General features: G+C 59.4%; 46 protein-coding genes, 3 tRNA genes and 1 riboswitch (2 of these 50 only partly in view). Of the genes, 24 read left to right on the forward strand and 25 right to left on the reverse strand.

Annotated features, from left to right (window positions below; translation table 11 throughout):
- The 8 genes from gloB to fabI form a co-directional block, all read left to right on the forward strand.
- A protein-coding gene (gloB, locus tag KDX39_RS04060) for a hydroxyacylglutathione hydrolase (protein ID WP_184319369.1) crosses the window boundary here: on the forward strand, positions 1-231 show its 3' end. Its footprint begins 549 nt before the window's first position; the window shows 231 of its 780 coding nt (coding positions 550-780); its start codon lies beyond the left edge, outside the window; it ends in the stop codon at positions 229-231.
- 99 nt (positions 232-330) lie between these two features.
- Complete coding sequence (locus KDX39_RS04065; RefSeq protein WP_231659485.1) at positions 331-1,923, forward strand: LysM peptidoglycan-binding domain-containing protein; 1,593 nt, start codon at positions 331-333, stop codon at positions 1,921-1,923.
- Positions 1,924-2,106: 183 nt separating this feature from the next.
- Positions 2,107-3,936: an extracellular solute-binding protein gene (locus KDX39_RS04070; protein ID WP_231659486.1), complete on the forward strand. Its 1,830-nt coding sequence runs from the start codon at positions 2,107-2,109 to the stop codon at positions 3,934-3,936.
- Positions 3,933-5,789, forward strand: coding sequence for an extracellular solute-binding protein (locus KDX39_RS04075; RefSeq protein ID WP_231659487.1), 1,857 nt, complete (start codon positions 3,933-3,935; stop codon positions 5,787-5,789). The genes KDX39_RS04070 and KDX39_RS04075 overlap by 4 nt, the downstream gene beginning before the upstream one ends.
- A gap of 1 nt (position 5,790) precedes the next feature.
- On the forward strand, positions 5,791-6,864 hold the full coding sequence (locus KDX39_RS04080; RefSeq protein WP_004883916.1) for a microcin C ABC transporter permease YejB: 1,074 nt from the start codon (positions 5,791-5,793) through the stop codon (positions 6,862-6,864).
- A gap of 1 nt (position 6,865) precedes the next feature.
- Positions 6,866-7,885: an ABC transporter permease gene (locus KDX39_RS04085; RefSeq protein ID WP_099228163.1), complete on the forward strand. Its 1,020-nt coding sequence runs from the start codon at positions 6,866-6,868 to the stop codon at positions 7,883-7,885.
- A 1-nt stretch (position 7,886) separates the two neighbouring features.
- Positions 7,887-9,497 (forward strand): ABC transporter ATP-binding protein, encoded by a 1,611-nt coding sequence (locus KDX39_RS04090; protein WP_099228161.1) that lies wholly within the window; start codon positions 7,887-7,889, stop codon positions 9,495-9,497.
- An 18-nt stretch (positions 9,498-9,515) separates the two neighbouring features.
- Positions 9,516-10,310 (forward strand): enoyl-ACP reductase FabI, encoded by a 795-nt coding sequence (gene fabI / locus KDX39_RS04095; RefSeq protein WP_024687900.1) that lies wholly within the window; start codon positions 9,516-9,518, stop codon positions 10,308-10,310.
- A 131-nt stretch (positions 10,311-10,441) separates the two neighbouring features.
- On the opposite strand, the gene KDX39_RS04100 is transcribed toward fabI, so the two are convergent.
- The gene (locus tag KDX39_RS04100) at positions 10,442-12,325 is read right to left on the reverse strand and encodes a SurA N-terminal domain-containing protein (protein ID WP_231659488.1); all 1,884 of its coding nucleotides are present in this window, start codon (positions 12,323-12,325) and stop codon (positions 10,442-10,444) included.
- A gap of 81 nt (positions 12,326-12,406) precedes the next feature.
- Here KDX39_RS04100 and KDX39_RS26340 point away from each other — a divergent pair, with 81 nt between their 5' ends.
- The gene (locus tag KDX39_RS26340) at positions 12,407-12,535 is read left to right on the forward strand and encodes a hypothetical protein (protein ID WP_257109614.1); all 129 of its coding nucleotides are present in this window, start codon (positions 12,407-12,409) and stop codon (positions 12,533-12,535) included.
- Here KDX39_RS26340 and KDX39_RS04105 read toward each other — a convergent pair.
- From KDX39_RS04105 to KDX39_RS04140, 8 genes are all read right to left on the reverse strand, one after another.
- Positions 12,532-12,804: an HU family DNA-binding protein gene (locus tag KDX39_RS04105; RefSeq protein ID WP_004883906.1), complete on the reverse strand. Its 273-nt coding sequence runs from the start codon at positions 12,802-12,804 to the stop codon at positions 12,532-12,534. The genes KDX39_RS26340 and KDX39_RS04105 overlap by 4 nt on opposite strands.
- A 144-nt stretch (positions 12,805-12,948) precedes the next feature.
- Positions 12,949-15,345 (reverse strand): endopeptidase La, encoded by a 2,397-nt coding sequence (gene lon, locus KDX39_RS04110; RefSeq protein WP_231659489.1) that lies wholly within the window; start codon positions 15,343-15,345, stop codon positions 12,949-12,951.
- 207 nt (positions 15,346-15,552) lie between these two features.
- On the reverse strand, positions 15,553-16,836 hold the full coding sequence (clpX, locus tag KDX39_RS04115) for an ATP-dependent Clp protease ATP-binding subunit ClpX (RefSeq protein ID WP_024687896.1): 1,284 nt from the start codon (positions 16,834-16,836) through the stop codon (positions 15,553-15,555).
- 107 nt (positions 16,837-16,943) lie between these two features.
- Entirely contained in the window at positions 16,944-17,585 is a 642-nt protein-coding gene (gene clpP / locus KDX39_RS04120; protein WP_002552734.1) for an ATP-dependent Clp endopeptidase proteolytic subunit ClpP, read from the reverse strand.
- Positions 17,586-17,676: 91 nt separating this feature from the next.
- Entirely contained in the window at positions 17,677-18,987 is a 1,311-nt protein-coding gene (gene tig / locus KDX39_RS04125; RefSeq protein WP_231659490.1) for a trigger factor, read from the reverse strand.
- Between the two features lie 372 nt (positions 18,988-19,359).
- Positions 19,360-19,444, reverse strand: a tRNA-Leu gene (locus tag KDX39_RS04130).
- A gap of 57 nt (positions 19,445-19,501) precedes the next feature.
- A tRNA-His gene (locus tag KDX39_RS04135) sits at positions 19,502-19,577 on the reverse strand.
- A gap of 53 nt (positions 19,578-19,630) precedes the next feature.
- A tRNA-Arg gene (locus KDX39_RS04140) sits at positions 19,631-19,707 on the reverse strand.
- A 295-nt stretch (positions 19,708-20,002) separates the two neighbouring features.
- Here KDX39_RS04140 and folD point away from each other — a divergent pair.
- The gene (folD, locus tag KDX39_RS04145; protein ID WP_099228156.1) at positions 20,003-20,857 is read left to right on the forward strand and encodes a bifunctional methylenetetrahydrofolate dehydrogenase/methenyltetrahydrofolate cyclohydrolase FolD; all 855 of its coding nucleotides are present in this window, start codon (positions 20,003-20,005) and stop codon (positions 20,855-20,857) included.
- Positions 20,858-20,924: 67 nt separating this feature from the next.
- Here the strand turns inward: folD and KDX39_RS04150 are convergent, their stop codons facing one another.
- The 6 genes from KDX39_RS04150 to KDX39_RS04175 form a co-directional block, all read right to left on the reverse strand.
- Entirely contained in the window at positions 20,925-22,697 is a 1,773-nt protein-coding gene (locus tag KDX39_RS04150; RefSeq protein ID WP_099228154.1) for an ABC transporter substrate-binding protein, read from the reverse strand.
- 84 nt (positions 22,698-22,781) lie between these two features.
- A complete protein-coding gene (locus KDX39_RS04155; RefSeq protein WP_004883898.1) occupies positions 22,782-23,054 on the reverse strand; it encodes a DUF2160 domain-containing protein in 273 nt (90 codons plus the stop codon).
- An 11-nt stretch (positions 23,055-23,065) separates the two neighbouring features.
- Positions 23,066-23,866 (reverse strand): carbohydrate ABC transporter permease, encoded by an 801-nt coding sequence (locus KDX39_RS04160; protein WP_099228152.1) that lies wholly within the window; start codon positions 23,864-23,866, stop codon positions 23,066-23,068.
- A gap of 10 nt (positions 23,867-23,876) precedes the next feature.
- Positions 23,877-24,746: a carbohydrate ABC transporter permease gene (locus tag KDX39_RS04165; RefSeq protein WP_025996880.1), complete on the reverse strand. Its 870-nt coding sequence runs from the start codon at positions 24,744-24,746 to the stop codon at positions 23,877-23,879.
- Complete coding sequence (locus KDX39_RS04170) at positions 24,743-25,852, reverse strand: ABC transporter ATP-binding protein (protein ID WP_184319351.1); 1,110 nt, start codon at positions 25,850-25,852, stop codon at positions 24,743-24,745. Before KDX39_RS04170 ends, KDX39_RS04165 begins: the two co-directional genes overlap by 4 nt.
- Entirely contained in the window at positions 25,852-26,946 is a 1,095-nt protein-coding gene (locus tag KDX39_RS04175; protein ID WP_231659491.1) for an ABC transporter ATP-binding protein, read from the reverse strand. The genes KDX39_RS04170 and KDX39_RS04175 overlap by 1 nt, the downstream gene beginning before the upstream one ends.
- A 295-nt stretch (positions 26,947-27,241) precedes the next feature.
- Between KDX39_RS04175 and KDX39_RS04180 the strand changes: the two genes are divergently transcribed.
- On the forward strand, positions 27,242-29,101 hold the full coding sequence (locus tag KDX39_RS04180) for a sigma-54-dependent Fis family transcriptional regulator (protein WP_231659492.1): 1,860 nt from the start codon (positions 27,242-27,244) through the stop codon (positions 29,099-29,101).
- Positions 29,102-29,281: 180 nt separating this feature from the next.
- Here KDX39_RS04180 and cysS read toward each other — a convergent pair whose 3' ends face one another.
- Positions 29,282-30,664, reverse strand: coding sequence for a cysteine--tRNA ligase (cysS, locus tag KDX39_RS04185; protein WP_231659493.1), 1,383 nt, complete (start codon positions 30,662-30,664; stop codon positions 29,282-29,284).
- A 23-nt stretch (positions 30,665-30,687) separates the two neighbouring features.
- The gene (locus tag KDX39_RS04190; RefSeq protein ID WP_231659494.1) at positions 30,688-32,382 is read right to left on the reverse strand and encodes a glutamine--tRNA ligase/YqeY domain fusion protein; all 1,695 of its coding nucleotides are present in this window, start codon (positions 32,380-32,382) and stop codon (positions 30,688-30,690) included.
- 207 nt (positions 32,383-32,589) lie between these two features.
- Here KDX39_RS04190 and KDX39_RS04195 point away from each other — a divergent pair, with 207 nt between their 5' ends.
- Positions 32,590-33,093, forward strand: coding sequence for a peptidylprolyl isomerase (locus KDX39_RS04195; RefSeq protein WP_099228146.1), 504 nt, complete (start codon positions 32,590-32,592; stop codon positions 33,091-33,093).
- Entirely contained in the window at positions 33,090-33,851 is a 762-nt protein-coding gene (lpxH, locus tag KDX39_RS04200) for a UDP-2,3-diacylglucosamine diphosphatase (RefSeq protein WP_231659495.1), read from the forward strand. The genes KDX39_RS04195 and lpxH overlap by 4 nt, the downstream gene beginning before the upstream one ends.
- Positions 33,852-34,054: 203 nt before the next feature.
- On the opposite strand, the gene KDX39_RS04205 is transcribed toward lpxH, so the two are convergent.
- The 5 genes from KDX39_RS04205 to KDX39_RS04225 all read right to left on the reverse strand — a co-directional run bounded on the left by KDX39_RS04205 (position 34,055) and on the right by KDX39_RS04225 (position 38,758).
- A complete protein-coding gene (locus tag KDX39_RS04205; protein WP_210072697.1) occupies positions 34,055-35,593 on the reverse strand; it encodes a DHA2 family efflux MFS transporter permease subunit in 1,539 nt (512 codons plus the stop codon).
- A 63-nt stretch (positions 35,594-35,656) separates the two neighbouring features.
- Positions 35,657-36,874: an HlyD family secretion protein gene (locus tag KDX39_RS04210; RefSeq protein WP_231659496.1), complete on the reverse strand. Its 1,218-nt coding sequence runs from the start codon at positions 36,872-36,874 to the stop codon at positions 35,657-35,659.
- 75 nt (positions 36,875-36,949) lie between these two features.
- Positions 36,950-37,435: a MarR family winged helix-turn-helix transcriptional regulator gene (locus KDX39_RS04215; protein WP_184319339.1), complete on the reverse strand. Its 486-nt coding sequence runs from the start codon at positions 37,433-37,435 to the stop codon at positions 36,950-36,952.
- 158 nt (positions 37,436-37,593) lie between these two features.
- Positions 37,594-38,205, reverse strand: a complete 612-nt coding sequence (locus KDX39_RS04220; RefSeq protein WP_184319336.1) for a tRNA-(ms[2]io[6]A)-hydroxylase — start codon at positions 38,203-38,205, stop codon at positions 37,594-37,596.
- An 82-nt stretch (positions 38,206-38,287) separates the two neighbouring features.
- Complete coding sequence (locus tag KDX39_RS04225; RefSeq protein WP_231659652.1) at positions 38,288-38,758, reverse strand: DUF1289 domain-containing protein; 471 nt, start codon at positions 38,756-38,758, stop codon at positions 38,288-38,290.
- 401 nt (positions 38,759-39,159) lie between these two features.
- Between KDX39_RS04225 and acnB the strand changes: the two genes are divergently transcribed.
- Complete coding sequence (acnB, locus tag KDX39_RS04230; protein WP_231659497.1) at positions 39,160-41,760, forward strand: bifunctional aconitate hydratase 2/2-methylisocitrate dehydratase; 2,601 nt, start codon at positions 39,160-39,162, stop codon at positions 41,758-41,760.
- Positions 41,761-41,958: 198 nt separating this feature from the next.
- On the opposite strand, the gene KDX39_RS04235 is transcribed toward acnB, so the two are convergent.
- Positions 41,959-43,290: an aminotransferase-like domain-containing protein gene (locus KDX39_RS04235; RefSeq protein WP_231659498.1), complete on the reverse strand. Its 1,332-nt coding sequence runs from the start codon at positions 43,288-43,290 to the stop codon at positions 41,959-41,961.
- Positions 43,291-43,384: 94 nt separating this feature from the next.
- Here KDX39_RS04235 and KDX39_RS04240 point away from each other — a divergent pair, with 94 nt between their 5' ends.
- A complete protein-coding gene (locus KDX39_RS04240; protein ID WP_231659499.1) occupies positions 43,385-44,281 on the forward strand; it encodes a DMT family transporter in 897 nt (298 codons plus the stop codon).
- 73 nt (positions 44,282-44,354) lie between these two features.
- On the opposite strand, the gene KDX39_RS04245 is transcribed toward KDX39_RS04240, so the two are convergent.
- Positions 44,355-44,900: a DsbA family protein gene (locus tag KDX39_RS04245; protein WP_231659500.1), complete on the reverse strand. Its 546-nt coding sequence runs from the start codon at positions 44,898-44,900 to the stop codon at positions 44,355-44,357.
- Between KDX39_RS04245 and KDX39_RS04250 the strand changes: the two genes are divergently transcribed.
- Together KDX39_RS04250 and mntP are read left to right on the forward strand one after the other, a co-directional pair.
- The gene (locus tag KDX39_RS04250) at positions 44,895-45,056 is read left to right on the forward strand and encodes a hypothetical protein (protein WP_231659501.1); all 162 of its coding nucleotides are present in this window, start codon (positions 44,895-44,897) and stop codon (positions 45,054-45,056) included. The genes KDX39_RS04245 and KDX39_RS04250 overlap by 6 nt on opposite strands.
- Positions 45,057-45,086: 30 nt before the next feature.
- Positions 45,087-45,261, forward strand: a riboswitch (yybP-ykoY riboswitch).
- A gap of 4 nt (positions 45,262-45,265) precedes the next feature.
- Positions 45,266-45,832 carry a manganese efflux pump MntP gene (mntP, locus tag KDX39_RS04255; protein WP_231659502.1) on the forward strand — a complete coding sequence of 189 codons (567 nt, stop codon included), beginning with the start codon at positions 45,266-45,268 and terminating at the stop codon, positions 45,830-45,832.
- 108 nt (positions 45,833-45,940) lie between these two features.
- Here mntP and KDX39_RS04260 read toward each other — a convergent pair whose 3' ends face one another.
- Positions 45,941-50,797, reverse strand: coding sequence for an NAD-glutamate dehydrogenase (locus tag KDX39_RS04260; RefSeq protein ID WP_231659503.1), 4,857 nt, complete (start codon positions 50,795-50,797; stop codon positions 45,941-45,943).
- 381 nt (positions 50,798-51,178) lie between these two features.
- On the opposite strand from KDX39_RS04260, the gene KDX39_RS04265 reads away from it, so the two are divergent.
- The 7 genes from KDX39_RS04265 to KDX39_RS04295 all read left to right on the forward strand — a co-directional run.
- Positions 51,179-51,538, forward strand: a complete 360-nt coding sequence (locus tag KDX39_RS04265) for a hypothetical protein (RefSeq protein WP_184319323.1) — start codon at positions 51,179-51,181, stop codon at positions 51,536-51,538.
- A 38-nt stretch (positions 51,539-51,576) separates the two neighbouring features.
- Positions 51,577-52,326 carry an amidohydrolase family protein gene (locus tag KDX39_RS04270; RefSeq protein ID WP_099228120.1) on the forward strand — a complete coding sequence of 250 codons (750 nt, stop codon included), beginning with the start codon at positions 51,577-51,579 and terminating at the stop codon, positions 52,324-52,326.
- Between the two features lie 237 nt (positions 52,327-52,563).
- A complete protein-coding gene (locus tag KDX39_RS04275; protein WP_004883864.1) occupies positions 52,564-53,523 on the forward strand; it encodes an AAA family ATPase in 960 nt (319 codons plus the stop codon).
- Between the two features lie 4 nt (positions 53,524-53,527).
- The gene (locus KDX39_RS04280) at positions 53,528-54,472 is read left to right on the forward strand and encodes a DUF58 domain-containing protein (protein ID WP_184319320.1); all 945 of its coding nucleotides are present in this window, start codon (positions 53,528-53,530) and stop codon (positions 54,470-54,472) included.
- Positions 54,469-54,963, forward strand: coding sequence for a DUF4381 domain-containing protein (locus KDX39_RS04285; protein WP_184319317.1), 495 nt, complete (start codon positions 54,469-54,471; stop codon positions 54,961-54,963). The genes KDX39_RS04280 and KDX39_RS04285 overlap by 4 nt, the downstream gene beginning before the upstream one ends.
- Positions 54,956-56,014: a vWA domain-containing protein gene (locus KDX39_RS04290; RefSeq protein WP_231659504.1), complete on the forward strand. Its 1,059-nt coding sequence runs from the start codon at positions 54,956-54,958 to the stop codon at positions 56,012-56,014. Before KDX39_RS04285 ends, KDX39_RS04290 begins: the two co-directional genes overlap by 8 nt.
- Positions 56,011-57,671 carry the 5' portion of a VWA domain-containing protein gene (locus tag KDX39_RS04295; RefSeq protein WP_231659505.1) on the forward strand. The gene runs 58 nt beyond the window's last position, so only the first 1,661 of its 1,719 coding nucleotides appear in the window; its start codon is at positions 56,011-56,013; its stop codon lies beyond the right edge, outside the window. Before KDX39_RS04290 ends, KDX39_RS04295 begins: the two co-directional genes overlap by 4 nt.

Below are 57,671 nucleotides of genomic sequence, written 5' to 3' on the forward strand. Positions count from 1 at the left end.
GTGGAGCCCGACAACACGGATATCGCCGAGCGCCTCGCCGAGGTCAGTCGGCTGCGTAAGGAAAATCGTATCACCCTGCCCTCCAATCTGGCGCTTGAACGACGCACCAACCCCTTCCTGCGCACTCATGAAACATCCGTTAAAGAAAAAGCGGACGAACGGGCCGGAGTGGAAAACACCTCGCAGAGTGCGGTTTTTGCCAGCTTGAGGGCATGGAAAGACAAGTTCTGAGCCGACCGTCAAATCGCAATAAAATTCTGAAAGGTTGACCAGCGGCAGCACGCTTTCTAGAATCGCCCGACATTTTCGTCTGGATGTACCCCCCGAACAATGTCGTCATCTATTAGCAAGCCTGTAAATTCGGACGCATTGACTCGGTTGGCCCAGGCCGTGGCTGTAGCAGCGAGTGCGCTTCTGGTCGGCTGTCAGAGCACAGCCCACGTCGATTCATCCAGCTCATACCGCGCGCCGAATCTGGCCACCGGCATCAAGCAAAAACCCATCTTTCTGACCAACAAGACCGCCACCCCGCAGGCACCGCCTCAGGATGTCTGGGAACGGATGCGTCAGGGTTTCCAGTTGCAGCAGGGCAATGATCAGAACCCTCGCATCGACCAGCAGCGCCTGTGGTTCGCCAACAACCCGTCTTTTCTGGAAAATGCCGGCGAGCGCGGCAGCCTTTACATGCATTACATCGTCGAGCGCCTCGAAGAGCGCAACATGCCGCTCGAACTGGCCCTGCTTCCTGTGATCGAAAGCGCCTACAACCCGATGGCCGTGTCGCGCAGCCAGGCCGTAGGCCTCTGGCAGTTCATCCCCTCGACGGGGCGCTACTTCAATCTGCGTCAGACCAACTTCTACGACGGGCGCCGCGACATTCAGGCCTCGACCGTTGCCGCACTGGATTACCTGACGCGCCTGCACGACATGTTCAACGGTGATTGGCTGCTGGCGCTGGCAGCCTACAACGCCGGTGAAGGCACGGTCAGCCGCGCCATCGAGCGCAACGACAAGCTCAACTTGCCGACCGATTACTGGAACCTGCCGTTGCCCCAGGAAACCCGTGATTACGTGCCCAAACTGCTGGCGCTGTCACAGGTGGTGCTCTCGCCGGAAGCGTATGGCGTCAACCTGAACCCGATTGCCAACGAACCCTATTTCGAAGTTGTCGAGCTCAACAAGCGCGTCGACCTGTCCAAGGTGGCCAGCGCCGCCGATATCGACGAAGACGAACTCATCCAGCTCAACCCTGCCTTCAAGAAGCGCCTGACCATCGACGGCCCCCAGCATCTGCTGGTGCCGACCTCCAAGGCGCAGCTGTTGACCGCCAGCCTGTCGACCATGAAGCAGGAAGAACTGGTCGCCTGGCAGCCTTACCGCGTTCGTCGTGGCGACACGCTGGAAAGTCTCGCAAGCCGTTATCAGGTCACCGTCAGTTCGATCAAGAGCAACAACAAGCTGGCGGGCAATCGCCTGAAAGCCGGCCAATCGTTGAGCATCCCGGTCAAGCCGGGCCTGAACACCTCGCAACCGGTGTTCGAAGCGCTGGCCAGCAATGAGAAGCCTGCTCGCAGCCGCACCTACAAAGTGAAGAACGGCGACAACCTGACCACAATCGCACAGGCCAACAAGGTCGATGTGGAGGACCTGCAGCGCTGGAACAAGCTCTCCGGTCATAAGCTGAAAATCGGTCAGACGCTGGTGATGCAGGACAACAGCAAGACCAGCAGCAAGGCCGTTGCCAGCGCCAGCAGCAAGGATGGCGAAAAGAAATCCATGCAGTACAAGATCCAGAAAGGCGACTCGATGTATCTGGTCGCCAAACGTTTCAATGTCGAGATGCAACATCTCAAGCGCTGGAACCCGCGTACCGGTCAGGCCCTGAAGCCCGGCCAGACCCTCACGGTCTATCTGCCACATTGATGAACCGCCCCGGATCATGCCGCTGCGCTGCATTGGCATGATCCGGGGAGCTCCGCGTCACCGCCCGAAACCGACCTGAACGCCTGTACCCTGTTCTTCTCCGGTCACGCCCCCTCTCCAGTCTTTTTCCTGTCGGGACAAGCTGTTACTGTTAGCGACCCGAAAGCCCAAGTCGCCTGGATCGTGATACGTCCCTTCCTGCTAATCGTCAGTCTGGCCTTGAGCTTCTTCGCCAACGCAGCCATCACCGAAAGTCACGGTTATGCGCAGTTTGGCGTTCTCAAGTACCCGGCCAGCTTCACTCACTTCGACTGGGTCAATCCCGAGGCGCCGAAGGGTGGCACCCTGAGAATGATGGCCTTTGGCACGTTCGATACACTCAATCCTTACACCTTCAAAGGCACCAGCCCGGTATCGACCGGCAATTTCCTGCAATACGGCGTCAACGAGCTCAACGAGACGCTGATGGTCGGCACCGGGCAATACGATCCTTCCGGCGATGAGCCGACCTCCAGTTATGGCCTGATCGCTCAGTCTGTCGAATACAGCGAAGACCGAAGCTGGGTGGTATTCAATATCCGGCCCCAGGCACGCTTTCACGATGGCAAGCCGATCACCGCCTACGACGTGGCATTCTCGTACCGCACGCTACTCAAGGACGGTCACCCTCAATACCGTACCGCCCTGCAGGAAGTGCAGCGCGTCGACATTCTCGACCGGCATCGCATCCGTTTCGTGTTCAAACGGGCCGGTAATCCGCTGCTGATTCTGCGTCTGGGCGAACTGCCGGTACTGCCACAGCATTACTGGAAAGACCGGGACTTCAAGGCCACCACCTTCGAGCCGCCACTGGGCAGCGGTCCCTATCGCATCACACGCGTTCAGCCGGGACGCCAGCTGATCTTCGAACGGGTCAAGGATTATTGGGGCAAGGACCTGCCGGTCAACCGTGGAAAGTACAATTTCGACCGCGTTGAAGTGGAGTTCTACCGTGATAATGATGTGGCCTTCGAAGCGTTCAAGGGCGGCGAGTTCGATATCTACATCGAGCATCAGGCCAAGAACTGGGCCAATGGCTACAACTTCCCGGCGGTGGCCAATGGCGACGTGATCAAAGCGCAGATACCGCACAGGATTCCGACGCAGACCCAGGGGCTGTTCATGAACACCCGCCGCGCAACGTTCGCCGATGTCCGGGTTCGCGAGGCGCTGGGCCTGTTGTTCAACTTCGAATGGACCAACCGCACGCTGTTCAACGATGCCTACGCACGTTCGACCAGCTACTACCCGAACAGCGAGTTTTCCGCGACCGGGCTGCCCACAGGTGGCGAATGGCTTGCGCTGGCGCCCTATCGGGACCAACTGCCGCCCACCCTTTTTACTCAGCCGTTCACGCCCTCGAAAACCGATGGCGGCGACATCCCGCGTGAAACGCTGCGCAAGGCGCTGGGCCTGCTGGGCAGTGCAGGCTGGAAACTCACCGATAAAGGCTTGCTGAACGCCGACAAACAGCCGCTGCGCTTCGAGATATTGCTGGTCAACCCCAGCCTGGAACGCATTCTGCTCCCCTACATCGAAGATCTGCGACGCCTGGGCATCAATGCCGGCCTGCGCACCGTGGATCGTGCGCAGTACAAGCAACGCCTGGATCGCTTCGACTTCGACATGATCCTCATGACCCTGCAACAGACGCTCAGCCCCGGCCTTGAACAATGGCAGTATTTCCACTCGAGTCAGGCGTCCATCCAAGGCAGCAAGAACTACACCGGTGTCGCGAACCCCGTGGTCGATAGCCTGCTTAACAAACTGCTGGCCGCCCAGACCCGCGATGAGCAGGTGGCCACCGCGCGCGCGCTGGATCGCGTCCTGCTGTCACAGCACTACATCATTCCCAACTGGTACCTGAACAATCATCGCCTTGCGTATCGCAATCGATTCGCCATGGTCACCACCCCGCCCTACACCCTGGGGCTGCGTGCGTGGTGGCTCAAGTCTCTGGAGAAGCCCCGATGAACCCTTTACATGCCCTGAGCCTGCGAACAGCCGCGTTGCTGTTGGCAAGCCTGGCCTGCTCGGTACAGGCCGCGCCTCAGCACGCCCTGACGCTGTACGACGAAGCGCCAAAGTACCCGGCCGACTTCAAGCATTTCGACTACGTGAACCCGGACGCGCCCAAGGGCGGTACGCTCCGCCAGGCAGGCTTTGGCGGTTTCGACAGCCTGAACCCGTTCATCAACAAAGGCGTGCCGGCCGATGACATCGGCCTGATCTACGACACCCTGGCACGCGGAAGTCTGGACGAGCCGCTCACCGAATACGGATTGATTGCGAGCAAGATCGAAAAGGCCCCGGACAACAGCTGGGTACGTTTTTACCTGCGTCCCGAGGCGCGCTTCCACGACGGTCACCCCATTCGCGCCGAAGACGTCGAGTTCAGCTTCAAGACGCTGATGGAGCATGGCTCGCCCATGTACCGCGGCTATTACGCCGACGTTGATCAGGTCATCGTCGAAGACCCTTTGCGGGTGATGTTCAAGTTCAAACATGCCGACAGCCGTGAGCTGCCGTTGATTCTGGGCCAACTGCCGGTCCTGCCCAAGCATTTCTGGGCCACGCGAGATTTCAGCAAGGGCAATCTGGATTTCCCCCTGGGCAGCGGCCCCTACAAGGTTGTTGACGTGAAAGCCGGTCGTTCGGTGCGCTACGAGCGGGTCAAGGACTACTGGGCCAATGACCTGCCAATCAACAGGGGCTTCTACAACTTCGACGTCCTGACCACCGATTATTACCGCGACAACACGGTTGCGCTGGAAGCGGGCAAGGCAGGCCAGTTCGATTACTGGATGGAAACCAGCGCCAAAAACTGGGCGACGGCCTACGACACGCCGGCTGTAAGAGAGGGTCGCCTGATCAAGGAGGAGCTGCCCAACGGCAACCCGACCGGCATGCAGGGTTTCATCTTCAATCTGCGCAAACCGGTGTTCCAGGACGCTCGCGTGCGTGAGGCGCTGACCCTGCTACTGGATTTCGAGTGGACCAACAAACAGCTGTTCAACGGCTCGTATAGCCGCACGAAAAGTTACTTCGACAACTCGGAAATGGCCTCGAGCGGTCTGCCCTCTCCTGAGGAACTGAAGCTTCTGGAGCCATTGCGCGGCAAGATCCCGGATCGGGTCTTTACCGAACCGTTCAAGCTGCCAGTCACCGATGGCAGCGGCATGATTCGGCCACAGCAGCGTCGTGCGTTTCAATTGTTACAGGAAGCTGGCTGGAAGATTGTCGATGACAAGATGGTCGACGCTCAGGGCAATCCGGTCAAACTGGAATTCCTGATCGCCCAGACCGAATTCGAACGCATCCTGTTGCCCTACAAGCGCAACCTGAGCGACCTAGGCATCGAACTGGTGATCCGCCGCGCGGATGTCTCGCAGTACATCAACAGGCTGCGTTCGCGTGATTACGACATGATCGTCAGCAGTTTTCCGCAGTCCAGTTCACCCGGCAACGAGCAGCGGGTATTCTTCGACTCCTCCAGCGCCGACAATCCAGGCAGCCGCAACTTCATGGGCCTCAAGGATCCGGCGGTCGACGCACTGGTGAGCGGCCTGATCAACGCAGATTCCAGGCAAAGCCTGATCAACCACACCAAAGCATTGGACCGGGTCTTGCTGTGGGGCTTTTATGTCGTGCCTAACTGGCATATCAAGACCTGGCGCGTGGCGTACTGGAACCATCTCGGCCACCCGCAGGCCAAGGCGCTTTCGGACATCGGCCTGATGACCTGGTGGGTCAAGCCAGACGCGAAACCCGTGGTACCGACTCAATCCGCCCCTGACCAGGCTGCCCCCGCGAGCACGGAGCAATAACATGCTGGCCTATATTCTGCGACGGCTGCTGCTGATCATTCCGACCCTGTTCGGGATCCTGATCATCAACTTCATCATCATCCAGGCCGCCCCCGGCGGACCTGTGGAGCAGATGATCGCCAAGATCGAAGGCTTCGACGGTGCCACCAGCCGCATCGCCGGGGGCGGAGCGGAAGTCTCGGTGGCGGGATCGAACTACCGTGGCGCCCAAGGCCTGGATCCGGCGCTGGTCAAGGAAATCGAGCGTATGTACGGCTTCGACAAGTCCGCGCCGGAACGCCTGTGGATCATGATCAAGAACTACACCACGCTGGATTTCGGTGACAGCTTCTTCAGGGACGCCAAGGTAATCGACCTGATCGTCGAAAAGATGCCGGTGTCCATTTCCCTCGGGCTGTGGAGCACCCTGATCATGTATCTGGTGTCGATCCCGCTGGGCATCGCCAAGGCCACCCGGCACGGCAGTCACTTCGACGTCTGGACCAGCTCGGCAATCATCGTCGGCTATGCGATACCGGCGTTCCTGTTCGCGATCCTGCTGATCGTGGTGTTTTCCGGCGGCAGCTACTTCAACTGGTTCCCCTTGCGCGGGCTGACCTCGAACAACTTCGAAGAGTTGAGCACCGCAGGCAAGATCCTCGATTACTTCTGGCACCTGGTGCTGCCGGTTACTGCGCTGGTCATCGGCAACTTCGCGACCATGACCCTGCTGACCAAGAACAGCTTCCTCGACGAGATCAGCAAGCAGTACGTCACCACGGCCAAAGCCAAGGGCCTGAGCAACCACAAGGTGCTGTACGGCCATGTGTTCCGCAACGCGATGCTGCTGGTAATTGCCGGCTTCCCGGCAGCGTTCATGGGCATCTTCTTCACCGGCTCGCTGCTGGTGGAAGTGATTTTCTCTCTGGACGGTCTGGGCCTGATGAGCTTCGAAGCCGCCATCAACCGCGACTACCCCGTCGTGTTCGGTACCCTGTTCATCTTTACCCTGCTGGGTCTGGTGGTGAAGCTGATCGGCGACATCACCTACACGCTGGTAGACCCGCGCATCGACTTTGAAAGCAGGAAGCATTGATATGAAGCTGTCTCCTCTCAATCGCCGCCGCTTCGAACGCTTCAAGGCCAACAAACGCGGCTGGTGGTCACTGTGGCTGTTCCTGCTGCTGTTCGGCCTGAGCCTGGGCGCCGAACTGATCGCCAACGACAAGCCACTCGCCGTGCGCTACGACGGCCAATGGTATTTCCCGGTGTTCGAGCGTTATCCGGAAACCACCTTCGGTGGTGAGTTTCCGCTGGAAGCCAACTACAAGAGCCCCTACATCAAAGAGCTGCTGGCAGCCAAAGGCGGCTGGACGCTATGGGCTCCGATCCCGTTCAGCTACCAGAGCATCAACTATGACCTGAAAGTCCCCGCCCCCGCCCCGCCGTCGCGGGAGAACCTTCTGGGCACGGACGATCAGGGCCGCGATGTGCTGGCACGGGTGATATACGGCTTCAGAATCTCGGTGCTGTTTGCCCTGACCCTGACCATTCTCAGCTCGATCATAGGTGTGGTGGCCGGTGCGCTGCAGGGCTTCTATGGCGGCTGGGTCGATCTGCTGGGGCAGCGGTTTCTGGAAGTCTGGTCCGGGCTGCCGGTGCTGTACCTGCTGATCATTCTGGCCAGTTTCGTGCAGCCAAACTTCTGGTGGCTGCTGGGTATCATGCTGCTGTTCTCCTGGATGGGGCTGGTGGATGTGGTGCGTGCAGAGTTCCTGCGTGGCCGCAACCTCGAATACGTGCGTGCCGCCCGCGCCCTGGGCATGGAGAACGGCGCAATCATGTTCCGGCACATTCTGCCCAACGCCATGGTGTCGACCATGACCTTCATGCCGTTCATCCTCACGGGCGCAATCGGCACCCTGACGGCACTGGACTTCCTGGGCTTCGGCCTGCCTGCCGGATCGCCTTCGCTGGGCGAACTGGTCGCGCAGGGCAAATCCAACCTGCAGGCACCCTGGCTGGGGATCAGCGCCTTTGCGGTGCTGGCCCTGATGCTGAGCCTGCTGGTATTCATCGGCGAATCCGCCCGCGATGCTTTCGACCCAAGGAAATAAAATGAACAATGACAATCTGATCGAAATCCGCGATCTGGCGGTCGAGTTCGTGACGGGCGACTCGCGTCAACGGGTGGTCGAGAACATCAGTTTCGATATCCGGCGTGGCGAAACCCTGGCGCTGGTCGGTGAAAGCGGCTCGGGCAAATCCGTGACGGCGCACTCGATCCTGCGCCTGCTGCCCTACCCCATCGCGAGCCATCCCAGCGGCACCATCCGCTATGCGGGCGATGACCTGCTGAAGGTCGAAGAGAAAAAACTGCGCTCGATCCGTGGCAACCGCATCGCAATGATCTTTCAAGAGCCGATGACCTCGCTGAACCCGCTGCATTCGGTGGAAAAGCAGATCAACGAAGTCCTCGGCCTGCACAAGGGGCTGACCGGCAAGGCAGCCACCGAGCGCACGCTGGAGCTACTGGAACTGGTTGGCATACCTGAGCCGCGCAAACGCCTCAAAGCGCTGCCACACGAGCTGTCAGGCGGCCAGCGCCAGCGTGTGATGATCGCCATGGCCTTGGCCAACGAGCCTGAGCTGTTGATTGCCGACGAACCGACCACTGCGCTCGATGTAACCGTGCAACTGAAAATCCTCGAATTGCTCAAGCATTTGCAGGCGCGACTGGGCATGGCACTGCTGTTGATCAGCCACGATTTGAACGTTGTCAGGCAAATAGCCAACCGAGTATGTGTCATGCAGCGAGGTTGCATCGTCGAACAGGCATCGTGCGAAGAGCTGTTCCGTTCACCGCAGCACCCGTACACCAAAGTTTTGCTCAGCGCAGAGCCCAGCGGCGGTCCTTCGACCAACCCGGCCGGTGCTCCGTTGCTTGAAGTCGAGGACCTGAAAGTCTGGTTCCCGATCAAGAAAGGCCTGCTCAAGCGGACCGTCGATCACGTCAAGGCAGTCGACGGTATCCGCTTCAGCCTGCCGGAAGGGCAGACCCTGGGGATAGTGGGAGAAAGCGGATCGGGAAAATCGACGCTGGGTCTGGCGATTCTCCGGCTCATCGGTAGCGAAGGCACCATACGATTCAGGGGCAAACCGCTAGACTCTCTGTCGCAGCAGCAGGTTCGTCCGCTGCGTAGACAGATGCAGGTGGTGTTCCAGGACCCGTTTGGCAGCCTGAGCCCGCGCATGTCGGTGAGTGATATCGTTGGCGAAGGTCTGCGCATTCACAACATGGGAACGGCTGCAGAGCAGGAAACGGCGATCATCGAAGCACTCAGGGAAGTAGGTCTGGATCCGGAAACCCGGCACCGCTACCCTCACGAGTTCTCCGGTGGTCAGCGACAGAGGATTGCCATTGCCCGGGCTCTGGTACTCAAACCGGCACTGATTCTGCTGGACGAGCCAACCTCGGCGCTCGACCGGACCGTGCAGCGCCAGGTGGTCGAACTGCTTCGCTCGCTGCAAACCAAGTACAACCTGACGTATTTGTTCATCAGCCATGACCTGGCTGTCGTCAAAGCGCTCAGCCACCAACTGATGGTGGTCAAGCAAGGCCAAGTGGTCGAACAGGGTGCGGCGCAGGCTGTTTTTGCCGCACCGCAACATCCTTATACACAGCAGCTTCTGGAAGCCGCCTTTTTGGCACCAGTCGCTGTCGATTAACCTGAAGAGGAACAACACATGGGTTTTCTCGCCGGTAAGCGCGTCCTGATCGTCGGTGTCGCCAGTAAACTGTCCATCGCATCCGGCATCGCTGCCGCCATGCATCGTGAAGGTGCAGAGCTTGCTTTCACCTACCAGAACGACAAACTCAAGGGTCGTGTCGAAGAATTCGCCGCAGGCTGGGGCTCGGGTCCTGAACTGTGCTTCCCTTGCGACGTGGCCAGCGACGAAGAGATCAACAAGGTCTTCGAAGAGCTGAGCAAGAAGTGGGACGGCCTGGACGTAATCGTTCACTCGGTAGGTTTCGCGCCGGGCGATCAGCTCGATGGCGACTTCACCGAAGCCACCACCCGCGAGGGCTTCCGCATCGCTCACGACATCAGCGCCTACAGCTTCGTGGCACTGGCCAAGGCTGGTCGCGAAATGATGAAAGGCCGCAATGGCAGCCTGCTGACTCTGTCGTACCTGGGCGCAGAGCGCACCATGCCTAACTACAACGTGATGGGCATGGCCAAGGCCAGTCTGGAAGCCGGTGTCCGTTACCTGGCTGGCAGCCTCGGTCCTGAAGGCACGCGCGTCAACGCGGTTTCGGCAGGTCCGATCCGTACCCTGGCAGCGTCGGGCATCAAGAACTTCCGCAAGATGCTGGCCGCCAACGAAGCGCAGACCCCTCTGCGTCGCAACGTGACCATCGACGAAGTCGGCAACGCAGGTGCGTTCCTGTGCTCCGATCTGGCCTCGGGCATCAGCGGTGAAATCATGTACGTCGACGGCGGCTTCAACACCACCGCGATGGGTAACATCGAAGAGTAATACGGCGTGTGCCGCTCATTGCGAGCGGCACTTTCCGAGACACAAAAAGAAGGCCGCTCACTGAGCGGCCTTCTTTTTTGGCTTCTGCAAAGGTCAGGTCGTTTTCGACCTGACCTTGCCTGACACCGGGCTTAGAACTTCTCGATCTTCGCCTTGCTTTCCAGCTGAGCACGGAACGCTGCGAAATCCTGCTGACCGGCACGCGATGCGAGGAAGCGGCGGTATTGCGCCTTTTCCGCGTCGGTCGGTGCGGCCGCCTGATTCACGCCGTTAAGACGCACGATCACAAAGCTGCCATCGGCTGCGGTCTGGCTGGTGTATTCCGGCTTGTCCTTGCCAGTTGGCTTAGGCATGCGGAACAGGGCCTGCAGGACAGCAGGATCAACACCTTCCTGACTGCGAGTGACCGCCTCCATGACTTTCCATTCACGACCTTCCTGCTTCGCCGCCAGCGGAATCTTGCCGTCACGCAGACCGGCCAGCAACGCCTCGCCCTTGGCCTTGGCCGCAGCACTTGCGTGCTCCTTGACCAACTGGGCACGAATGGCACTGGCGACGCTCTCAAGCGGCAACTGCTGTGGTTGCAGGTGCTCTTTGGCACGCACGACCACTACGGTTTCCGGGTCCAGCTCCAGCGTGTTGCTGTTGGAACCTTCTTCCAGGACTTCCGGGCTGAACGCCGCCTGGATGACCGCACGGTTAGCCGTCAGGCCTTCGCCGCCTTCACGACCGAATGGCGCAGTGGTCTGAACCTTGAGGCCCAGATCCTGAGCAGGCTGAGTCAGATCAGACGATTCGAACGCCGAATCTTCCAACTGCTTGGTCACTTCAACAAACTTCTGCTCGACCTGCTGCGACTTGAGCTCGTTAGTCAGCTTGTCCTTCAGGCTTGCGAATGTCGGCACCGAAGGGGCTTCCACGCCCAGGAGCTTGATCAGGTGCCAGCCGAAGTCGGTACGCACAGGTTGCGAAACCTGGTCCTTGTTCAAGCCATACAGCGCGTCTTCGAATGCGGGGTCGTAGACACCTTTGCCCGCGTAACCCAGATCACCACCCTTGCTCGACGAACCCGGGTCCTGCGAGAACTCCTTGGCCAGTGCGGCAAAGTCCTCACCCTTGGCCAGACGCTGTTGAATTTCTTCAATCTTCGCCTTGGCCTGCTCATCGCTGAGCTTGTCGTTCACTTCGATCAGGATGTGCGCAGCGCGACGCTGCTCGGCGAGGTTGGCGATCTCTTTCTGATAGGCCGCCTGCAGGTCTTCGTCCTTGACCTGCACCTTGTCGAAGAAGGCAGACTTCTTCAATTCAATGTAGTCGAGCACGACCTGCTCGGGACTCATGAACTCCTTGGCATGCTCGTCGTAGTGCGCCTTGACCTCGTCGTCGGTGACGTTGACCGCCGAAGGATCGGCCGGCAGGGTCAACGAGGCGAAATCGCGGGTCTGTTTTTCCAGACGAGCAAAGGCATCGACCTGAGCGTCGGTCACGAAGGCACTGCCTGCGACACCGGCACGAAGCTGACCGATGAGCATTTCCTGCCCCAGCATCTGGCGGAATTGCAGGCGGCTGTAGCCCAGCTGACGAATCACCTGATCGAAACGGTCTGCGCTGAATTTGCCGTCAACCTGAAATTCAGGTGTCTGCAAAAGCTGCTGATCCAGTGCCGCGTCGGAAAAGGAGAATTTGGAGTCGGCTGCACCCTGCAGCAGCAGTTTGCGGTCGATAAGCCCCTTGAGAGCCGACTCGCGCAGGAGCTTCTCGTCCAGCATTGCAGGATCGAAATCCTTGCCCAACTGTTGAGAAAGCTGCTGGGCAAGCTGACGGCGCTGCATGTCAACGGCTTGGCTCAGCTCGTTTTGAGAGATGTCCTCACCATTGACCTCGGCAGCGTTCTGCTTGTTGCTGGTAGCGGTAAACAACGCCTCGATGCCGGTGAAGGCCATCAACGCGATGATGATTCCGATGATTGTCTTGGCAATCCAGCCTTGTGAATTGTCCCTGATGTTCTGCAGCATTGCGTCCCCCAAAACGGTTGAACTGACTAACCAACCGCGGAGCGTGGGTAGAAAGCGGATAGAAGAAAGGCGCATCCGAGGATGCGCCTTCTCGTAACTGACGGAGCGGAAGGGCTCGAACCCTTCGGCGTTGCAACCGACTGCACCACCGCTCCGCTACTGGATCAGAACAACACCGACCCAGCGGACAAAGGCATCAAAGAGGCTTAGTTAACAGCTTCTTTCAGGGCTTTACCGGCTTTGAAACCTGGTTTTTTAGCAGCAGCGATTTCCAGCGTCTTGCCAGTCTGAGGATTACGACCGGTGCGCGCAGGACGATCTGTAACGGAGAACGTACCAAAGCCAACCAAAACAACCGAGTCGCCAGCCTTCAGAGCGCCAGTGACGGATTCGATCACTGCGTCCAGCGCACGGCCAGCAGCAGCTTTCGGGATATCAGCAGATGCAGCGATAGCATCAATCAGTTCCGACTTGTTCACTCTAAGTCCCCTTATCTCTATATTGAGTATGTTTCTAAGTTTTAGGTGTTAAGCAAAACGAGCGCTGGAAGGCCTGCCGGACTTGCTTCAAAGAGCCGCTTTATAACAAGGGCTCTAAAAAGCTGTCAAGGAAGCCTGCCAGACTTAATGCGTGCTAATTCTTTCCTTAGAGTCAGACTCGCGTTTTTCATCCTTTGCAACGAGATCAGGAGCCACATCCGGCAAGGGCTCCGGGGCGTATTGCAGCGCAATTTGCAGGACTTCGTCAATCCATTTAACGGGCTTTATCTGAAGATCCTGCTTGATATTGTCAGGAATTTCCTTCAAATCACGTACATTTTCTTCCGGAATGATCACGACCTTGATTCCACCGCGGTGCGCAGCCAGAAGTTTTTCCTTCAGACCACCGATGGCAAGGACCTGACCACGCAGGGTAATTTCACCCGTCATTGCCACGTCGGCACGCACCGGGATCTGGGTCAGTGCAGACACCAGCGCCGTGCACATGCCTACACCCGCGCTCGGGCCGTCCTTCGGCGTAGCGCCTTCAGGCATGTGAATGTGCGTGTCGTGCTTCTCATGGAAGTCCGCGGAAATCCCCAGGCTGCGTGCGCGACTGCGCACCACAGTCTGAGCCGCCGTAATGGATTCGACCATGACATCGCCCAGCGAACCGGTCTTGATCAACTGGCCTTTGCCGGGTACGACAGCGGCTTCGATGGTCAGCAGCTCGCCCCCGACCTGAGTCCAGGCAAGGCCCGTCACCTGACCGATCTGGTCCTGCTGCTCGGCCAGACCGTAGCGGAATTTACGCACGCCCAGGAAGTGCTCGAGCATGTCGGCAGTGACGTGAACGGCAAAGCGTTTTTCCAGTGCATGCTCTTTGACCGCCTTGCGGCAGACCTTGGCAATCTGGCGCTCCAGCCCGCGTACACCGGCTTCACGGGTGTAGTAACGGATGATGTCGCGGATCGCTTCCTCGTCGAATTCGATCTCGCCCTTCTTCAGACCATTGGCCTGAATCTGTTTCGGCGAAAGGTATTTGACCGCAATGTTGATCTTCTCGTCTTCGGTGTAGCCCGGCAAACGAATGACTTCCATCCGGTCCAGCAGCGCTGGCGGAATGTTCATCGAGTTCGAGGTGCACAGGAACATCACGTCCGACAGATCGTAATCGACTTCAAGGTAGTGGTCGTTGAAGTTGTGGTTCTGCTCGGGGTCAAGGACTTCAAGCAAAGCCGACGCCGGGTCACCGCGCATGTCGCTGCCCATCTTGTCGATCTCATCGAGCAGGAAGAGCGGGTTGCGTACGCCAACCTTCGTCATCTTTTGTATCAATCTTCCTGGCATCGAACCGATGTAAGTCCGGCGATGACCACGAATTTCAGCCTCGTCACGCACGCCACCCAGGGCCATACGCACGAACTTGCGATTGGTCGCGTTGGCAATCGACTCGGCAAGCGAGGTTTTACCCACACCCGGCGGGCCTACCAGGCACAACACAGGACCGCGAATCTTCTTCACGCGCTTCTGCACGGCGAGGTACTCAAGGATACGCTCCTTGACCTCGTCCAGACCGTAGTGATCGGCGTCCAGAATGGCTTCAGCACGGGCCAGGTCAAGACGCACCTTGCTCTGCGCCTTCCACGGCACTTGCACCAGCCAGTCGATGTAGGAGCGCACCACAGTGGCTTCAGCGGACATCGGTGACATCTGCTTGAGCTTGTTAAGCTCGGCAGTTGCCTTGGCCAGGGCATCCTTTGGCAGGCCTGCCGCGTCGATACGCTTTTTCAGCTCTTCGATTTCGTTATGGCCTTCATCACCATCGCCCAACTCTTTCTGAATGGCCTTCATCTGCTCATTCAGGTAGTACTCGCGCTGGCTGCGCTCCATTTGTTTCTTGACGCGTCCGCGGATGCGCTTCTCGACCTGCAACAGGTCGATTTCAGCGTCCAGCAGCGCCAGGACGTGCTCGACACGGGCCGACAGGTCGATAATCTCGAGGATGTCCTGCTTCTGCTCGATCTTGAGCGCCATGTGGGCTGCCATGGTGTCTACCAGGCGACCAGGCTCATCGATGCTGTTGAGCGACGACAGGACTTCTGCGGGGACTTTCTTGCCCAGTTGCACGTACTGCTCGAACTGAGCCAGCAGACTGCGGACAAATACTTCGGATTCGCGATCCGGTGCGTCGACTTCGTCGATCAGCGCAACTTCGGCGCGGTAATGACCGTCAACCTCGATGAAGCGCTCGACCGATCCACGTTGCTCGCCCTCGACCAGCACCTTGACGGTGCCATCCGGCAATTTGAGCAACTGCAATACGGTTGCAATAGTGCCGACGCTATAAAGAGCCTGCTCATCAGGATCATCGTCAGCAGGGTTTCTTTGCGCGAGCAACAGAATCTGTTTATCACCCGTCATCGCTGCCTCAAGGGCTTCGATAGACTTCTCGCGCCCCACGAACAGCGGGATAACCATGTGCGGATAAACCACGACATCACGCAATGGCAAAAGAGGCAATTCGATGGTGGTCTTCATGATTTCGCCTCTACAGCGGCCAGACGGCCGGGACAGATGGAATTAGCTTGAAGCCAAGATGGGGGTAGTGTTCAAAAAAAACAAGCCCCATGGGCTGCGGCCCTCTCAGGTTCGCTCTCTTCTACAGGACGAACGGGAGCGCTGGAAATGCAAAAGGGGACCCTGAAGGCCCCCTTTTGTGTCTCTTCACGTGTTACGACAGTGTCGTTACGCGTCAGGAGCAACCTTTGCAGGCGGCTCGCTGTTTTCGTAGATCAGCAGCGGCTTGGAAGAACCGTCGATCACGCTCTCGTCGATCACCACCTTGCTCACGTCGCTCTGCGACGGGATTTCGTACATGGTGTCGAGCAATACGCCTTCCAGGATCGAGCGCAGACCACGGGCACCGGTCTTGCGCTCCAGCGCACGACGGGCAACCGATTTCAACGCATCGGTGCGGAATTCGAGGTCCACACCTTCCATTTCGAACAGCTTGGCGTACTGCTTGGTCAGCGCGTTCTTCGGCTCGGTGAGAATCTGCATCAACGCAGCCTCGTCCAGCTCGTCCAGCGTTGCCAGAACCGGCAGACGGCCTACGAATTCAGGGATCAGACCGAACTTGACCAGATCGTCAGGCTCGACTTCACGCAGGGATTCGCCCACCTTCTTGCCCTCCTCCTTACTGCGGACTTCGGCGTTGAAACCGATGCCGCCGCGAGTGGAGCGGTTCTGAATAACCTTTTCGAGGCCCGAGAAGGCGCCACCGCAGATAAACAGAATGTTGCGCGTGTCCACCTGCAGGAATTCCTGCTGTGGATGCTTGCGGCCACCCTGAGGCGGAACCGAAGCCACCGTACCTTCGATCAGTTTCAGCAAGGCTTGCTGCACGCCTTCACCGGAAACGTCACGCGTGATCGAAGGGTTGTCGGATTTGCGCGAAATCTTGTCGATTTCATCGATGTAGACAATACCCATCTGGGCCTTCTCTACGTCGTAATCACATTTCTGCAACAGCTTCTGAATAATATTTTCTACGTCCTCACCCACATAACCGGCTTCGGTCAGGGTGGTGGCGTCGGCGATGGTGAACGGTACATTGAGCAGGCGGGCCAGTGTTTCGGCCAGCAGCGTCTTGCCGGAACCCGTAGGGCCGATCAGCAGGATGTTGCTCTTGCCCAGTTCCACATCGTCGTTTTTCTTGTCGCGCTGGTTCAAGCGCTTGTAGTGGTTATACACCGCTACTGCGAGAACCTTTTTGGCACGCTCCTGACCAATCACGTACTGATCAAGGATGCCGCTGATTTCTTTGGGCGAAGGCAATTTGTGCGCGCTGCTTTCGGCCTGTGCTTCCTGCACCTCCTCGCGGATGATGTCATTGCACAGGTCGACGCACTCGTCGCAGATAAAGACCGAGGGGCCGGCAATCAATTTGCGCACTTCATGCTGGCTTTTGCCACAGAAGGAGCAATAGAGCAGTTTGCCGTTGTCCTCGCCGTTGCGGGTGTCAGTCATTCGATCGATCCAAATCCGGTAGGCTTGCAACACAAGATGAAGGCTATTGCGGGCTTTTTCAAGTCCGCAGGCGGTCGGTAGCACCGACCCCCTACATTTTGAGGTGCTTAGGCAGGCATTTGACGCTTATTGATCACGGAGTCGATAAGGCCGTATTCAGCCGCACGCTCTGCGCTCATGAAGTTGTCACGCTCGGTGTCACGCTCGATGGTCTCGAGGCTCTGGCCGGTGTGATGCGCCAGCAACGAGTTCAGGCGGTGACGAATGTGCAGGATTTCCTTGGCATGAATGTCGATGTCCGACGCCTGCCCCTGGAAACCGCCCAATGGCTGGTGAATCATCATGCGCGAGTTCGGCAGGCAGTGACGCTTGCCCTCTGCACCGCCAGCCAGCAGGAACGCACCCATGCTGCACGCCTGACCGATACAGATGGTCGACACGTCAGGCTTGATGAACTGCATGGTGTCGTAAATCGACATGCCTGCAGTCACCGAACCGCCCGGTGAGTTGATGTAGAGATGGATATCCTTGTCCGGGTTTTCCGCTTCAAGGAAGAGCAGTTGCGCCGCGATAAGATTGGCCATGTAGTCCTCTACCGGACCAACCATAAAGATCACCCGCTCCTTGAGAAGGCGCGAATAGATGTCATAGGCGCGTTCGCCACGGGCGGACTGCTCGATAACCATCGGGACCAGGCCGCCAGCGGCCTGGATGTCAGAGTTCTGCTGAATATAAGAATTGCGGGACATGTCCTGCATTCACTCCCAAATAGTCGAGTCTTGAATACGCACAAGCCAGCGCGAAGGCTGGCTTGTGGGTGTTTTCGAACGAAAAGAGAAATCAGTCGGCTTTTGGAGATTCCACCGGCTTGACAGCTTCTTCGTAGGAGACCGATTTGTCGGTCACGCTAGCTTTCTGCAAAACAGTATCTACAACTTGCTCTTCAAGCACAACAGAACGTACTTCGTTCATTTGCTGCTCGTTCTTGTAGTACCAAGCCACAACCTGCTCTGGCTCCTGGTAGGCCGAGGCCATTTCCTGGATCAGATCACGAACGCGGGCATCGTCAGGCTTGAGGTCGAACTGCTTGACCACTTCAGCAACGATCAGGCCCAGCTCGACGCGGCGCTTGGCCTGCTCTTCGAACAGCTCGGCCGGCAGTTGGTCAGGCTTGATGTTGCCACCAAACTGCTGAACCGCTTGAACGCGCAGACGGTTGACTTCGTTTTCCAGCAGCGCTTTAGGCACTTCAATCGGGTTGGAGGCCAGCAGACCATCCATTACCTGATTCTTGACCTTGGATTTGATCGCCTGACGCAGCTCACGCTCCATGTTCTTGCGAACTTCGGCGCGGAAACCGTCGATGCCGGTTTCCTTGATACCGAACTGCTTGAAGAACTCTTCGTTCAGCTCAGGCAGCTTTGGCTCGGAAACGGTGTTGACGGTAACAGTGAACTCGGCAGCCTTGCCGGCCAGTTCCAGGTTCTGGTAATCCTCAGGGAAGGTCACGTTCAGAACGCGCTCTTCACCGGCCTTGGCGCCAACCAGACCGTCTTCGAAGCCAGGGATCATGCGGCCCGAACCCAGAACCAGCTGGGTACCAGTGGCGGAACCGCCAGCGAATGCTTCGCCGTCGACCTTGCCCACGAAATCGATGTTCAGTTGATCTTCGTTCTGAGCGGCACGATCGGTCTCTTCAAAACGAACGTTCTGCTTGCGCAGCACTTCCAGCATGTTGTCCAGATCGCTGTCGGCCACGTCGGCAGACAGACGCTCTACAGCGATGCTGTCGAAACCGGCAACGGTGAATTCCGGGAAGACTTCGAAAGTCGCCACGTATTCCAGATCCTTGCCTTTTTCGAAGGATTTAGGCTCTACAGCAGGTGCGCCAGCCGGGTTGAGCTTCTGCTCAACGACAGCTTCGTAGAAAGTAGCCTGAATCAGATCGCCCAGCGCTTCCTGACGCGCGCCGTCTTCGTAACGCTGGCGGATCACGCTCATAGGCACTTTGCCAGGGCGGAAGCCCGGGATCTTGGCTTTACGTGCGGTCTGCTGCAGACGCTTGTTGACTTCAGTCTCGATGCGTTCGGCAGGCACGCCAATGGTCATGCGGCGCTCAAGAGCGGAAGTATTTTCAACAGAAACTTGCATGGATATTCCTCGTTGCACAGACGTTAGCCGGCCGTTTCCGACCCCAGAATCAAGGGCATGCATTCTAGTGGGTCAAACTCAAGAAGTCACCCTACTGAAAAAGGGCGGTTTAAGAGGAGGGAATCGGTCCGCCGACTAGCACGAACCACAGAGGACTCACACTGCTGGCGATGCGTCTGGCACGGCCTCTATATAAGGAAGCCTGTGTACCGGACCACTACCGACTCCATCCGCGTAGCGCGCCTCACTCGACCGACGGCAGCAGACCTTCGGACCAGCGAAACGGTAAAACCAATACGCTGAAACAAAAAAAGCCGCACTAGGCGGCTTTTTATTGCAACCGGAGTATTTCCACTCAGGCTGCTTGTATCTTGGTGCGGACGGAGAGACTCGAACTCTCACACCTTTCGGCGCTGGAACCTAAATCCAGTGTGTCTACCAATTCCACCACATCCGCGCTACAAGCTTTTAAAGCAAAGGCGCCAGATTAGAAAACCTGGCGCCTTTCTTAATATGGGGTGGACGAAGGGGATCGAACCCTCGACAACAGGAGTCACAATCCTGTGCTCTACCAACTGAGCTACGCCCACCATATTGCGTGTGACCAGTACATCTTTACTTGCTGTGCCAAAGCTGCCTTGAATGGCGCACCCGGCAGGACTCGAACCTGCGACCATCCGCTTAGAAGGCGGATGCTCTATCCAGCTGAGCTACGGGCACTTATATAATCTGTATTCTTTTACGATCACAAATTAAAAGGCTTTCAATCACACCGAGCTGATTTGCAACTCTGCCTGACCTAATCAACCAGTGCTAGCTTAACCAGTGCTGGGCTCTGCCCGGCAAGTGCGACGAATCTTATAGACGCTCCCTGAGAGCGTCAACTCTTTTTTGAAAAAAATTCAGTTAGATAAAGGGGTTAGCGGAATATGCTGACCAAGCGTCTTTGCCCTCGCGCCATGTCATGCGAGAATGCGCGCTCATTTTATTTCCTCTCGATGGTTAATCACGCGTCATGACTGCAAAACTAATCGACGGCAAAGCGATCGCCGCCAGCCTGCGCCAGCAGATCGCCAAACGTGTCGCCGAACGTAGCCAGCAAGGCCTGCGTACGCCGGGCCTCGCGGTGATTCTGGTGGGCAGCGACCCCGCCTCCCAGGTGTATGTCTCCCACAAGCGCAAGGACTGCGAGGAAGTCGGCTTCATCTCCCAGGCCTATGACCTGCCCGCAGACACCACTCAGGTTGCGCTGACCGAACTGATCGATCGTCTCAACGAAGACGCTGCCGTCGACGGCATCCTGCTGCAACTGCCTCTGCCCGAGCACCTGGACGCTTCGCTGCTGCTGGAGCGCATCCGCCCCGACAAGGATGTGGATGGCTTCCATCCTTATAATGTCGGCCGTCTGGCTCAGCGTATTCCCCTGCTGCGTCCGTGCACGCCCAAAGGCATCATGACCCTGCTGGAAAGTACCGGTGTTGATCTGTACGGGATGGACGCAGTGGTAGTCGGTGCCTCCAACATCGTCGGTCGTCCGATGGCGATGGAGTTGTTGCTGGGTGGCTGCACCGTTACGGTGACACATCGTTTCACCAAGGATCTGGCCGGCCATGTAGGTCGCGCCGATCTGGTCGTGGTGGCCGCTGGCAAGCCCGGCCTTGTAAAGGGCGAGTGGATCAAGCCTGGCGCCATCGTGATCGATGTCGGCATCAACCGTCAGGCGGATGGCAAGCTGGTCGGCGACGTGGTCTATGAAACCGCCCTGCCCCGCGCTGGCTGGATCACTCCAGTCCCAGGCGGCGTCGGCCCCATGACCCGCGCCTGCCTGCTGGAAAACACCCTGTACGCAGCCGAGACGCTGCACGGCTGATACAGCGTTTCAGCAGCAAAAAAAAACGGCACCCTGGGGTGCCGTTTTTTTTTAACTTCCAAAACGCTTATTTCTTTGCGGCTTCCCAGCTTTTCAGCAGGTCGGAGTAGGCAATGGTTTCGCCCTTCGGTTTCTCGTTGGCCAGCTTGCGCTGGGGTGCGAGGAACTTGCCGCCGCTGTTCTCAGCCTTGGAATACCACTCTTCAGCCGAGGTTTCCGGGTTCATCTTCGGTGCACAGCCGCTGGCGTCCTGAACCTTGGAGCGCTCGATGCGCGTCATGATCGCATCCTGATCCTTGGCCAGTCCGTCCAGGGCAGCCTGAGCGGTCTTTTCGCCAGTCACGGCTTCAGCCACATGGCTCCACCACAACTGGGCCAGCTTCGGATAGTCAGGAACGTTGGTGCCGGTTGGCGACCACTGCACGCGGGCCGGGCTGCGATAGAACTCGACCAGACCACCCAGCTTGGGTGCCAGCGCAGTCATTTCCTTGGAGTTGATGTCCGACTCACGGATCGGCGTCAGGCCGACGATGGTTTTCTTCAGCGACACCGACTTGGACGTCACGAACTGCGCATAGAGCCAGGCGGCGTTACGCTTTTTCTCTTCGGTGGACTTGAGGAAGGTCCATGAACCCACGTCCTGATAGCCCAGCTTCATGCCCTCTTTCCAGTACGGACCTTTAGGCGAAGGCGCCATGCGCCATTTCGGCGTCCCATCGGCATTCATCACCGGCAGGCCGGGCTTGGTCATGTCGGCGGTGAATGCGGTGTACCAGAAAATCTGCTGCGCAACCTCACCCTGCGACGGGACAGGCCCCGACTCGGAGAAGGTCATGCCGGCCGCTTGAGGCGGTGCGTAGGCTTTCAGCCAGTCGATATATTTCTGAGTGGCGAAGACGGCCGCAGGACCGTTGGTGTCGCCACCACGGGTGATACTGGAACCGACCGGATGGCAGTCCTCAACGCGAATACCCCACTCATCCACAGGCAGGCCGTTCGGCAGGCCCTTGTCACCGCTGCCGGCCATGGAGAACCAGGCATCGGTGAAGCGCCAGCCCAGCGATGGATCTTTCTTGCCGTAATCCATGTGGCCATAGACTTTCTTGCCGTCGATTGTTTTTACGTCTTCGCTGAAGAATTTGGCGATGTCTTCATAGGCCGACCAGTTCACCGGGACGCCCAGCTCATAGCCATACTTCTCCTTGAATTGTTTTTTCAGGTCCTCGCGATCGAACCAGTCTGCGCGGAACCAGTACAGGTTGGCAAACTGCTGGTCGGGCAGCTGATACAGCTTGCCGTCTGGCGCCGTGGTGAAGGAAGTTCCGATGAAATCCTTCAGGTCCAGTGTAGGAGAAGTGACTTTCGCACCCTCGGGACTGGCCATCAGGTCGGTCAGCGACATCGCTTTACCGTAGCGGAAGTGCGTACCGATCAGGTCCGAGTCGTTGACCCATCCGTCATAGATGCTTTTGTCGGACTGCATGGCGGTCTGCAGCTTCTCGATAACGTCGCCTTCCTGAAGCAGGTCGTGAGTGACCTTGATCCCGGTGATCTCGGTAAACGCCTTGGCCAGGGTCTTGGACTCGTATTCGTGGGTGGTCAGGGTTTCCGACACCACCTTGATGTCCATGCCACGGAACGGCTCGGCAGCCTTGATGAACCACTCAAGCTCTTTCAACTGCTCGGCATCGGAAAGCGTGGTCGGCTTGAACTCGCTGGCCGCCCACTTCTTTGCCGCATCCTCGTACTGATCCGCCCAGGCTGAAACGCTCAACCCGCTGAGCATGATCATGGTCGCCAACGTCACGCTATGTTGCAGCTTGTTTTTCTTATTGAACATAGACACCTCAAGAGTTGCTTCTTATGTAGTCCCGCTTTTCGAATACCGCCAGCCTTCGAGCGGGCAATGACGCCCGTCCGCCTGCTAACCCCAACGCATCACCACCAACAGCCACACCAGGGAGGCCCCCGAAGCGACCCAGATACTCCAGTCGGTCGCGCCGATCACCATCAGATGCAGATAAGCACTGCCCAAAAGCCCGATGAACAACCGGTCGCCACGTGTGGTGGCAATCGGCAGAAACCCGCGACGCTCGATACTGGCCGAGCGCAGCTCCCATACTGTCATTCCCACCAGCAGCAAGGCGATACTGCCGAAGAAGGCTGCGGTGGGCAGTGTCCAGGACATCCACTCCATTTTTCGTCTCCTCAGACACGGCCAAGGGCAAAGCCCTTGACCACGTGATTGCGAACAAACCAGATCACCAGCATGCCCGGCAGGATGGTCAGCACACCGGCCGCAGCCAGCACACCCCAATCGATACCGGACGCCGAAACCGTACGCGTCATGACCGCGGCAATCGGCTTGGCGTTGACCGAGGTCAGCGTGCGCGCCAGCAGCAGTTCGACCCAGGAAAACATGAAGCAGAAGAACGCCGTGACACCAATCCCCGAGCCAATCAGCGGGATGAAAATCTTGCCGAAGAACTTGGGAAAGCTGTAACCGTCGATGTAGGCGGTTTCATCGATCTCCTTCGGAACACCCGACATGAAACCTTCCAGAATCCATACCGCCAGCGGCACGTTGAACAGGCAATGCGCCAATGCCACAGCGATGTGCGTGTCGAATAGACCAATCGATGAATACAGCTGGAAAAACGGCAGCAGAAACACCGCCGGCGGCGCCATGCGGTTGGTCAGCAGCCAGAAGAACAGGTGCTTGTCGCCGAGGAAACGATAGCGTGAAAACGCATAGGCCGCCGGCAATGCGACGCTCAGCGATATCACGGTATTCAGGCACACGTAGTACAGCGAGTTGATGTAGCCGCTGTACCAGCTCTCGTCGGTGAAAATCACCTTGTAGTTGGCCAGGGTGAAGTCCTGCGGCCACAGGGTCAGGCCGCCAAGGATCTCGGTATTGGTCTTGAACGACATGTTGATCAGCCAGTAGATCGGCACGAGCAGAAACAGCAGGTAAATCAACATTGGTATGGCTTTGCGCAGACTCATGACCAGGCCCTCAATTCTTTTCGCTGTGGGTCATGGCGGTGTAGAACACCCATGACACCAGCAGAATGATCAGGAAATACACCAGCGAGAAAGCCGCCGCCGGACCCAGGTCGAATTGCCCGAGCGCCATGGTCGTCAGGGTCTGGCTGAGGAAGGTGGTGGAGTTACCCGGCCCGCCACCGGTTAGCACGAACGGTTCGGTATAGATCATGAAGCTGTCCATGAAACGCAGCATCACGGCGATCAGCAGTACGCTTTTCATCTTTGGCAATTGAATATGCCGGAAGATTGCCCAACTCGACGCCCGGTCGATCCGCGCTGCCTGATAGTAGACGTCCGGAATGGCCCGAAGCCCCGAGTAGCTCAGCAACGCCACCAGTGAAGTCCAGTGCCAGACATCAATGATCAGCACAGTGACCCAGGCATCCGACGCATTGGCCGCATAGTTGTAATTGATATGCAAAATATTGTTGAGCGTATAGCCCAGCAGACCGATGTCACCGCGGCCGAAGATCTGCCAGATGGTGCCGACCACGTTCCAGGGAATCAGCAGCGGGATGGTCATCAGGATCAGGCAGACCGTGGACCAGCGCCCTTTGGTAGGCATGCACAGCGCAACCGCGATGCCCAGCGGGATCTCGATCAGCAGCACACTGCCCGAATAGATGAACTGCCGCAGCAGCGAGTCGTGCAGACGCGGGTCCTGCAGGACCTGCCTGAACCAGTCGGTGCCGACAAAGTAACGGCTGGACTGGTCGAAGATGTCCTGCACCGAATAGTTGACCACGGTCATCATCGGAATGATGGCGCTGAAGGCCACCAGCAGGAACACCGGCAGCACCAGCCACCAGGCCTTGTTGTTCTGGACCTTGTTATTCATGGCAGGTCTCGCTCTGGAGTGGACTCAAGCAGGAAGTCATCGGCATACACCATCAGCCACTGCGCCGGAAAGCTGATCCACGCCTGGCCTTGGGGCACCGGTTTGTCTTCAGGCATGCGCACCTTGAGCTTCTGCCCGGCCAGCGACAGGGTCAGAATCTTGTAAGTGCCCAGATCCTCGACGTAGACCACCTCGGCGCACATCGCTTCCTCGTAGGGACCGTCCCAGACATGAACGAACTCGGGACGAATGCCGATTTTCAGGCTGGTGAACGAGGTCCGTGCAATCAGTTGTTGCAACAGGCCGGACAGCGGCACGTGAACGTCGCCAAAACCGACCCCGTCACCCTGCGGCTGCACATCAATGAGATTCATGCCGGGACTGCCGATGAAATACCCGACAAACGTGTGCCGGGGCTTCTCGAACAGTTCACGAGGGGTGCCGAACTGGACGATCTGGCCGCCGTACATCACCGCGATCTTGTCGGCGAAGGTCGAGGCTTCCAACTGATCATGGGTCACGTAGACCATGGTGATGTTGAATTGCTCATGAATCTGCTTGAGCTTGCGGCGCAGCTTCCACTTCAGGTGCGGGTCGATAACCGTCAGCGGCTCGTCGAACAGAATGGCTGAAACATCATCACGCACCAGCCCGCGCCCCATGGACACTTTCTGCTTTTCATCTGCCGTCAGGTTGCGGGCCTTCTTTTTCAGCAATGGCTGCAGGTCCAGCACATCGGCGATTTCAGTGACCTTGGCGAGAATCCGCGCCTTGTCCATACCCTGATTGCGCAGGGGAAAGGCCAGGTTATCGAACACGGTCATGGTGTCGTAGATCACCGGAAACTGGAAAACCTGAGCAATGTTGCGGTGCTCGGGCGGCAGCTCGTTGACCACTTTGGAGTCGAACAGCACCTGCCCCTGCGACGGGCTCAGCAGGCCGGAAATAATGTTGAGCAGGGTCGACTTGCCGCACCCTGAAGGCCCGAGCAGCGCATACGCTCCGCCCTGCTCCCAGATATGGCTCATCTCGCGAATCGCGTAGTCGTCAGGCCCGGGGTTGGCACTGTAACTGTGCGCCAGGTTCTGCAATCGGATCTCGGCCATCAGGCAACCCTCGACATGCGCAGGCCCGGCGCCTGGATAAGGCCGCCCTGCTGATCGAACACGAAAAGTTTGTGGGTCGGGATGTACACCCGGATCGGCGCATCCACATCGTAGGCGTGTACGCCCGGCAGATGCAGCACCAGCGAAAACAGCTCGTTGCGCACGTGCAGGAAGGTTTCCGAGCCGCTGATTTCGGCCAGTTCCACCGTCACGGCCAGCTCGAGGTCATCGTCGTTGGACGGCACCAGACTAAGATGGCTGGGCCGCACGCCAAAGCGGTACTCGCCATCACCGATGGCACGCAGATCGACGTTGAGCGGGAAATGCACGAAGTTGGCGAAGCTCACTTCATTGCCTTCGATACGGCCGGGCATCAGGTTGATGGGCGGTTCCGAGAACAGCTCGGCAGCCAGAACGGTGGCTGGCTTGTGATAGACCTCAGGCGTCTTGCCGCTCTGCACCACCCGGCCTTCATGCAGGATGGTGGTCGTACCGCCCAGCGCCAGTGCTTCGTTGGGTTCAGTGGTGGCGTAGATCGCGATGGTATGGCGAGCGGCAAACAGCTCACGCATCTCCTGACGCAGTTCTTCGCGCAGCTTGTAATCCAGGTTGACCAGCGGTTCGTCGAACAGGATCAGTTCAGCATCCTTGACCAGCGCCCGGGCCATCGCGGTGCGCTGCTGCTGGCCGCCGGACAGTTCAAGGGGATGGCGCTGCAGAAATTTCTCGATGCGCAGCATTTTTGCGGTTTCGTGGACGCGACTGTGGATAACGTCCCTGGACATGCCCGCCTGACGAAGCGGCGAGGCGATGTTTTCGAATACCGTCATGCTCGGGTAATTGATGAACTGTTGGTAAACCATCGAGACGTTGCGCAGGCGAACCGGACGATGGGTGACATCGACCCCGTTCATCAGCACTCGCCCGCTGTCTGGTTTGTCCAACCCGGCCATCAGGCGCATCAGGCTGGTTTTTCCTGACAGGGTTCGCCCCAGCAGAACGTTGAAGGATCCTGGCTCAAAGCTCAGGGACGCGTCGTCGATCCATAGTTGGCCATCGACTGCGCGACTGACGTGCTCCAGCGTGAGAGACATGGCGTGCCCTTTGTTGTTTTTTTAAGGGTAATGCGTGACTGGTGTGCAGATAGCGACATTCGTGCCAGTTCTGCCAACCCCCCGCCAAGGCCCGTTCCAGAGCATTCGCCCGGTTTCATTGAGCGGAAGCCGATTCAGAGCTGAACAAAAATGAACAGTAAACACTGAGCAACTGAACAAAATGAACGTTGACTTTGAACACATCTGAACGACACTGGAAGGACGTTGCACGCCAGGATGGACACGCGACGAAACCTGAAAATAAAAACAACACGTCATCCTTGCAGGTTTTGCCATGGCTCAATCCAGCACCTCGCTTGCTCACGACATCATCATTCGCGATTCATGGACACGTTGCCGGGACTTCGGTCTCAGCCATCAGACGCGTCCCTCGTTCGGCCAGTTACCCGGTTCGGAAGTCTCACAGCTGCTCGAGCGTCACAACGCGCTGGTGCAGACGACCCATCAGGAAGTCCTGCCGGTCTACGAAAACATCCTGAGTAACTCCAATTGCCTGATCCTGCTGGCCGACCCTCAGGGCCAGCTGTTGAGGTCATGGGGCACTCAGCGGTTCGGCGATTCATCGCATCAGGGATTTCTGGCGGGCGCCAGCTGGAGCGAGCGAGGCACCGGCACCAACGCCATCGGCACCGCGCTGGCCTGCGAACAGGCTATCCATATCGAGCCTGACGAGCATTTCCTCAAGGCCAACCGCTTCATGACCGGCTCGGCCTCGCCGATCTTCGACGCCGACCGTCGCATCATTGCGGTGCTGGATGTTTCAAGTGACAGCTTCCTGCCGCCCTCCCACACTCTGGGCATGGTCAAGATGATGAGCCAGTCGGTGGAAAACCGGCTGATCCTCGACCAGTTTCGCGACACCCATCTCCAGCTGATCTTCAACACCGGCCTGAACAACCTCGACAGCCAGTGGGCCGGATTGTTGATTTTCGACGAGAGCGGCCAGATTCTCTGCGCCAATCGCCGAGCCGACACGCTGCTGGGAGTCAGGCTCGCCGGCGTCAGCATCGAGACACTGTTCAAATGCCCGATCCTGCAACTGCTCAGCGAGCCCGAAGCCCGGCCTTTTGCGCTGCAGGCGTTCGGTAACAACCGCTTTCAGTGCCTGATCAAGCGCCCAAGGCGCAAGCCGCTGCAACTGTATGCAGTGACCACAGCAACGCCTGCCCCGATCCCGACACGGAGCCTGGATCTGCAGGCCATCAGCCTGGGCGATGCCCGCGTCGAGAAGGCTGTGAGCCAGGCGCAGCGCCTGTTGGAAAAAGACATTCCGCTGTTGATCCATGGAGAGACCGGGGTCGGCAAGGAAGTGTTCGTCAAGGCACTGCATCAGGCCAGCTCGCGCGCCAGTCAACCGCTGATCGCGGTCAACTGCGCGGCAATTCCGGCTGATCTGGTGGAGGCAGAACTGTTCGGCTATGCCAGGGGCGCGTTCACCGGCGCCAGCCATAAAGGCAGCATCGGGCTGATTCGCAAGGCCGACAAGGGCACGCTGTTTCTGGACGAGATCGGTGACATGCCGATGTCGGTGCAGGCGCGTCTTCTGCGGGTCCTTCAGGAACGCTGCGTTCAGCCTCTGGGCGGCGGCGAGTTGTACCCGGTGGATATCCGCCTGGTATCCGCCACCAACCGTACACTGCGCGATCAAGTGCAGGCCGGGCATTTCCGTCAGGACCTTTATTACAGAATCAGCGGCCTGAACATCGAGCTGCCGCCACTGCGCGAACGAACCGACAAGCACGCACTGGTGCAGCGCATCTGGGAACGGCATCGGGACCCGCACCAGCGGGCCGGTTTTTCACGTGAAGTGCTTGAGCTGTTCGAGCATCACCCATGGCCGGGCAATATCCGCCAGCTCAACAGCGTGATTCAGGTGGCGCTGGCGTTGGCCGACGATCAGCCGATCGGCACAGAACACTTGCCGGAGGATTTCTTTCTGGACGCAGGATCGGGTGAGCGGTGCGATGACATACAGACAGCAGAGGTTACGCAGGAACGTCTGCAAAACACCGATGACCTGAACGACCTGCTTCAGGCGGCCGGAGGGAATATCTCGCAACTGGCGAAGCGACTCGGAGTGAGTCGCAACACCTTGTACAAGCGGTTGCGGGAACAGCAAGGCGGTGAAACCTGATCGGCGTCCGATCACGCTCAGCGTTGTACACCATTCTTGCTGCAACCAAAGGACTGTGCGAGGCGGCTTGCCGGCGATGCTTTTTCTGAAGCGACACACCAGTGACTGAACAGACGCCATCGCTGGCAAGCCGTCTCCCACGGGGTATGCATTGCATCGGCAAGCCCCTGAGGGATAACGTCAGTCCGCAAGACGCCAGGTCGTCCCACCCTTGCCGTCTTCCAGCACCACGCCCATACCGGTGATCTGGTCACGGATGCGGTCGGATTCGGCCCAGTCCTTTGCAGCACGCGCCGCCAGACGCGCTTGAATCAGCGCTTCCACTTCAGCAGCATCGACACGGCCTTCTGCACCGGCGCGCAGAAAGTCATCAGCCTCCAGCTGCAACACACCCAGCACGCTGGCCAGTTGCTTGAGTCGCGCCGCAAGGCCCGCTGCCGCAGCAGGATTAGTCTCACGCAGACGGTTGATCTCGCGCACCATTTCGAACAGCACGGCACAGGCTTCAGGCGTACCGAAATCATCGTTCATCGCCGCAGAGAAACGCTCGACGAACGCTTCGCCACCGTCAGGCTCGGCAACCGGCAAGCCCTTGAGCGCGTGATAGAAACGCTCCAGCGCTGCCTTGGACTCGCGCAGACTGTCTTCGGAATAGTTGATCGCACTGCGGTAATGGCTCGATACCAGCAGGTAACGCACCACTTCGGGGTGGTATTTCTCCAGCACGTCACGAATGGTGAAGAAGTTGTTCAAGGACTTGGACATCTTCTCGCCATTGATACGGATCATGCCGCAATGCAACCACGCATTGGCGTATGTCTTGCCGGTCGCCGCTTCGCTCTGGGCGATCTCGTTTTCATGGTGCGGAAACTCGAGGTCGCTGCCGCCACCATGGATATCAAAGGTGTCACCCAGGCAGCAGGTCGACATCACCGAGCACTCGATGTGCCAGCCCGGACGACCCGGCCCCCAGGGCGAATCCCAGCTCGGCTCGCCCGGTTTGACGCCTTTCCAGAGCACGAAATCCAGAGGATCGTCCTTGGACTCGTCCACTTCGATTCGTGCCCCGATGCGCAGGTCTTCGATTTTCTTGCGCGACAGCTTGCCGTAGCCGACGAACTTGCCGACGCGGTAGTACACGTCGCCATTGCCCGGCGCGTAGGCGTAGCCCTTGTCGATCAGGGTCTGGATCATGGCGTGCATGCCGGCGATATGATCGGTGGCACGCGGTTCCATGTCCGGCTTGAGGATGTTGAGGCGAGCCTCGTCCTCATGCATGGCGTCAATCATGCGCGCCGTCAGCGCGTCGAAGGACTCGCCGTTGTCACGCGCACGGTTGATGATCTTGTCGTCAATGTCGGTGATGTTGCGCACATAGGTCAGCTCATACCCGCTGAACCGCAACCAGCGCGTCACCAGATCGAACGCGACCATGCTGCGGCCGTGACCCAGATGGCAGTAGTCGTACACGGTCATCCCGCAGACGTACATGCGCACCTTGTTGCCATCCAGCGGCTTGAAAACTTCTTTGCTCTTGGTGAGCGTGTTGTAGATGGAAAGCACTTTCCTACCCCCGTGGTACAGCCTCAGCTCCAGGAATCGCGCAGTGTCACTGTGCGGTTGAAGACCGGACGACCAGGTTTTGTATCCTTGATGTCGGCGCAGAAGTAGCCTTCGCGTTCGAACTGGAACCTGTCTTCCGGCTGCGCATTAGCCAGCGATGGTTCAGCACGACAACCGGTCAGTACCTGCAGGGAATCAGGGTTGATGTTTTCCAGGAACGTGGCGCCGTCATCAGCCTTGTCAGGCGAAGGCGAACGGAACAGGCGGTCGTAGAGGCGCACTTCGCATTCCACGCTGGCCTCGGCCGGAACCCAATGGATAACGCCCTTGACCTTGCGGCCTTCAGGGTTCTTGCCCAGGGTTTCCGGGTCGTAGGAGCAACGCAGCTCGACGATGTTGCCGTCGGAGTCCTTGATGGCCTCGTCGGCCCGAATCACGTAGCTGCCACGCAGGCGCACTTCGCCGTTCGGCTCAAGGCGCTTGTAGCCTTTCGGCGGCTCTTCCATGTAGTCGTCGCGGTCGATATAAATCTCGCGGGCGAATGGCAATTCGCGCACGCCCAGGTCTTCCTTGGGGTGACGCGGTAGCTCAAGCTTCTCGACCTGGCCTTCCGGGTAATTGGTGATCACGACCTTCAATGGACGCAGTACGCACATGGCGCGCGGCGCATTGCGGTCAAGGTCATCACGGATACTGAATTCAAGCATGCCGAAATCCACCACACCGTCAGAGCGGTTGGTGCCGACCATTTCGCAGAAGTTGCGGATCGAGGCCGGCGTGTAGCCACGGCGGCGGAAGCCTGACAGCGTGGACATGCGTGGATCGTCCCAACCACTGACGTGCTTTTCGTCGACCAGTTGCTTGAGCTTGCGCTTGCTGGTGACGGTGTAGCTCAGGTTCAGACGCGAGAACTCGTACTGGCGCGGCTTGCACGGCACCGGCAGGTTGTCCAGGAACCAGTCGTACAGCGGACGGTGGCTTTCGAACTCCAGGGTGCAGATCGAATGGGTGATGCCTTCGATGGCGTCCGATTGACCATGAGTGAAGTCGTAGATCGGGTAAATGCACCACTTGTCACCGGTCTGGTGGTGGTGTGCGTGACGAATGCGGTACAGGATCGGGTCGCGCAGGTTCATGTTCGGCGAAGCCATGTCGATCCTGGCGCGCAGTACGCGAGCGCCATCTTCGAACTCACCGGCTTTCATGCGGGCGAACAGGTCCAGGTTTTCCTCGACGCTACGGTCACGGAACGGGCTGTTCTTGCCCGGCTCGGTCAGGGTGCCACGGTATTCGCGTGCCTGCTCGGGGGTCAGGTCGTCTACGTAAGCCTTGCCGGACTTGATCAGCTCAACGGCCCAGTCGTGCAGTTGATCGAAGTATTGCGAGGCGTAGCGCACTTCGCCCGCCCACTCGAAGCCCAGCCACTTCACATCGCTCATGATGGCGTCGATGTATTCCTGGTCTTCCTTGGCCGGGTTGGTGTCATCGAAACGCAGGTGCGTCGCGCCGCCGAACTCGTTGGCCAGGCCGAAGTTCACGCAGATCGACTTCGCGTGACCGATGTGCAGATAGCCGTTCGGCTCAGGCGGAAAGCGGGTCACGATCCGGGTGTGTTTGCCCGAGTCCAGGTCAGCCTGCACGATCGGACGCAGGAAGTTGGTCGGTACGACAGGGCCTGCCTTTGAATTCGCAGCGGGTTCTGGAGTGGGCTTGCTCATAGGATCCTTGGACATACTGTGCGCGGCCAGGGTAGGCCGACTAAATCAAAGCGCTTATCATAGCCGAAGCTGTCAAGTCCCTGACAACAGAGTGCAGGGTTGCAGGCAGAAAAGCCGCAAAAAGCGCGAAAAATGTAACCTCGCCTGTAAACTGCGCGTCAGGGTGATATTGCGCCCCTTCATGAACGCCAAGAGAGCGACTTCGATATGTCCAAAGTAAAACTGACTACCAACCACGGCGACATCGTTCTGCAACTGAACGAAGAAAAAGCGCCGCTGACCGTTGCCAACTTCATCGAATACGTCAACGCTGGCCACTATGAAAACACCGTTTTCCACCGCGTGATCGGCAACTTCATGGTCCAGGGCGGTGGTTTCGAGCCAGGCATGAAAGAAAAGAAAGACAAGCGTCCGAGCATCCAGAACGAAGCCGACAACGGCCTGCCGAACAAGAAGTACTCCGTCGCCATGGCCCGCACCATGGAGCCGCATTCGGCTTCCGCCCAGTTCTTCATCAACGTGGCTGACAACGCCTTCCTGAACCACAGCGCCAAAACCGTTCAGGGCTGGGGCTATGCCGTGTTCGGCGAAGTGGTCGAAGGCCAGGAAGTCGTCGACAAGATCAAAGGCGTCGCCACCAGCAGCAAGGCCGGTCACCAGGACGTTCCTGTCGAAGACGTGATCATCGAAAAAGCAGAGATCGTTGAGTGATACTGCTGATCTCCGATTTGCATCTTGAGCAAGAACGCCCGGACATTACCCGGGCGTTTCTGGATCTACTCGCAGGCCGGGCTCGCACAGCCGAGTCGCTGTATATCCTCGGGGATTTCTTCGAAGCCTGGATCGGTGACGACGCCATGTCGCCGTTCCAGCTTTCGATCTGCAAGGCCCTGCGCGAACTGAGCGACAGCGGTACCCGAATTTTTCTGATGCACGGCAACCGTGACTTCATGATCGGCAAGGGTTTCTGCAAGGCGGCGGGTTGTACGCTGCTGGCAGACCCGACCGTGGTGCAGTTGAACGGTGAGCCGGTGCTGTTGATGCATGGCGACAGCCTGTGCACGCGTGACGTGGGCTACATCAGGATGCGCCGCTACCTGCGCCACCCGCTGACGCTGTTCATCCTGCGTCACCTGCCGCTGAAAACCCGCCACAAACTGGCGCGCAAGCTACGCAATGAAAGCCGCGCAAAGACCAGCATGAAAGCCAACGACATCGTCGATGTGACGCCTGAAGAAGTGCCGAGGATCATGCAGCAATTCGGTGTGCACACGCTGATTCATGGGCATACGCATCGTCCCGCCATTCATAAATTGCAGCTCGGCGATGTGGCCGCCAAACGCATCGTGCTGGGCGACTGGGACCGCCAGGGCTGGGCGCTTCAGGTGGACGAACAGGGCTTCAGCCTGGGCTCGTTTGATTTTGCGCCGCAGGAAAATCGCACGCTGGCGCTGCCGTCTTCATTGTAAACAAAGCTCGTAGTAAACAGAGACAGACGACTCCCTGCCGGGCATTTGCCTGTTCTGCTACGTTCACAGTAGTCACCGAGGCGTAAAGAGTGATTCAGACCGTGCGCTCGGCTTACTGAATATGCAGTCTGTGCGATTTGTGAGGTGGAGCGCCACGAGACGCATGCCCCCAACGGCCTGCGTTCACTCAGCGCGAACGGGCATCAATGCCCTCCTCCAGCCGCTGGCCCGGCTTTAGCGGCAAACGGTGGTTTGGCGAACCAGACCAGCAGGATCAACCCCGCGAACAACCAGCCCAGCATGTAGAAGTAATCGACGGTCGACATCATGTATGCCTGCCCGTTGAGGGTCTGCTCCAGTTGCGCGTACGCCTGTGGACCGGCACCGCCCAGGGTGTCGAGCGCATGGCGTGTGGCCGGGTCATAGGTGCTGATGTTTTCGCTCAGGTACGCATGATGCTGCTCGGCACGGCGAATCCAGATCCAGGTGGTCAGTGATGCCGCGAAGCTGCCGCCCAGCGTACGCAGGAAGGTGGCAAGGCCTGAACCGTCGGGAATCTGGCTGGGTGGCAGGTCTGACAACAGAATGCTCAGGGTCGGCATGAAGAACAGCGCCACGCCGATGCCCATGAATAGCTGCACCATGGCGATGTGCTGGAAATCCACCTGATTGGTGAAGTCTGCACGCATGAAACAGCTCAGCCCCATCGCCAGGAACGCAAGACTGGCCAGCAGACGCAAGTCGAACTTGTGTGCGTATTTGCCGACGAAGGGCGACATGAGCACTGGCAGGATGCCGATGGGTGCCAACGCCAGTCCGGCCCAGGTCGCGGTATAGCCCATCTGCGTCTGTAACCATTGCGGCAACAGCAGGTTGACGCCGAAAAAGGCCGAATACCCGCCAATCATCGCCAGCGTACCGACCCGGAAGTTACGGTAAGCGAACAGCCGCAGATTGACGATGGGATGCTTGTCGGTCATTTCCCAGATCACGAACACCGACAGCGACACCAGCGAAATCAGCGAGCCGATCACGATGAAATTCGACTCGAACCAGTCCAGGTTATTGCCCTTGTCCAGCACGACCTGCAACGCGCCGACGCCGATGATCAAGGTGATCAGCCCGACGTAATCCAGTGGCTGCTGCTGGGTGCTGACCGGTCTTTTGGCCATTTGCGTGCGCACTACAACCGCTGCAAACAGTCCGATCGGAATATTGATGAAGAAGATCCAGGGCCAACTGTAACTGTCGGTAATCCAGCCGCCGAGAATCGGGCCGACAATGGGTGCGACCACCGTGACCATCGCCAGCAAGGCCAGCGCCATGCCCCGCTTTGCAGGCGGATAGACCGCCAGCAGCAAGGTCTGGCTCATGGGATAGAGCGGCCCGGCAACGATGCCCTGCAAGGCACGAAAGCCCACCAGCTCAGGCATCGACGTGGAAATCCCGCAGAGAAACGAAGCCAGCACGAACAGCAGGGTCGCCCAGAGAAAAAGCTTCACCTCACCGAACCGGCGGCTCAGCCAGCCAGTCAGAGGCAGCGCGATGGCGTTACTGACGGCAAACGAGGTGATGACCCAGGTGCTCTGCTCCGAGCTCACGCCCAGGTTACCCGCGATGGTCGGCAAGGCCACGTTGGCGATGGTGGTGTCGAGCACTTGCATGAAGGTGGCCAGCGACAGGCCGATGGTGCAGAGCAACAGGCTGGGTGGCGTAAAGGAAGCGGGGGCGTTGGTGCTCATCGCGAATCCCTGAAAACGTGGGCGATACCCCGGCCGGCAGACCGGGGCAGGCGAATGGGCGGATCAGCGCTGAGCGGTTCTGCTTTTGTCGCTGGCTGCGCTGTTTTCATGGATCAGGCGCGCGATCAAGGCATCGGCGTCGGCCAGTTGTTCGGTGTAGACCTGAGTGCTGAAGGCAGCCTGCTTCGGAGGCTGCTGCGCCAGAATCGGACCGCTCTGGTCGTGCAGATTGACTTCGACGGTGGTCGACAGCCCGATGCGCAGCGGGTGTTGCGCCAGCTCTTCAGGGTTGATGTGAACCCGGACCGGCACACGCTGAACAATCTTGATCCAGTTGCCGGTAGCGTTCTGGGCCGGCAACAGCGCAAACGCGCTGCCCGTCCCTGCGCCCAGGCTGTCGATGGTGCCGCTGTATTTCACGTCGCTGCCATACAGGTCGGAGCTGATTTCCACCGGCTGACCGATGCGCATCTTGCCCAGCTGGGTTTCCTTGAAGTTGGCATCGATCCACAGCTGATCCAGCGGAATCACCGCCATGGTCGCGGTTCCCGGCTGAACCCGCTGGCCCAGCTGCACGCTGCGCTTGGCGACGTAACCGGTGACCGGCGCGACCAGGGTTGTCCGCGCACTGGCCAGGTAGGCCTGACGCAACTGTGCCGCAGCCGCCTTGACGTCCGGATGGGAAGACACCACGGTGTCGTCAACCAGCGCCACACTGGTGCTCAATTGCTGCTGGATGTTGTTCAAGGCACTTTGTGCGCTGGTCAGTTGATCCCGGGCGTGGGACAGCTCTTCCTGAGAAATCGCGCCACCGGCCGCCAGGCTGCGACGGCGGCTGTAGTTATCCTGAGCCGTCTGCACGGCGGCACGCTGCGCCGCCAGTTGAGCCCTCATGCCATCCACATTGCTGTACAGGCCGCGAACCTGACGCACGACCTTGCCCAGATTGGCTTCGGCGCTTTGCAGCCCGACTTCGGCATCGCTTGGATCGAAGCGCAGCAGAACCTGCCCTTCGCGAACCAGATCACCATCATCAGCGGCAATGCTGATGACCGTACCGGTGACCAGTGGCGTGATTTCCACCACGTTGCCACTCACGTAGGCGTCATCGGTCTCCTCGCTCCATTGACCGTAAAACTCATACCAGCCCCAAATCGCCAGTCCACAAAGTACAACGAGGATGGCGAGTGCGGTCAGCAGGAACTTGCGCTTGCCGGATTTCGGGGTGTCTGGCTTTTTCTGTTCAGGGGCAGACGTGTTTTCAGCGGCGGCAGTGGCCATGACAATTACCTTCAAGTCGGCAGAACGGCTGAGATCCGGCCAGACTGGCCGCCCTCAACTTCGGGCTATTCGTAGTTATTTGCCTTGGGCGTTGAAACTCAGGCGAGTCAGGGTGATGTGGTCGTCGGCCGCGACCAGCACCTTGGTCAGAATCCGGCGCAGCGCTTCCACTTCCTCAGTGTCGAGGGCAGCGAAAGTGTCATTCATGGCATCAGCACCAATCTGCGGCAGCAGGTCGGACAGCGCCTGTCCCTGGGACGTCAGGGCGACACGCACCTGACGACGATCGGTTTCAGAACGGGTGCGGACGATCAGCCCCTTCTGTTCCAGACGGTCCAGCATGCGAGTCATCGAACCGCTGTCCAGCGACAGGTGCCGACACAACTCCACCGGCGTATCCGTCGAGAACTGGGCAATGATGATCAGCACCTTGAACTGCGCGAACGTGACGTCATACGGCAGCAGGTACTTGTCCAGCATGCGGTCTTTCAGCGCGTTGGTACGGCCGACCAGCAGCCCGATCAGGCTGGAATCAAAATTTTCAGGACTGAAATGTTTCAAGGAATCACCCAGAAAGCTGCCTAGGCAGTGATTGCAAAATATTACTGCCTAGACAGCTATTGTCAAAGTATTTGTTAGCTTGCTTATGAAAAGGGCATAAAAAAACGACCGCTGGTAAGGCGGTCGTTTTTTGTCGCTGCCGAGGGCCGCGCGCCGGATCAGGCGGCGACAGGCACACCACTGTGAAAGCGGAATTCTTCGTCAGGGCTCTCGATCAGTTCACGCTCGGCCAGACGAATCTCTTCGATCTTGGCGTCCACGTCGGCCTTGTCGCCATAGGTGTAAGCCAGCTTCAGGTAATCCTGGAAATGCCGCGCTTCGGACTTGAGCAGACTGCCGTAGAACTTGGCCAGGTCGTCGTCCAGATGCGGCACCAGCGCGGCGAAACGCTCGCAGGAACGGGCTTCGACGATGGCACCCACCACCAGCGCATCGGTCAGGCGGTAGGGATTGTGATTGCGCACCAGCTTGCGCAACGCCCCGGCATAACGCGCCGAGCTGATGTTGGCCATCGGAATCTGACGCTTGCGAATGATGCTGATCACTTGTTCGAAATGACGCAGCTCTTCACGGGCCAGGCGCGACATCTTGGCCAGCAGGTCGAACTTGTCGTTGTACTGAAACATGAACTGGAACGCCGCCCCTGCCGCCTTCTTCTCATTGTTCGCATGATCGATCAACAGGATGTCGAGGTTGCGCAACGCGGCTTGCACCCAACTGTCGGGCGTTCGGCAAAGCAGAAAGGCTTCGATTTCAGGGATCGGGTACATAGGCTCACAGATGGCGCAGAGGCAAAGCGCGGCATTATACGAGGGCTGTCGGCGTCCCGCGAGACAAAAGCGCGGAGACGGATCAGGCGCCAAAGGCATCCTTGAGAAAGCCCGGCGCTATATAACGCTGGTAATGCGCCTCGGAGAGCAGAAAGAACTCGCGGTCGATCGCATCACGTAACTCAGGCAGCGACCAGTTGCGAAATTCGGGTAACAACACAAACCCGTACGCTTCGACCTGACTGATGACACGAGCACCGCGCGCGATCAATTGATAGGCCCAGCAATATTCGGACTGATGCGGCACGAAGCGAATCTTGCGCTGGGTAAGCTGCAACCGCAGCTTGTCGGCATCGAAGATTTCGAGCTTGGCGGTCATGACCTGAACGAGCAATTGTTCCAGACGCAACCACACGGCTCTTTTTTCGTCTTCGTTGTAACCGTTCCAGTGGATGACTTCGTGATGGAAGCGTTTGCAGCCACGGCACACCAAATCCCCGTAAACAGTGGAGCAAAGGCCGACGCAGGGTGTTTTGATGATGTGATCAGGCATGGCTGGCGGGGCTTGGGAAGGCAAAACAGGCGCTCATGTTAGTCCTTTGTCTAAGCACTTTCACCCCCGAACATGTAGGGGCTAACTTACCTTTAGTTCAGATTTGCCGTAGAATCAGCGAGCCTTTTAAGGCGCCAATGTCCGTTGGAAGCTGTTTTCAAAGCGTCACGAGCACAGTCAAGTTAATCCCGCAGTGCGGCGTCGACAGGCCATCCCCTCATCACGGATGGCCGTGTCGACCGCCTCTCCTCCCCGTCCTGCAGGCGTAAAACTTTGAAAACAGCTTCTGTTAGGAATTGCCGGCACCCTGCCAACAAGGCTCCAAAGTCTTGCGTGGGTACGGACAATTTCTGGATGAGCGTCCCGGACACCCATTTGGGACCACTGATGAGGGTAATACTGTGCTTGAAGCCTACCGTAAACACATCGAAGAGCGTGCCGCCCAGGGTATCGTGCCCCAGCCGCTTAACGCCGAACAAACCGCAGGCCTTATTGAGCTGCTGAAAACTCCCCCGGCTGGCGAAGAAGCTTTCCTTGTCGATCTGATCACCAATCGCGTTCCACCAGGCGTTGACGAGGCTGCCTACGTCAAGGCCGGTTTCCTGTCCGCCCTGGCCAAGGGCGAAGCCACTTCTCCCCTGATCGACAAAAAACGTGCAACCGAACTGTTGGGCACCATGCAGGGTGGCTACAACATCGTCACGCTGGTTGAACTGCTCGACGATGCCACGCTGGCGCCGGTCGCTGCCGAACAGCTCAAGCACACGCTGCTGATGTTCGACGCTTTCCACGACGTGGCCGAAAAAGCCAAGAGCGGCAACGCTCACGCCAAGGAAGTTCTGCAATCCTGGGCCGACGGCGAGTGGTTCAAGAAGCGCCCGATGCTGGCCGACAAGATCAGCCTGCGCGTCTTCAAGGTGACCGGCGAAACCAACACCGACGACCTGTCCCCGGCACCTGATGCCTGGTCGCGTCCAGACATCCCGCTGCACGCCCTGGCCATGCTGAAAATGGCACGTGAAGGTATCGTTCCTGACGTACAGGGCTCCATCGGCCCGATGAAGCAGATCGAAGAAATGCGCGGCCAGGGTTTCCCTATCGCCTACGTCGGTGACGTGGTCGGTACAGGTTCCTCGCGTAAATCGGCGACCAACTCGGTACTGTGGTTCTTCGGCGACGACGTTCCTTACGTGCCGAACAAGCGTGCCGGCGGCTTCTGCTTCGGCAGCAAGATCGCTCCGATCTTCTACAACACCATGGAAGACGCGGGCGCTCTGCCGATCGAGTTCGATGTTTCGAACATCAACATGGGCGATGTGATCGACGTTTACCCGTACGCTGGCAAAGTCTGCAAGCACGACAGCGACGAAGTCATCACCACCTTCGAAATGAAGACTCCGGTGCTGTTGGACGAAGTCCGCGCCGGTGGCCGTATCCCGCTGATCATCGGCCGTGGCCTGACCAGCAAGGCACGCGCCGAGCTGGGCCTGCCAGCCTTCGACCTGTTCAAGACGCCTGACCAGCCAGCCGAAAGCACCAAGGGGTTCACCCTGGCGCAGAAGATGGTCGGCAAGGCGTGCGGCGTGGAAGGTATCCGTCCGGGCACCTACTGCGAGCCGAAAATGACCACCGTCGGCTCCCAGGACACCACTGGCCCGATGACCCGCGACGAGCTGAAAGACCTGGCATGCCTGGGCTTCTCGACCGATCTGGTCATGCAGTCCTTCTGCCACACCGCTGCCTATCCAAAGCCGATCGACGTCAAGACGCACCACACGCTGCCTGACTTCATCATGACCCGTGGCGGCGTTTCCCTGCGTCCAGGCGACGGCATCATCCACAGCTGGCTGAACCGCATGCTGCTGCCGGACACCGTCGGCACCGGTGGTGACTCGCACACCCGCTTCCCGATCGGCATTTCGTTCCCGGCCGGTTCCGGTCTGGTTGCGTTTGCGGCGGCCACTGGCGTCATGCCGCTGGACATGCCCGAATCGATCCTGGTTCGCTTCAAGGGCAAGCTGCAGCCTGGCATCACCCTTCGCGACCTGGTTCACGCCATTCCTTACTACGCGATCCAGGCTGGCCTGCTGACCGTAGAGAAGAAAGGCAAGAAGAACGCGTTCTCCGGCCGCATCCTGGAAATCGAAGGCCTGGACAACCTGAGCATCGAGCAGGCTTTCGAGCTGTCCGACGCTTCGGCCGAACGTTCGGCTGCCGGTTGCACCATCAAGCTGGCCAAAGAGCCGATCATCGAATACCTGAACTCCAACATCACGCTGCTGCGCTGGATGATCGAGCAGGGTTACGGTGATCCGCGCACTCTGGAGCGTCGTGCTCAGGCGATGGAAGCCTGGATTGCCAATCCAGAGCTGCTGGAAGCCGACAAGGACGCGGAGTACGCCGAAATCATCGAGATCGACCTGGCCGACGTCAAAGAGCCTGTGCTCTGCGCGCCGAACGACCCGGACGATGCCCGCCTGCTGTCTTCGGTACAAGGCGAGAAGATCGACGAAGTGTTCATCGGTTCCTGCATGACCAACATCGGCCACTTCCGCGCTGCGGGCAAGTTGCTGGATCAGGTCAAGGGCCAGTTGCCGACACGCCTGTGGCTGTCGCCTCCGACCAAGATGGACGCGCATCAGCTGACCGAAGAAGGCTACTACGGCATCTACGGCAAGGCTGGCGCACGCATGGAAATGCCGGGCTGCTCGCTGTGCATGGGTAACCAGGCACGCGTCGAGCCGAACTCGACAGTGGTATCGACGTCCACCCGTAACTTCCCGAACCGCCTGGGTGACGGCGCGAACGTTTACCTGGCCTCGGCCGAACTGGCGTCCGTCGCATCGATCCTGGGTCGCCTGCCGACCGTCGAGGAATACATGGGCTACGCCCAGCAGATCGACACGATGGCAGCGGACGTGTACCGCTACCTGAGCTTCGATCAGATCGCCGAGTTCCGTGAAGCCGCAGCGAACGCCAACATCCCGGTCGTTCAAGCGTAACAACGAAACACTGCGTTGAAAGAACCCCGCCTCGTGCGGGGTTCTTTATGCCTGGAGAACAGCGGATGTGGATGAGTCAGCTCAGGGCGGTAACACGATGAAGGCAGCGTACAGACTGTGACTTCTGCGTCAGCGCTTTCGCGAGCAAGCTCGCTCCTGCAAACAACCTGCTGTTCCCGTAAACTGCATGGTGTTGCACTACAGATAATTCCCGATCACACGTCTGACCTTCGCCAGACCATCGCGCAGCTCACCCATGCTCACCGATCCCGTTGCCAGCCGCAGGGCATGGGGCACGCTGTTGGCGATTGCAAAGGGCTCCGCAGTCGATACTGCAACCTTCTCCTTCAACAAGGCCATGGCAATCTGATCGGCACGGGCGTCCTCGGGAAGGGGCAGCCATAGAAAATACGATGAGGGATGGCTGACGAACCTGATGCCTTCAAGCATTTCGCGAGCCACTGCCTGCCTGGCCTGGGCGTCATGTCGCTTCTCGGCCTCCAGTTTCAGAACAGTGCCATCTTCAATCCACCCCGTCGCAATGGCCGTCAGCACCCCTGGCGTGTTCCAGGTCGTTGCCCGCATGACACGCTCCATGGCCGGAACCTTGTCGGCGGGCGCAGCAACAAACCCTACGCGCAACCCCGTGGCAACACTCTTGGACAGGCCTGAGACATAGATCGTCCGTTCCGGTGCGAGCATCGCCAGCGGCGCGGGGGGAGCGTCCGCCAAAAATGCGTACGCGGCGTCTTCAATGATCAGCACATCGTGTCGGCGCGCGAGCGCCACCCACTGCTCACGCCGCGCCTGGCTCATCACCCAGCCGAGTGGATTGTGCAGCGTCGGCATAGTGTAGAGCGCCTTTACGGGGCGACTGCGGCACAAGCGCTCGAACGCCTCTGGATCGGGACCCTCGCCAAGCGCGGGTACAGGCACCACTTCAAGGTACAGCGCCTGTGCCAGGACCTTGAAACCCGAATACGTGAGGGCATCGGCGGCGATTACATCCCCGGGCTTGAGCAAGGCCATCAGCGCAATGGCTAACCCTTGCTGAGCCCCATTGGTGAGCAACACCTGCTCAGGCTGAACCGTCAGCCCTCGCACTTGTAGATGACGCGCCACAGCGGCGCGCTCGTGCGGTCGCCCAGCGTGGGGTTGATAGCGCAGCAATGATTCAAGGTCGCCCGACAAGGCCAACTGCCGTAACGCCGTGCGTAACAACTCGGCCTGACCGGGCAGCGACGGGTAATTGAAATTGAGGTCGATCATGTCGACAGCCACGGTTTTCTGGTCGATCCCGAGGCCTGGCGCGAACGCCGTCTCGCGAACGAACGTGCCACGCCCGGTCTCACCACTGACCAGACCCATGGCTTCAAGCTCGGCATAGACACGCGTGGCCGTCACCAACGCCAGGCCATGATCGGCCGCCAACTGACGATGCGTAGGCAGCCGTGCGCCCGGCAACAGACGTGCCGAGCGAATGTCTGCCGCCATCTGGTCCACCACCGATTTGTAACGTGAGCGAGGCATAGCCAATGTATCCATGACGATTTTTTGATTGTATTGAGTCGCAACCCTACGATGCGCCCATCCACCCCGATTGAACAGCCTTGAGAAACCCCTCATGGAACAGACAGCGATTCCATCCCGCACGACCGCTCACACATCCCGCAGCGGATGGCTGAACGGCCTGATCGGCGTACTGATCTTCAGCGGCTCGCTGCCTGCGACACGACTGGCCGTGATGGCGTTCGATCCACTGTTCCTCACCTTCGCCCGTGCAACCATTGCTGCGACCCTGGCCATCGGCACGCTTGTGGCGCTCAGGGAAAGACGCCCGGCAAACAACCAGATTCTTTCCCTGAGTATCGTTGCACTGGGTGTGGTGCTGGGCTTTCCACTGCTGACCGCGCTGGCGCTGGAACACGTCACCTCGGCGCACTCCATCGTCTTCGTCGGCCTGCTGCCGCTGGCCACTGCCGTCTTCGCCGTGCTACGCGGCGGCGAACGGCCAAGTGGGGCTTTCTGGGCGTTCTCGCTACTGGGCAGCGCACTGGTGATGGGCTTTGCGTTGGCTCAGGGAATCAGTGCTTCAGTCATGGGAGACGCCCTGATGCTGCTGGCCATTCTCGTCTGCGGCCTGGGCTATGCAGAGGGTGCAAGGCTGTCGAGGACCCTGGGCGGCTGGCAGGTCATCTGCTGGGCTTTGGTCCTTGCCCTGCCCATCATGCTGCCACTGGCCATTGTCACCGCACCCTCCTCGCTTTCCGGGGTGTCAGTCTCGGCGTGGGCCAGCCTGTGTTACGTCTCCGTGTTCAGCATGCTGATCGGCTTCGTGTTCTGGTATCGCGGGCTGGCGCAGGGCGGCATTGCAGCGGTCGGCCAACTCCAGTTGTTACAACCCTTCTTCGGTCTGGCACTGGCGGCCACGCTGCTCGGTGAGCCTGTCAGCCTCGGGATGCTGGGTGTCACGGTTGCAGTGATCGGTTGTGTTGCAGGTGCCAGAAGGTTCTCCAGATAACGACCGCTTCTCACAAGGCGTGCCTGGGGGTGGCGATAAACTTTGAATCCGCCACGCCCGGCCGAAGGCGATCTCAACTCAACTGAAGCTGCGACAGCCACTGCTCGATGGTGTCACCGCTGCTCATTGCAGGCTGCACCAGGCCGTCGACCATAAAGGTCGGAGACACATGAATGCCGTTCTGCCGGGCGTACTTGCAGTGCCATTTGATGGTGTGCTCAAGCGCCGGTTGTGCGAAGGCTTCGGCCAGCCGAACACCGCTGTAACCTTCCAGTCGCGCGATGATGTCGTTGGGCGTCGCATCAAGGTTCGGACCGCCTGCGTGGTGCTCGAATTCGAACGCTTCACGGTGCGCCGCAACGGCTGCCATCACGGTCTTGGCGGTGTCCTTGCCACCTTCAAGGGTTGACGCCGCAAGGATGCACCGCACCACGACGCCTGAAAACATGTGCCAGGGCTGCGACTGGAGGCGAACCTTGACCGTCAGGCGGTCTTCACCGGCCTGCTCTAGAAGCGCGTCGATCTTGCCGAAGGCCTTGACGGAAAACGGGCAAGTGGGCTCAAGGAACACCTCAAGCGTACGGGGGCCATGGCCCCATGAAAGTGCGTCTGCATGCATGTGAACGTCTCTCTGCTGGTGGCTGAAGGGCTGCCGCGCCTGCGGCCTGTAGCCGGTCCGGATCACGACAGCGGATCCCTACCGCAACTGAACGTCCAGGATTCTGCCAGTTCCATGAAGCTTGCGCAGGGGCGAAAACAACTGGCGGGCGATTAATATCTTTTTCACATTCACGTGGCTATAGTGACCGCCCTTGTTGGGGAGTAGCCTGCTCCGGGCCTTTGGTCACGGAGCGTTTGCGTCAACATTCTCGGCAACATGCCGTGGCGCAAACACCTTCTGGTTGGCGAGACCAACGATGCATCCATGCCTAAGGTCGGGCGTGTGGCTGCGTCGTTGACTCATAGCCCGACTGGATGTTGACCGTGAATCCCATTTCCCTCATTTTTCTCGCCCTTGCGATGTCAACGGACGCTTTTGCGGCAGCGTTGGGCAAAGGTGCCAGTCTTGACAAACCTCGCTTTATCGAAGCCGTTCGAACAGGGCTGATCTTCGGTGTGATCGAAGCCATTACACCCGTCATTGGCTGGAGCATCGGGCAGGTTGCAACCCGCTTCGTGGAGAGCTGGGATCACTGGATCGCCTTTGTCCTGCTGCTGGTGCTGGGCCTGCACATGATTTACAACGGCCTGAAACAGGACGACGAAGAGCAGGAAAAACCCGGCCAGCATTCGTTTCTCATCCTCGCTGTCACGGCCTTTGCGACCAGCATCGATGCCCTGGCCGTGGGCGTAGGTCTGGCGTTCGTCGACGTCAATATCCTGGTCGCGGCGGCCGCGATTGGTCTGGCCACGACCGTGATGGTGACCATTGGTGTGATGCTGGGCCGTGCGCTGGGAACCGTCGTCGGCAAGCGCGCCGAAATTGTCGGTGGCGTGGTATTGATGCTGGTCGGCGCGACTATCCTCTACGAACACTTGTCTGCCGCATGACCGAATGAACCGGGCGGTAGACGGCACCCGGTTTCAAAACGTTTTTTCAGACCCCCAAAAAAAACCGCCTCATTCGAGGCGGTTTTTTGTCAGCGGCCGATCAACCCGTCACACGGTGATGGCCTGTCCGCTCATGGCCAGGTCCAGCAGCTCGCGGTTGGCGACGGCATACATGGCGTAATCGGTGCCGCTCGCGGCACGCAATTCGACCAGCATGGCGCGCCAGCGCTCGACCATGAGGGCGTGCTGTTCCAGCCACAGCGCCAGGCGCTCTTCCACGTCGGACGGACCGTCCGGCATTTGCAGAACCGATACGGTGATCGCCCGCTGCTGCCAGTCGATGTCGTCACGGAACGCTTCGCGGGCCAGAGCCTGCCAGTTGTTTTCCACCGGCAGGCTGCTGATCTGCTGCAGGTACCAGGTCACGTCCAGCGCACTGCCTACGGCGAAGTACACCTTGGCCACGTCGGCAGCATTCTGCCCGGTGACGTCGGAGGCTTCGATGATCGGCAGCAGCGTGTACAGGTGGGTGGTGCCCGCCACCATGCGCGCCAGCAATTCGGGCACACCGGCTTCGACATAAGCCTGATAACGCGCCTGCCACACTTCACGGGTCGGGCCTTCCAGCAACTCGTCGAGCTTGAGACCCAGTGCCGCGATGTGCGGACCGAAGTGCGCCACGTCACGACCCGCGTCCAGCTCGTTGCGACGGCTGCGCAGGAACCAGCGCGTGGCGCGACGGCCCAGACGCATCAGCTCATCCATCAGCGACAGCTGGATTTCTGCAGACACCTTGTAGTCCAGCGCTTCGATCTGACGGAACCAGTGCGGGAGGTGGAAGATGTCACGCACGATCACGTAGGCACCGGCCACATTGGCAGCACTCATGCCGGTCGACTCTTTGAGTCGCTGCACGAACGTGATCCCCATGTGGTTGACCAGATCGTTGGCGATCTGGGTGCTGACGATTTCACGCTTCAGACGGTGACCGCGCATGGCCACAGAGAACTTGGCGCTCAGCGAGGGCGGGAACGCGGTTTCCATGTCGCGTGCCAGGTAGTCGTCATCGGGAACACGGGATTCCAGCAACGCTTCCTTGAGGTCGATCTTGCTGTAGGAGATCAGCACAGACAGTTCGGCACGGCTCAGGCCATGACCGGCCGATACACGCTCAACGATCTGGTCTTCGGCCGGCAGGAACTCGATGGCACGGTCCAGCTTGCCACGGGCCTCCAGGTCGTTCATCAGACGCTTGTATTCAGCGATACGGTCGTAGGCGCGACGAGCGGCCAGTGACAGTGCCTGCGTCTGCTTGTAGTTGTTGCCCAGCACCAGATGGCCGACTTCGTCGGTCATGCTTTCGAGCAACTGGTTGCGCTGCTTCTCGGTCATGTCGCCAGCCTGCACCACTTCATTGAGCAGGATTTTGATGTTCACTTCGTGGTCGGAGCAGTCCACACCACCGGCGTTGTCGATGAAGTCGGTGTTGGTCGCGCCGCCATTGAGGCCGAACTCGACACGGCCCAGTTGGGTCATGCCCAGGTTGCCGCCCTCGCCCACCACCTTGCAGCGCAGCTCGCTGCCGTCGACACGCAGCGCGTCGTTGGCCTTGTCGCCGACATCCGCATGGGACTCTTCGCTGGACTTCACGTAGGTGCCGATGCCGCCATTCCACAACAGGTCAACTGGCGCCTTGAGCAACGCGTGCAGCAGCTCGGTCGGGGTCAGTTTGTCGGCCTTGATGTCAAAGCGCGCCTTCATCTGTTCGGTGATGGCGATGCTCTTGGCGCTACGCGGGAAGATTCCGCCGCCAGCGGACATGATGCTGGTGTCGTAGTCGGTCCAGGACGAGCGCGGCAGGTCGAACAGGCGCTTACGCTCGACGAAGCTGGTGGCCGGGTCCGGGTTCGGGTCGATGAAGATGTGCAGGTGGTTGAAGGCTGCGACCAGCTGCAGCTTGTCGGACATCAACAGGCCGTTACCGAACACATCACCGGCCATGTCGCCAATGCCGATCACGCTGATGCTGTCCTGCTGAACGTTGATGTCGCGTTCACGGAAGTGACGCTGCACGCCAACCCATGCGCCCTTGGCAGTGATGCCCATCTTCTTGTGGTCGTAGCCGGCCGAACCGCCGGACGCAAAGGCGTCGCCCAGCCAGAAGCCGTAATCGATGGCGATGCCGTTGGCAATGTCGGAGAAGGTCGCGGTGCCTTTGTCGGCAGCAACGACCAGGTACGGATCGTCGTCATCGTGGCGAACCACGTTGACCGGCGGCACCAGCACGCCTTCCTTGAGGTTGTCGGTGATGTCCAGCAGACCCGAGATAAAGATGCGGTAGCAGGCGATTGCCTCTGCCTGCACTTCGTCGCGATTGCCGGTGGTCGGCAGACGGCGCGGCACGAAACCGCCCTTTGCGCCGACCGGCACGATGACCGAGTTTTTCACCTGCTGGGCTTTGACCAGGCCCAGCACTTCGGTGCGGAAGTCTTCTTCACGATCCGACCAGCGCAGGCCGCCGCGAGCCACGTTGCCGAAACGCAGATGTACGCCCTCGACGCGCGGCGAGTAGACGAAAATCTCGAACTTGGGCACCGGCTTCGGCAGTTCGGGGATCAGACGCGGGTTGAACTTGAAGCTGAAGTAGCTCTTGTTCTGGCCGTTGGCATCGGTCTGGTAGAAGTTGGTCCGCAGGGTCGCCTTGATCAGGTCAAGGTAACGACGCAGGATGCGGTCTTCATTGAGCACCTGAACGTTGTCCAGCGCGGTCAGGATGGCCTGTTCCAGACGCAGTTGCTTGTCGTCCAGATCGTCCGAACCCAGTTTGCGCGCCAGGTAGAAACGGGTCTTGAACAGACGCGTCAGCTCACGGGCAATGTCGGTGTGATTGTTCAGCGTGCTGGCGATATAGCCCAAGTCGAAGCCCAGACGAATCTGCTTCAGATAACGGGCATAGGCACGCAGCAGAGCTACGTCGCGCCACGGCAGGCCGGCCGTCAGCACCAGACGGTTGAACGCATCGTTCTCGGCATCGCCGCTGACGATGTGCACGAACGCGTCCTGCAGCGTGTCATTGAGCTGCTGAATATCGAGGTTCAGACCTTCGCCGTAGGTAAAGGCGAAATCGTGAATCCAGAACTCGCGACCGTTGGCGTGGTGCAGGCGATACGGGAACTCACCCAGTACACGCAGGCCGAGGTTCTCCAGAATCGGCAGCACGTCGGACAGCGCCAGTGGCGTGTCGGCGTGGTACAGCTTGCAGTGCAGTTGCTGACGGCCACCGGCCAGTGGCTGGTAGAAGCTCATCACCAACGGATTGGTTTCACTCAGGCTCAGCACGTGCTGCATATCGACCACGGCCGAATGCGCTGCGAAACGCTCGCGGTAACCTGCCGGAAAACCTTTCGGGAAATCGGCCAGCACATTGGTGCCATGGGCCTCGCCGAAGCTTTCGACCACCAGACTCGCGTAGTCGTCCTTCCAGGAACGGCAGGCCTGAATGACTTCGTTTTCCAGCTGGGCGACGTCGATTTCCAGATTGACCTTCGGGTCCACACGCAGAATCAACTGCACGCGGGCCAGCACGGACTCGGAGAAGAACGTCCAGAATTCGCAATCGCTGGCTTTCAGACGATCCATCAGCACGTGCTGGATCTTTTGCCGCACTTCGGTGGAGTAAACGTCACGCGGCACGTAGGCCAGGCAGTAGCAGAAACGGCCGTAAGGGTCCTTGCGCAGGAACACGCGAATCTTGTTGCGCTCCTGGATCTGCACGATGGACATGACGGTGGAGAACAACTCGTCCACCGGCGTCTGGAACAGATCATCGCGGGGCAGCACTTCGACGACCTGCGCCAGTTCCTTGCCCAGGTGCGCCTTGGCATCAAAACCGGAACGGCGCTCGACTTCTGCGACCTTGCGACGGATGTACGGGATCTGCCGCACGCTCTCGCCATACACCGATGAGGTGTAGAGCCCCATGAAACGGCATTCCTTGATGACCTTGCCCGACGCGTCGATCTGACGGATCGAGACGAAGTCAGGATAGGCCGGGCGATGCACGCGGCTTGGCACGGCAGCCTTGGCGAACGACAGCAGCATCGGCTCCTGCAGGTATTTCACTGCGTAGTCTTCGATGTGCAGTTCTTCGCGGCTCAGGCCCGGACGCAGCAGCTTGGTCAGGCCCAGGAACGAGGATTCGTCGTAGATCAGCTGGCCGCCGTCGGCGTCGCTGCTGACCTGGAATTCTTCATAGCCCAGAAAGGTGAAATGGTTGTCCACCAGCCATTCCAGGAAGACCTTGATTTCGGCCTTTTCTTCGACATCAGTATTGGATTCATTGGCGTCGATGCTGACGAGCAAATCACGCAGGCGCGCCTTCATCGGCTCGAAATCTTCGACAGCGGCGCGGACTTCGCCGAGCACCTGCTCCAGCTCGCGGGCCAGCACGTTCAACTCGCTGGCGTTGGCGCAGCGGTCGATCTCCAGATACATCAGCGATTCCTGCAACACGTCGTCGCCTGTCGTGCCTTTGGGCAGCAGTTCGAGCAGTTGGCCATTCGGGCCGCGACGCACGCTCAGGACCGTGGTTTGCAGGGTGTGGATGCTGTAACCGCGACGGTTCAGCTCGGTGCGGACGGAATCAACCAGAAAGGGCAGATCGTGATGCAGCACTTCGACGGCGCTGTGGGTCGATTGCCATCCGTGACGCTCGTAATCGGGGTTGTAGACGCGGACCTGAGGATGGGCGTGTTCGAAACGCTCCAGCAGACGCCAGGCGGACAGTGTGCAGCCCGCGAGGTCGGACAGCCGACGTTGAGTGAGTTCATCCAGTGAAATGATGCCGAAAAACTGTTCAGCGAACAGCGCCACTTGTGGCAGTGCCTGCTCGCTGATGTGCTGAGCCAGTGCCGATTGCAGTTGATGCTGGAAGTCGGACTTGCTGGCTGCGGTGAAGAACGCCATCTGTGGTACTCCGCTTTGGCTTTTATTGGGGAGGCTTGAAGAAGGTGTTGTGATCATGGTGTACCGGCGTCCCGTTGCATGGACACCACCTGATCGAGTGTAAAGCTAAAGTACTAACGACTGTCGTGTCAGGGTAGTCACATTTGAATGACGCCGTGCATGTCATGAAAAAAGAAGCCTGAAGTGCGAGAGCCGCGTGCGCGCACGCCTTTGGTGCAGCTTAACGACAGCGGACCGGACACTACTTACGAGGCTGCGACATATTCGGTCATCGCCTAGCAGGCAACCCGCACGATGGTGCCAATTAATGGCCGACAAAATGTCTCGGGGACTGGCAAAATCCGTCCTGCCTGCCCACCTTCAAAAAACCGGAACCCGACCATGCTCATCAAGACCGCCAGCCTTATCGTCAATCCATGCGACGACGAATACGACAACATGGCCCTGCTCTGCTGTCACAGCGAGAACGGCGAGCTGTTCTCGCTGAGTCGTTTTCCCGATGAGAATGAAGTGGAAATCACCGTTCGCGACGACAGGACCCATACGGTCTCGACGCTGAAAGTCACCTTCAGTGCCGAACGCCTGCTGCTGGAAATCGATCCGGCGGACGGCAAGCAACTGGACGGCCATGACCGTTACGAAATCCTGCACAGCACCTCGGCAGGCGAACTGCAGGAAGTCGAGGAAACCCTGCAGATCATTCTGAAAGACGTGGGCAGCTATGTGAGCGAACTCGCCTGAGCACACCCATCGTTGTCCCGGACCACAAGGAGCCCGTCATGCCTGACATTTTCGACGCCCATTGCCACATCATCGATCCCGGTTATCCGCTTCAGGCCAACAACGGTTTCCTACCGGAGCCGTTCCAGGTGAGTGACTATCTGGCGCAGGTCGAGCCCCTGGGCGTCAGGGGCGGTGCCGTGGTTTCGGGATCGTTTCAGGGCTTTGATCAGAGTTACCTGCTCGCCGCACTGAAACGGCTGGGACCGAATTTCGCAGGCGTGACTCAATTACCGTCCAGTGTCACGGATGCAGAACTGGAAACGCTCAATGCGTCTGGCGTACGCGCTCTGCGTTTCAATCTGAAAAGGGGCGGTTCCGAACAGCTCGATCAGTTGGAGGCTCTGGCGCTGCGGGTTCATGGGTTAGTTGGCTGGCATTCGGAGCTGTATATCGACTCCCGCGAACTGGCCGACATCGAAACCCGCCTGCTCAGACTGCCTGCTGTCAGCATTGATCATCTGGGGCTGAGCGCCGACGGCCTGCCTGTGTTGCTGCGTCTGGCCGAGCATGGCGTGCGGATCAAGGCCTGCGGTTTCGGGCGTGTCGACTTTGCTGTGCCAGCGGTTTTGAAGGACATCCACGCAGCCAACCCCGACGCCCTGATGTTCGGCACCGACCTGCCCTCCACCCGCGCACCCCGGCCATTCGAGCCGGGTGATATCGATCTGGTGGTCGAGACGCTGGGCGAAGCGGCTGCGCACAAGGTGTTGTGGAGCAACGCTGCGGCGTTTTATCGGATGTCCTGAGTGATGCGATTTTCCAGGCATGGGGCCGCTGACTGTTGAAAGTGGCCCTTGCCTCCAACTTCCTACAAAGAACAGACAGAACACGTAGGACAATTCCCATATAAACGTATGAACTATCTCTAAACTCTATAAAAAACCCTAGAGTCGTTAGTCGATACCTGCCCGAATGAATTAAAGTATCGCCCCCAGCCTGCTGTCGCCCGACGCGGCTGATTACCCTGCCAGGAACAGTCACCGATGGAACATCGTGAGGCGCTGATTGCGCTGCGAACATTTCTTTCAACGCAAATCCTCGGCCAGGAAAAGCTGATTGAACGCCTGCTTATCGCCCTGCTTGCCGACGGCCACATGCTCGTCGAAGGCGCACCGGGCCTTGCCAAGACCAAGGCCATCAAGGAACTGGCAGAAGGCATCGAAGCACAGTTTCATCGCATTCAATTCACCCCCGACCTGTTGCCTGCCGACATCACCGGCACTGAGATCTATCGTCCGGAAACCGGCAGCTTCGTGTTTCAGCAGGGTCCGATCTTCCACAATCTGGTGCTGGCGGACGAAATCAACCGTGCCCCGGCCAAAGTCCAGTCAGCGCTGCTTGAAGCCATGGCCGAGCGCCAAGTCAGTGTCGGGCGCAGCACCTATGATCTTTCGCCGCTGTTCCTGGTCATGGCGACCCAGAACCCTATCGAGCAGGAAGGCACTTATCCCCTGCCTGAAGCACAGCTCGACCGCTTTCTGATGCACGTCAAGATCGGCTTCCCGGATGCCGCCGTCGAACGCAAGATCCTGCAACAGGCCCGCGGCGAAGCGCTGAATGGCGAAACCAAGCCGGAGCGGCGTGTCAGCCAGCAGGCGATCTTCGCGGCCCGCAAGGAAATCCTCGGTCTGTACATGGCCGACGCGGTTGAGGAATACCTGGTGCAACTGGTCATGGCCACTCGCACACCGGCCAAGTTCGATCAGGAACTGGCCGAATGGATCGCCTACGGCGCCAGCCCGCGCGGCTCGATCTCGCTGGACCGTTGCGCCCGTGCCCATGCCTGGCTGGCGGGGCGCGACTTCGTCAGCCCCGAAGACATTCAGGCGGTGCTGTTCGATGTGCTGCGCCATCGCATCATTCTGTCGTTCGAGGCCGAAGCTGCGGGCATCGATCAGGACCGCGTGATTCAGCGGATCCTCGACGTCGTGGCCGTCGCCTGATCCCATGCAACCCTACCTGATCCCCCAACCGGGCATTCGCGTCACGCTCAGCGAGCTGATCGAAATGCGCCATCGCGTGCGGGAAGTGCAGCTGTTTTCAACGCCGAGCCAGCGCAGCCCACTGATCGGTCTGCACCACTCCAAGCTGCGTGGCCGAGGCGTGGATTTCGATCAGGTCCGGGTCTATCAGGCAGGCGACGATGTGCGCAACATCGACTGGCGAGTGACTGCACGCACGCAGGAGCCGCACACCAAGCTGTTCCATGAAGAGCGCGAGCGGCCCATTTTCATTCTGGTGGAACAGAGCCGTCGCCTGTTCTTCGGTTCAGGGCAAATGTTCAAATCGGTGCTGGCCGCGCAGGCGGCGGCGCTGATCGGCTGGGCCGCACTGGAACACAATGACCGGGTGGGCGGGCTGGTGTTCGGCGACAACGAGCATTACGAGATCAAACCCCGGCGCAGCAAACAGAGCCTTCTACAACTGCTCAACCGGCTGGTCCGGGTCAATCAGTCGCTGCACACCGAAATCCCCGCCGACCGTGATGCCTTCGGCACCGCCCTGCGTCGTGCCCGTGAAGTGCTGCGTCCCGGCAGCCTGGCCATCGTGCTCTGTGACGAGCGCGCGTTATCCGATGCGGCGGAGCAGCAACTGACGCTGCTGGCGCGCCACTGCGACCTGTTGCTGCTGCCACTGTCCGACCCGCTGGATCGCGCGCTGCCTGCGGCGGGGCTGCTGCGATTTGCCGAGCGCGGCGCGCAACTGGAGCTCGACACCCTTGATCCCGAATTGCGTCGGGCCTATCGCGTTCAGGGCGAAGAGCGCTCGGCGCGCTGGGAACTGCTTGCCCAGAAACTGCGCGTGCTATTGATGCCATTGAGCACCCAGTTCGAACTGGTCGAGCAACTGCGTGAATACCTCAACGCCCAGCGTCCGGTGAAGCGCAAATGAATCCATTGGATCAGTTGCAGCCCCTCATCGCCCCTGAAGCCGTCGGCTTCTGGCCACCTGCGCCGGGCTGGTGGCTGCTGTTGCTGCTGATTCCAGCGCTGGGCTGGGGTGCATGGCGGCTGCGCACGCTGTTGCCGGTCAAGGCCAGCAAGAGCCGCAGCGAGCAGCCGCTTGACCCCGTGCGGGTCGCGGCGCTGGCGGAACTGGCCAGCCTGCCCAAACCGTATGACGGCGCGTCCGCCGGTGCCTGGCTGCAACAGATCAACGGCCTGCTCAAGCGCCTGTGCCGCAACCACTATCCACACAGCCAGAGCCACACGCTCAACGGTCGAAAATGGCTGGCATTCCTTGATAACCGCTGCCCGGCCGCAGGTCTGACGCGCTGGATGATTCTCGTTGAAGGTGCCTACAAACCCGAATGCAAACTCGATGACAAGGCCATCAGCGGCCTGACCCAGGCAGTCGACATCTGGATTCGCAAACATGTTTGAGTTCGTCTGGCCCTGGGCATTCGCCCTGCTGCCGCTGCCCTGGCTGATGCGCTTCGCGTTGCCGATGGCCGACAGTGGCGAGGCCGCGCTCAAGGTCAGCTTCCTCAACGAACTGGAAGGTTTGAGCGGTCGCCGCGCCAAGGCCAACCTGCCCGCATGGCGACAACGCTCGCCGTTCCTGCTGATCTGGCTGTTCCTGTTGATCGCCGCCGCCCGCCCGCAATGGCTGGGCGAGCCGCTTCCCGTGGCCGCCAGCGGCCGCGATCTGCTGGTGGCCGTGGACGTGTCCGGTTCCATGGATTACCCGGACATGCAATGGCAGAGCGACGAAGTCAGCCGACTGGTACTGGTTCAACACTTGCTGGGCGATTTTCTCGAGGGACGTCAGGGAGACCGGGTCGGCCTGATCCTGTTCGGCAGCCAGGCTTTCGTTCAGGCCCCCCTGACGTTCGACCGCCGCACCGTGCGTATCTGGCTGGACGAAGCGAGGATCGGCATCGCAGGCAAGAACACTGCAATCGGCGACGCCATCGGTCTTGCACTCAAACGCCTGCGCTTGCGTCCGGCCAACAGCCGCGTTCTGGTGCTGGTGACCGATGGTGCCAACAACGGCGGGCAGATCGACCCGATCACGGCGGCACGACTGGCGGCAGACGAAGGCGTTCGGATCTACACCATCGGTATCGGCTCCGACCCTGACAAAAGCGGCATCCAGGGACTGCTGGGGCTGAACCCGAGCCTGGACCTGGATGAGCCGACGCTCAAGGACATCGCCAGCTTAAGCGGCGGTCAATATTTCCGCGCCCGCGATGGCGAGCAACTGGAAAAGATCCGCGCCACCCTCGATGCCCTCGAACCGGTCGCCCAGCAACCCACTCAGGCGCGCCCCGCGCAAGTGCTGTATCAGTGGCCCTTGTCGTTGGCGCTGCTGCTGAGCGTATTGCTGGTGGTGCGCAGTCTGTGGCCCAACAACGCCGTGCAACGGGCGCTCGTTCGCCTGCGCGCTTTCGGCTGGCGTGAGCGCATCGAACGTCTGTGGAGGCCGCGATGATCGCCTCCCTGTGGCCGCACTGGTTCCGTCCCTGGTGGCTGCTGATCGTGCCCTTGCTGGCGCTATTGATCTGGCAACTCTGGCATCGGCAGAAACGCGCCGGCCGCTGGCAGATCATTCTGCCAGCCGCCTTTCATGCGGTGTTGCTCAACGGCAGTCGCGGCAGCAACAGCAAATTGCCTTGGGTGGTGCTGGCGCTGGCCTGGCTGCTGGCGCTGGCCGCGCTGCTTGGTCCCAGCTGGCAACGGGTTGAGCAGATCAGCCAGAAACCGGTCGACCCGCTGGTGGTGGTGCTGGAGCTTACCCCGCAGATGCTCGCCACCGACGTTGCCCCGACACGTCTGGAACAGGCGCGACGCAAACTGCTCGATTTGTTGCAACTGCGCAGCGACTCGCAGACTGCCATCGTGGTCTACGCCGGCAGCGCCCACACGCTGGTGCCGCTGTCCGACGATCTGGTCACCAGCCATAACCTGCTGGAGGCAATCAGGCCATCGATCATGCCGGTGCCGGGCCAACGTGCCGATCTTGCGGTCGTCAAGGCGCTGGATCTGCTCAAACAGGGTGCGCTGGGCCAGGGCAGGATTCTGTTGATCGGCTCGTCCTTGAGCGAGCAGGAGCGCGACGGCATTCGTCAGGCCCTGCGCGGTCAGTCGCCGCCCTTGCTGATGCTGGGCATCGGCACCGCCGAAGGCGCTCCGGTGACCCAGGAAAACGGCAGTCTGCTCAAGGATGATCAGGGCGCGATCATGGTGCCGCGTCTGGACAGCACCAGCCTCAATGACTTTGCAGAGCAGGTCGGCGGCAGCTACCGTCAGGCGCGGGCCGATGAAGAGGACCTGCGCAGCCTCGGCCTGCTCGCCAGCCCGCAACGCCTGCGCAGCGACGGGCAGATCGTGCAGCTCGACACCTGGGCCGATCAGGGTCACTGGTTTCTGCTGCCGCTGCTGTTGATCGCCGCCTGTGCAGGTCGTCGCGGCTGGCTGTTCTGCCTGCCGTTGCTGTTCATGTTTCCGCAGACCAGCCAGGCGTTCGAGTTTCAGGACTTGTGGCTGCGCCCGGATCAGCAGGGTCAACGCCTGCTGGAACAACGCCGCCCGGCAGAAGCCGCACAGCGCTTTGAAGACCCGCAGTGGAAAGGTATCGCCTTCTACGAGGCCGGGGATTACGCCACCGCCGCGCAACGCTTCGCTGAAGGCAACACGGCCGTCGATCATTACAACCGTGGCAATGCCCTGGCCCGCAGTGGCGAACTGGAAGCGGCGCTGGACGCCTATGAACAGGCGCTGGAGCGCCAACCGGATTTCCCGGCAGCAGTGAGCAATCGTGCACTGGTTCAGAATCTTCTGGATCAGGCCAATACGGCTCAACCCGAGCAGGACAAACCGGAAAAACCCGAGCAGGATGAAGCAGGTCAGACTGGCACGCAGGATCAGACCAGCAGCCACTCGCCCGCTGAACAGGACACTGCACGGCCGAGTGAGGAAAACAGCAGCGAAAGCCTGCCCCCGGATACGTCCGGCATGCAGGCTTCCGCCCCGTTGACAGACGATGAACAGACCACTCGCCCGCCTCTGCAGCCTGCCGATCGCCCCGTCACCGGCGAACGACGTCAGGAACTGGAACAGTGGCTGAGACAGATTCCGGACGACCCGGG

The sequence above is a fragment of the Pseudomonas sp. CDFA 610 genome (genome assembly GCF_021147865.1).
Taxonomy (GTDB): Bacteria; Pseudomonadota; Gammaproteobacteria; order Pseudomonadales; family Pseudomonadaceae; genus Aquipseudomonas; species Aquipseudomonas alliivorans.

Excerpts from the sequence above, each read along its gene's own strand:
- folD (WP_099228156.1), top strand. The coding sequence starts at position 20,003 with ATGACTGCAAAACTAATCGACGGCAAAGCGATCGCCGCCAGCCTGCGC.
- KDX39_RS04245 (WP_231659500.1), bottom strand. The coding sequence starts at position 44,900 with ATGCATGCAGACGCACTTTCATGGGGCCATGGCCCCCGTACGCTTGAG.
- KDX39_RS04275 (WP_004883864.1), top strand. The coding sequence starts at position 52,564 with ATGGAACATCGTGAGGCGCTGATTGCGCTGCGAACATTTCTTTCAACG.
- KDX39_RS04220 (WP_184319336.1), bottom strand. The coding sequence starts at position 38,205 with ATGTACCCGATCCCTGAAATCGAAGCCTTTCTGCTTTGCCGAACGCCC.
- KDX39_RS04090 (WP_099228161.1), top strand. The coding sequence starts at position 7,887 with ATGAACAATGACAATCTGATCGAAATCCGCGATCTGGCGGTCGAGTTC.
- KDX39_RS04150 (WP_099228154.1), bottom strand. The coding sequence starts at position 22,697 with ATGTTCAATAAGAAAAACAAGCTGCAACATAGCGTGACGTTGGCGACC.
- KDX39_RS04170 (WP_184319351.1), bottom strand. The coding sequence starts at position 25,852 with ATGGCCGAGATCCGATTGCAGAACCTGGCGCACAGTTACAGTGCCAAC.
- KDX39_RS04250 (WP_231659501.1), top strand. The coding sequence starts at position 44,895 with ATGCATGTGAACGTCTCTCTGCTGGTGGCTGAAGGGCTGCCGCGCCTG.
- KDX39_RS04195 (WP_099228146.1), top strand. The coding sequence starts at position 32,590 with ATGTCCAAAGTAAAACTGACTACCAACCACGGCGACATCGTTCTGCAA.
- KDX39_RS04080 (WP_004883916.1), top strand. The coding sequence starts at position 5,791 with ATGCTGGCCTATATTCTGCGACGGCTGCTGCTGATCATTCCGACCCTG.
- KDX39_RS04165 (WP_025996880.1), bottom strand. The coding sequence starts at position 24,746 with ATGAATAACAAGGTCCAGAACAACAAGGCCTGGTGGCTGGTGCTGCCG.
- KDX39_RS04280 (WP_184319320.1), top strand. The coding sequence starts at position 53,528 with ATGCAACCCTACCTGATCCCCCAACCGGGCATTCGCGTCACGCTCAGC.
- KDX39_RS26340 (WP_257109614.1), top strand. The coding sequence starts at position 12,407 with ATGCGCCTTCTCGTAACTGACGGAGCGGAAGGGCTCGAACCCTTCGGC.
- tig (WP_231659490.1), bottom strand. The coding sequence starts at position 18,987 with ATGCAAGTTTCTGTTGAAAATACTTCCGCTCTTGAGCGCCGCATGACC.
- KDX39_RS04155 (WP_004883898.1), bottom strand. The coding sequence starts at position 23,054 with ATGGAGTGGATGTCCTGGACACTGCCCACCGCAGCCTTCTTCGGCAGT.
- KDX39_RS04270 (WP_099228120.1), top strand. The coding sequence starts at position 51,577 with ATGCCTGACATTTTCGACGCCCATTGCCACATCATCGATCCCGGTTAT.
- KDX39_RS04260 (WP_231659503.1), bottom strand. The coding sequence starts at position 50,797 with ATGGCGTTCTTCACCGCAGCCAGCAAGTCCGACTTCCAGCATCAACTG.
- KDX39_RS04160 (WP_099228152.1), bottom strand. The coding sequence starts at position 23,866 with ATGAGTCTGCGCAAAGCCATACCAATGTTGATTTACCTGCTGTTTCTG.
- KDX39_RS04240 (WP_231659499.1), top strand. The coding sequence starts at position 43,385 with ATGGAACAGACAGCGATTCCATCCCGCACGACCGCTCACACATCCCGC.
- KDX39_RS04235 (WP_231659498.1), bottom strand. The coding sequence starts at position 43,290 with ATGCCTCGCTCACGTTACAAATCGGTGGTGGACCAGATGGCGGCAGAC.
- KDX39_RS04290 (WP_231659504.1), top strand. The coding sequence starts at position 54,956 with ATGTTTGAGTTCGTCTGGCCCTGGGCATTCGCCCTGCTGCCGCTGCCC.
- clpX (WP_024687896.1), bottom strand. The coding sequence starts at position 16,836 with ATGACTGACACCCGCAACGGCGAGGACAACGGCAAACTGCTCTATTGC.
- KDX39_RS04180 (WP_231659492.1), top strand. The coding sequence starts at position 27,242 with ATGGCTCAATCCAGCACCTCGCTTGCTCACGACATCATCATTCGCGAT.
- clpP (WP_002552734.1), bottom strand. The coding sequence starts at position 17,585 with ATGTCCCGCAATTCTTATATTCAGCAGAACTCTGACATCCAGGCCGCT.
- KDX39_RS04210 (WP_231659496.1), bottom strand. The coding sequence starts at position 36,874 with ATGGCCACTGCCGCCGCTGAAAACACGTCTGCCCCTGAACAGAAAAAG.
- KDX39_RS04175 (WP_231659491.1), bottom strand. The coding sequence starts at position 26,946 with ATGTCTCTCACGCTGGAGCACGTCAGTCGCGCAGTCGATGGCCAACTA.
- KDX39_RS04100 (WP_231659488.1), bottom strand. The coding sequence starts at position 12,325 with ATGCTGCAGAACATCAGGGACAATTCACAAGGCTGGATTGCCAAGACA.
- KDX39_RS04085 (WP_099228163.1), top strand. The coding sequence starts at position 6,866 with ATGAAGCTGTCTCCTCTCAATCGCCGCCGCTTCGAACGCTTCAAGGCC.
- fabI (WP_024687900.1), top strand. The coding sequence starts at position 9,516 with ATGGGTTTTCTCGCCGGTAAGCGCGTCCTGATCGTCGGTGTCGCCAGT.
- KDX39_RS04265 (WP_184319323.1), top strand. The coding sequence starts at position 51,179 with ATGCTCATCAAGACCGCCAGCCTTATCGTCAATCCATGCGACGACGAA.
- KDX39_RS04075 (WP_231659487.1), top strand. The coding sequence starts at position 3,933 with ATGAACCCTTTACATGCCCTGAGCCTGCGAACAGCCGCGTTGCTGTTG.
- KDX39_RS04285 (WP_184319317.1), top strand. The coding sequence starts at position 54,469 with ATGAATCCATTGGATCAGTTGCAGCCCCTCATCGCCCCTGAAGCCGTC.
- KDX39_RS04065 (WP_231659485.1), top strand. The coding sequence starts at position 331 with ATGTCGTCATCTATTAGCAAGCCTGTAAATTCGGACGCATTGACTCGG.
- lon (WP_231659489.1), bottom strand. The coding sequence starts at position 15,345 with ATGAAGACCACCATCGAATTGCCTCTTTTGCCATTGCGTGATGTCGTG.
- KDX39_RS04225 (WP_231659652.1), bottom strand. The coding sequence starts at position 38,758 with ATGCCTGATCACATCATCAAAACACCCTGCGTCGGCCTTTGCTCCACT.
- KDX39_RS04205 (WP_210072697.1), bottom strand. The coding sequence starts at position 35,593 with ATGAGCACCAACGCCCCCGCTTCCTTTACGCCACCCAGCCTGTTGCTC.
- KDX39_RS04190 (WP_231659494.1), bottom strand. The coding sequence starts at position 32,382 with ATGAGCAAGCCCACTCCAGAACCCGCTGCGAATTCAAAGGCAGGCCCT.